56 protein-coding genes (2 of these 56 running past the window's edge) are annotated in these 54,495 nt (G+C 68.8%); 25 read left to right on the top strand and 31 right to left on the bottom strand.

All coding sequences use genetic code 11. The features are described from left to right. On the bottom strand, positions 1 to 554 hold the beginning of the coding sequence (locus FL344_RS00485) for an MFS transporter (protein WP_228564643.1). Its footprint begins 835 nt before the window's first position; the window shows 554 of its 1,389 coding nt (coding positions 1–554); the start codon lies at positions 552 to 554; its stop codon lies off the left edge, out of view. Further along, positions 551 to 1,513, bottom strand: a complete 963-nt coding sequence (locus tag FL344_RS00490; RefSeq protein WP_141617078.1) for an ornithine cyclodeaminase family protein — start codon at positions 1,511 to 1,513, stop codon at positions 551 to 553. Before FL344_RS00490 ends, FL344_RS00485 begins: the two co-directional genes overlap by 4 nt. A 232-nt stretch (positions 1,514 to 1,745) precedes the next feature. Here FL344_RS00490 and FL344_RS00495 point away from each other — a divergent pair, with 232 nt between their 5' ends. After that, entirely contained in the window at positions 1,746 to 3,791 is a 2,046-nt protein-coding gene (locus tag FL344_RS00495; RefSeq protein WP_228557694.1) for an ATP-binding protein, read from the top strand. 95 nt (positions 3,792 to 3,886) lie between these two features. Continuing rightward, entirely contained in the window at positions 3,887 to 4,543 is a 657-nt protein-coding gene (msrA, locus tag FL344_RS00500; RefSeq protein WP_141588934.1) for a peptide-methionine (S)-S-oxide reductase MsrA, read from the top strand. A gap of 135 nt (positions 4,544 to 4,678) precedes the next feature. Here msrA and FL344_RS00505 read toward each other — a convergent pair whose 3' ends face one another. The 3 genes from FL344_RS00505 to FL344_RS00515 all read right to left on the bottom strand — a co-directional run bounded on the left by FL344_RS00505 (position 4,679) and on the right by FL344_RS00515 (position 6,901). Next, positions 4,679 to 5,401 carry a YebC/PmpR family DNA-binding transcriptional regulator gene (locus tag FL344_RS00505; RefSeq protein WP_090495668.1) on the bottom strand — a complete coding sequence of 241 codons (723 nt, stop codon included), beginning with the start codon at positions 5,399 to 5,401 and terminating at the stop codon, positions 4,679 to 4,681. 121 nt (positions 5,402 to 5,522) lie between these two features. Beyond that, a complete protein-coding gene (locus FL344_RS00510; RefSeq protein ID WP_141617079.1) occupies positions 5,523 to 6,407 on the bottom strand; it encodes a methyltransferase domain-containing protein in 885 nt (294 codons plus the stop codon). Positions 6,408 to 6,517: 110 nt separating this feature from the next. Further along, a complete protein-coding gene (locus FL344_RS00515; RefSeq protein ID WP_141617080.1) occupies positions 6,518 to 6,901 on the bottom strand; it encodes a DUF962 domain-containing protein in 384 nt (127 codons plus the stop codon). Positions 6,902 to 7,101: 200 nt separating this feature from the next. Here FL344_RS00515 and FL344_RS00520 point away from each other — a divergent pair, with 200 nt between their 5' ends. Then, on the top strand, positions 7,102 to 8,229 hold the full coding sequence (locus tag FL344_RS00520; protein ID WP_194862938.1) for a hypothetical protein: 1,128 nt from the start codon (positions 7,102 to 7,104) through the stop codon (positions 8,227 to 8,229). Between the two features lie 3 nt (positions 8,230 to 8,232). Here the strand turns inward: FL344_RS00520 and FL344_RS00525 are convergent, their stop codons facing one another. Further along, entirely contained in the window at positions 8,233 to 8,586 is a 354-nt protein-coding gene (locus FL344_RS00525; protein WP_141588926.1) for a helix-turn-helix domain-containing protein, read from the bottom strand. Between the two features lie 171 nt (positions 8,587 to 8,757). Here FL344_RS00525 and FL344_RS00530 point away from each other — a divergent pair, with 171 nt between their 5' ends. Then, complete coding sequence (locus FL344_RS00530; protein WP_141617082.1) at positions 8,758 to 9,309, top strand: malonic semialdehyde reductase; 552 nt, start codon at positions 8,758 to 8,760, stop codon at positions 9,307 to 9,309. A gap of 21 nt (positions 9,310 to 9,330) precedes the next feature. Here the strand turns inward: FL344_RS00530 and FL344_RS00535 are convergent, their stop codons facing one another. Then, on the bottom strand, positions 9,331 to 10,137 hold the full coding sequence (locus tag FL344_RS00535; RefSeq protein ID WP_141617083.1) for a bifunctional 2-polyprenyl-6-hydroxyphenol methylase/3-demethylubiquinol 3-O-methyltransferase UbiG: 807 nt from the start codon (positions 10,135 to 10,137) through the stop codon (positions 9,331 to 9,333). Then, positions 10,134 to 10,598: a thioesterase family protein gene (locus tag FL344_RS00540; RefSeq protein ID WP_194862939.1), complete on the bottom strand. Its 465-nt coding sequence runs from the start codon at positions 10,596 to 10,598 to the stop codon at positions 10,134 to 10,136. The genes FL344_RS00535 and FL344_RS00540 overlap by 4 nt, the downstream gene beginning before the upstream one ends. A gap of 185 nt (positions 10,599 to 10,783) precedes the next feature. Between FL344_RS00540 and FL344_RS00545 the strand changes: the two genes are divergently transcribed. Continuing rightward, positions 10,784 to 12,619 (top strand): metallophosphoesterase, encoded by a 1,836-nt coding sequence (locus FL344_RS00545; RefSeq protein WP_141617085.1) that lies wholly within the window; start codon positions 10,784 to 10,786, stop codon positions 12,617 to 12,619. Positions 12,620 to 12,800: 181 nt separating this feature from the next. On the opposite strand, the gene FL344_RS38360 is transcribed toward FL344_RS00545, so the two are convergent. Then, a complete protein-coding gene (locus FL344_RS38360) occupies positions 12,801 to 13,748 on the bottom strand; it encodes a VCBS repeat-containing protein (protein ID WP_194862925.1) in 948 nt (315 codons plus the stop codon). A gap of 1,482 nt (positions 13,749 to 15,230) precedes the next feature. Between FL344_RS38360 and FL344_RS00555 the strand changes: the two genes are divergently transcribed. Beyond that, the gene (locus tag FL344_RS00555) at positions 15,231 to 15,947 is read left to right on the top strand and encodes a hypothetical protein (RefSeq protein WP_141617087.1); all 717 of its coding nucleotides are present in this window, start codon (positions 15,231 to 15,233) and stop codon (positions 15,945 to 15,947) included. Between the two features lie 8 nt (positions 15,948 to 15,955). Here the strand turns inward: FL344_RS00555 and FL344_RS00560 are convergent, their stop codons facing one another. After that, positions 15,956 to 17,392 (bottom strand): PLP-dependent aminotransferase family protein, encoded by a 1,437-nt coding sequence (locus FL344_RS00560; protein ID WP_228557693.1) that lies wholly within the window; start codon positions 17,390 to 17,392, stop codon positions 15,956 to 15,958. 196 nt (positions 17,393 to 17,588) lie between these two features. On the opposite strand from FL344_RS00560, the gene FL344_RS00565 reads away from it, so the two are divergent. Together FL344_RS00565 and FL344_RS00570 are read left to right on the top strand one after the other, a co-directional pair. Beyond that, on the top strand, positions 17,589 to 17,930 hold the full coding sequence (locus tag FL344_RS00565) for a DUF2917 domain-containing protein (protein ID WP_228564644.1): 342 nt from the start codon (positions 17,589 to 17,591) through the stop codon (positions 17,928 to 17,930). 35 nt (positions 17,931 to 17,965) lie between these two features. Continuing rightward, positions 17,966 to 18,742, top strand: a complete 777-nt coding sequence (locus FL344_RS00570) for a hypothetical protein (protein WP_228564645.1) — start codon at positions 17,966 to 17,968, stop codon at positions 18,740 to 18,742. 31 nt (positions 18,743 to 18,773) lie between these two features. On the opposite strand, the gene FL344_RS38870 is transcribed toward FL344_RS00570, so the two are convergent. Continuing rightward, positions 18,774 to 20,075 (bottom strand): hypothetical protein, encoded by a 1,302-nt coding sequence (locus FL344_RS38870; RefSeq protein ID WP_228564646.1) that lies wholly within the window; start codon positions 20,073 to 20,075, stop codon positions 18,774 to 18,776. A 125-nt stretch (positions 20,076 to 20,200) separates the two neighbouring features. After that, positions 20,201 to 21,190: a PD40 domain-containing protein gene (locus FL344_RS00585; RefSeq protein WP_141617090.1), complete on the bottom strand. Its 990-nt coding sequence runs from the start codon at positions 21,188 to 21,190 to the stop codon at positions 20,201 to 20,203. A 57-nt stretch (positions 21,191 to 21,247) separates the two neighbouring features. Here FL344_RS00585 and FL344_RS00590 point away from each other — a divergent pair, with 57 nt between their 5' ends. Further along, positions 21,248 to 22,123 (top strand): AraC family transcriptional regulator, encoded by an 876-nt coding sequence (locus tag FL344_RS00590; RefSeq protein ID WP_194862926.1) that lies wholly within the window; start codon positions 21,248 to 21,250, stop codon positions 22,121 to 22,123. Between the two features lie 45 nt (positions 22,124 to 22,168). Here FL344_RS00590 and FL344_RS00595 read toward each other — a convergent pair whose 3' ends face one another. Next, positions 22,169 to 22,612 carry a hypothetical protein gene (locus FL344_RS00595; protein WP_228564647.1) on the bottom strand — a complete coding sequence of 148 codons (444 nt, stop codon included), beginning with the start codon at positions 22,610 to 22,612 and terminating at the stop codon, positions 22,169 to 22,171. A gap of 238 nt (positions 22,613 to 22,850) precedes the next feature. Here FL344_RS00595 and FL344_RS00600 point away from each other — a divergent pair, with 238 nt between their 5' ends. Continuing rightward, positions 22,851 to 23,567, top strand: a complete 717-nt coding sequence (locus FL344_RS00600; RefSeq protein WP_186817762.1) for a class I SAM-dependent methyltransferase — start codon at positions 22,851 to 22,853, stop codon at positions 23,565 to 23,567. 60 nt (positions 23,568 to 23,627) lie between these two features. On the opposite strand, the gene map is transcribed toward FL344_RS00600, so the two are convergent. The 6 genes from map to FL344_RS00630 form a co-directional block, all read right to left on the bottom strand. After that, positions 23,628 to 24,623: a type I methionyl aminopeptidase gene (gene map / locus FL344_RS00605; RefSeq protein ID WP_141617092.1), complete on the bottom strand. Its 996-nt coding sequence runs from the start codon at positions 24,621 to 24,623 to the stop codon at positions 23,628 to 23,630. Then, positions 24,620 to 24,841, bottom strand: a complete 222-nt coding sequence (locus FL344_RS00610) for a hypothetical protein (protein ID WP_171410092.1) — start codon at positions 24,839 to 24,841, stop codon at positions 24,620 to 24,622. The genes map and FL344_RS00610 overlap by 4 nt, the downstream gene beginning before the upstream one ends. A 120-nt stretch (positions 24,842 to 24,961) precedes the next feature. Then, positions 24,962 to 25,225: a TraR/DksA C4-type zinc finger protein gene (locus tag FL344_RS00615; RefSeq protein WP_141617093.1), complete on the bottom strand. Its 264-nt coding sequence runs from the start codon at positions 25,223 to 25,225 to the stop codon at positions 24,962 to 24,964. Between the two features lie 164 nt (positions 25,226 to 25,389). Continuing rightward, positions 25,390 to 26,037, bottom strand: coding sequence for an START domain-containing protein (locus FL344_RS00620; RefSeq protein ID WP_228564648.1), 648 nt, complete (start codon positions 26,035 to 26,037; stop codon positions 25,390 to 25,392). 158 nt (positions 26,038 to 26,195) lie between these two features. Beyond that, on the bottom strand, positions 26,196 to 26,435 hold the full coding sequence (locus FL344_RS00625) for a hypothetical protein (RefSeq protein WP_011557007.1): 240 nt from the start codon (positions 26,433 to 26,435) through the stop codon (positions 26,196 to 26,198). Beyond that, positions 26,432 to 27,052, bottom strand: coding sequence for a hypothetical protein (locus FL344_RS00630; protein ID WP_090493640.1), 621 nt, complete (start codon positions 27,050 to 27,052; stop codon positions 26,432 to 26,434). Before FL344_RS00630 ends, FL344_RS00625 begins: the two co-directional genes overlap by 4 nt. A gap of 133 nt (positions 27,053 to 27,185) precedes the next feature. On the opposite strand from FL344_RS00630, the gene FL344_RS00635 reads away from it, so the two are divergent. The 3 genes from FL344_RS00635 to FL344_RS00645 all read left to right on the top strand — a co-directional run bounded on the left by FL344_RS00635 (position 27,186) and on the right by FL344_RS00645 (position 29,991). Beyond that, complete coding sequence (locus FL344_RS00635; RefSeq protein WP_141588901.1) at positions 27,186 to 27,737, top strand: glutathione peroxidase; 552 nt, start codon at positions 27,186 to 27,188, stop codon at positions 27,735 to 27,737. Between the two features lie 95 nt (positions 27,738 to 27,832). After that, a complete protein-coding gene (locus tag FL344_RS00640) occupies positions 27,833 to 29,341 on the top strand; it encodes an HAD-IG family 5'-nucleotidase (RefSeq protein WP_141588899.1) in 1,509 nt (502 codons plus the stop codon). Positions 29,342 to 29,493: 152 nt separating this feature from the next. Then, entirely contained in the window at positions 29,494 to 29,991 is a 498-nt protein-coding gene (locus tag FL344_RS00645) for a hypothetical protein (protein ID WP_141617095.1), read from the top strand. A 61-nt stretch (positions 29,992 to 30,052) separates the two neighbouring features. Here the strand turns inward: FL344_RS00645 and fghA are convergent, their stop codons facing one another. The 3 genes from fghA to frmR form a co-directional block, all read right to left on the bottom strand. After that, entirely contained in the window at positions 30,053 to 30,904 is an 852-nt protein-coding gene (gene fghA, locus FL344_RS00650; RefSeq protein WP_141617096.1) for an S-formylglutathione hydrolase, read from the bottom strand. A 95-nt stretch (positions 30,905 to 30,999) separates the two neighbouring features. Continuing rightward, entirely contained in the window at positions 31,000 to 32,109 is a 1,110-nt protein-coding gene (locus FL344_RS00655) for an S-(hydroxymethyl)glutathione dehydrogenase/class III alcohol dehydrogenase (protein WP_090493652.1), read from the bottom strand. A gap of 43 nt (positions 32,110 to 32,152) precedes the next feature. Next, positions 32,153 to 32,428, bottom strand: coding sequence for a formaldehyde-responsive transcriptional repressor FrmR (gene frmR, locus FL344_RS00660; RefSeq protein WP_011557014.1), 276 nt, complete (start codon positions 32,426 to 32,428; stop codon positions 32,153 to 32,155). Positions 32,429 to 32,634: 206 nt separating this feature from the next. Between frmR and FL344_RS00665 the strand changes: the two genes are divergently transcribed. Further along, complete coding sequence (locus FL344_RS00665) at positions 32,635 to 32,934, top strand: hypothetical protein (protein WP_225888327.1); 300 nt, start codon at positions 32,635 to 32,637, stop codon at positions 32,932 to 32,934. A gap of 60 nt (positions 32,935 to 32,994) precedes the next feature. On the opposite strand, the gene FL344_RS00670 is transcribed toward FL344_RS00665, so the two are convergent. Then, positions 32,995 to 33,654: a hypothetical protein gene (locus FL344_RS00670; protein WP_228564649.1), complete on the bottom strand. Its 660-nt coding sequence runs from the start codon at positions 33,652 to 33,654 to the stop codon at positions 32,995 to 32,997. A 163-nt stretch (positions 33,655 to 33,817) separates the two neighbouring features. On the opposite strand from FL344_RS00670, the gene FL344_RS00675 reads away from it, so the two are divergent. Next, the gene (locus tag FL344_RS00675; protein WP_090493661.1) at positions 33,818 to 34,219 is read left to right on the top strand and encodes a hypothetical protein; all 402 of its coding nucleotides are present in this window, start codon (positions 33,818 to 33,820) and stop codon (positions 34,217 to 34,219) included. A gap of 300 nt (positions 34,220 to 34,519) precedes the next feature. On the opposite strand, the gene FL344_RS00680 is transcribed toward FL344_RS00675, so the two are convergent. The 4 genes from FL344_RS00680 to FL344_RS00695 all read right to left on the bottom strand — a co-directional run bounded on the left by FL344_RS00680 (position 34,520) and on the right by FL344_RS00695 (position 37,322). After that, positions 34,520 to 35,080: a hypothetical protein gene (locus tag FL344_RS00680; RefSeq protein ID WP_141617098.1), complete on the bottom strand. Its 561-nt coding sequence runs from the start codon at positions 35,078 to 35,080 to the stop codon at positions 34,520 to 34,522. 22 nt (positions 35,081 to 35,102) lie between these two features. Then, positions 35,103 to 35,480 (bottom strand): hypothetical protein, encoded by a 378-nt coding sequence (locus FL344_RS00685; protein ID WP_141588891.1) that lies wholly within the window; start codon positions 35,478 to 35,480, stop codon positions 35,103 to 35,105. Between the two features lie 3 nt (positions 35,481 to 35,483). After that, positions 35,484 to 36,380: a hypothetical protein gene (locus FL344_RS00690; RefSeq protein WP_141588890.1), complete on the bottom strand. Its 897-nt coding sequence runs from the start codon at positions 36,378 to 36,380 to the stop codon at positions 35,484 to 35,486. 120 nt (positions 36,381 to 36,500) lie between these two features. Beyond that, the gene (locus tag FL344_RS00695) at positions 36,501 to 37,322 is read right to left on the bottom strand and encodes a protein-glutamate O-methyltransferase CheR (protein WP_194862927.1); all 822 of its coding nucleotides are present in this window, start codon (positions 37,320 to 37,322) and stop codon (positions 36,501 to 36,503) included. Positions 37,323 to 37,455: 133 nt separating this feature from the next. Here FL344_RS00695 and FL344_RS00700 point away from each other — a divergent pair, with 133 nt between their 5' ends. From FL344_RS00700 to FL344_RS00720, 5 genes are all read left to right on the top strand, one after another. After that, on the top strand, positions 37,456 to 39,510 hold the full coding sequence (locus FL344_RS00700; RefSeq protein WP_228564650.1) for a M3 family metallopeptidase: 2,055 nt from the start codon (positions 37,456 to 37,458) through the stop codon (positions 39,508 to 39,510). A 342-nt stretch (positions 39,511 to 39,852) separates the two neighbouring features. Further along, complete coding sequence (locus tag FL344_RS00705; RefSeq protein WP_228564651.1) at positions 39,853 to 41,457, top strand: DUF1592 domain-containing protein; 1,605 nt, start codon at positions 39,853 to 39,855, stop codon at positions 41,455 to 41,457. Further along, the gene (locus FL344_RS00710) at positions 41,454 to 42,794 is read left to right on the top strand and encodes a DUF1552 domain-containing protein (RefSeq protein ID WP_141617101.1); all 1,341 of its coding nucleotides are present in this window, start codon (positions 41,454 to 41,456) and stop codon (positions 42,792 to 42,794) included. Before FL344_RS00705 ends, FL344_RS00710 begins: the two co-directional genes overlap by 4 nt. 77 nt (positions 42,795 to 42,871) lie before the next feature. Continuing rightward, positions 42,872 to 43,549 carry a CAP domain-containing protein gene (locus FL344_RS00715; protein WP_141617102.1) on the top strand — a complete coding sequence of 226 codons (678 nt, stop codon included), beginning with the start codon at positions 42,872 to 42,874 and terminating at the stop codon, positions 43,547 to 43,549. 91 nt (positions 43,550 to 43,640) lie between these two features. Then, positions 43,641 to 44,216, top strand: a complete 576-nt coding sequence (locus tag FL344_RS00720) for a CAP domain-containing protein (RefSeq protein WP_141589633.1) — start codon at positions 43,641 to 43,643, stop codon at positions 44,214 to 44,216. On the opposite strand, the gene FL344_RS00725 is transcribed toward FL344_RS00720, so the two are convergent. From FL344_RS00725 to FL344_RS00735, 3 genes are all read right to left on the bottom strand, one after another. After that, positions 44,210 to 45,040 (bottom strand): dienelactone hydrolase family protein, encoded by an 831-nt coding sequence (locus tag FL344_RS00725; RefSeq protein ID WP_141589634.1) that lies wholly within the window; start codon positions 45,038 to 45,040, stop codon positions 44,210 to 44,212. The genes FL344_RS00720 and FL344_RS00725 overlap by 7 nt on opposite strands. A 169-nt stretch (positions 45,041 to 45,209) precedes the next feature. After that, positions 45,210 to 45,989 carry an FKBP-type peptidyl-prolyl cis-trans isomerase gene (locus FL344_RS00730; RefSeq protein ID WP_011557029.1) on the bottom strand — a complete coding sequence of 260 codons (780 nt, stop codon included), beginning with the start codon at positions 45,987 to 45,989 and terminating at the stop codon, positions 45,210 to 45,212. A gap of 197 nt (positions 45,990 to 46,186) precedes the next feature. Further along, the gene (locus FL344_RS00735; RefSeq protein WP_228564652.1) at positions 46,187 to 47,080 is read right to left on the bottom strand and encodes a DUF3445 domain-containing protein; all 894 of its coding nucleotides are present in this window, start codon (positions 47,078 to 47,080) and stop codon (positions 46,187 to 46,189) included. Positions 47,081 to 47,318: 238 nt separating this feature from the next. Between FL344_RS00735 and FL344_RS00740 the strand changes: the two genes are divergently transcribed. The 4 genes from FL344_RS00740 (at position 47,319) to FL344_RS00755 (ending at position 52,975) form a co-directional block, all read left to right on the top strand. Beyond that, entirely contained in the window at positions 47,319 to 48,863 is a 1,545-nt protein-coding gene (locus FL344_RS00740) for a parallel beta-helix domain-containing protein (RefSeq protein ID WP_194862928.1), read from the top strand. Positions 48,864 to 48,884: 21 nt separating this feature from the next. Further along, entirely contained in the window at positions 48,885 to 50,141 is a 1,257-nt protein-coding gene (locus FL344_RS00745; protein WP_228564653.1) for an SO2930 family diheme c-type cytochrome, read from the top strand. A gap of 117 nt (positions 50,142 to 50,258) precedes the next feature. Continuing rightward, entirely contained in the window at positions 50,259 to 51,305 is a 1,047-nt protein-coding gene (locus FL344_RS00750) for an ABC transporter substrate-binding protein (RefSeq protein WP_141617106.1), read from the top strand. After that, entirely contained in the window at positions 51,302 to 52,975 is a 1,674-nt protein-coding gene (locus FL344_RS00755) for an iron ABC transporter permease (RefSeq protein ID WP_141617107.1), read from the top strand. Before FL344_RS00750 ends, FL344_RS00755 begins: the two co-directional genes overlap by 4 nt. 69 nt (positions 52,976 to 53,044) lie before the next feature. On the opposite strand, the gene FL344_RS00760 is transcribed toward FL344_RS00755, so the two are convergent. Then, positions 53,045 to 53,248 (bottom strand): hypothetical protein, encoded by a 204-nt coding sequence (locus tag FL344_RS00760; protein ID WP_141589640.1) that lies wholly within the window; start codon positions 53,246 to 53,248, stop codon positions 53,045 to 53,047. A 210-nt stretch (positions 53,249 to 53,458) separates the two neighbouring features. Between FL344_RS00760 and FL344_RS00765 the strand changes: the two genes are divergently transcribed. Next, positions 53,459 to 54,495, top strand: the 5' portion of a protein-coding gene (locus tag FL344_RS00765) for a hypothetical protein (RefSeq protein WP_141617108.1). The gene runs 70 nt beyond the window's last position; 1,037 of the gene's 1,107 nt are visible here — the first part of the coding sequence; the start codon lies at positions 53,459 to 53,461; the stop codon falls past the right edge of the window.

The raw sequence follows: 54,495 nt of genomic DNA on the forward strand, positions 1-54,495 counted from the left end.
GCCAATCCGAACCACTGGGGCTTCATCAGCAGCACCAGTTGCGCGGCCAGCAGCAGGCCGCCGCCCAGGTAGCCCAGCGCGTAGCCCGCGGTGGACACACGGTCCAGTTCGTCATCCCGGGCGATGTGCCGCAAGAGCGCGTCCGCGAACACGATGCTGCCCGTCACGCCCACGTTGCCCAGACCGAAGAGCAGCAGGCCCCATTCCCAGTCACCCGGGCCCACCGTGGCCAGCGCCAGCGTGGACACGATGCCCAGACCCGCGAAGATGCCCAGCATGTGCTTGATGCGTCCGGCCCGGTCGCTCAGCGCGCCCAGGACCGGTGACAACACCGCCACCACGCTCAGCGCCACCGCGGTGGCGGTGGCGAAGCGGCTGGTGGCCACCTCGCGCGGAAGTCCCTCCGCCGCCACGGAGGCGTAGTAGAGCGGGAACACCACCGTGACGACGGTGGTGATGAAGGCCGAGTTCGCCCAGTCGTACATCGCCCAAGCGCGCAGCGCGGGCCGCGTCAGGCCGATGCGCGACAGGAGCCCCCGCACCCTGTGCCTCATGCGTCGAAGTCCACCCCGCTCACGGCGTCATCGCCCTGGGCCGACTGGTAGACGTGCCAGGCCGCCGCCAGGTCCTGGAAGGGCAGTCCCACCGCCGCGAAGACGGTGACGTCCTCCTCGGACGTGCGCCCGGACTTCAGTCCGGCCAGCACCTCGCCCAGCTCCGCGTGGATGGCGTCCTCACCCAGCCCCACCGCGCCCGCGGCGCCGGTGGACACCGACAGGCCCCGGTGGTCGACGACGAACCGGGACTGACGAAGCAGCTCCGCGGACAGCTCGGCCTTGCCCGGCTCGTCCGCGCCCAGCGCGATGATGTGCGTGCCCGGCCGCACCATGCCGGGGTGCAGGAAGGGGTGACGGCTCCACGTCGCCGTCACGATGATGTCCGCGTCGGAGACGGCCTCCTCCATGGACTCCGCCATCCGCACCGGCAGGTTCAACTCCTGGTACATGCGCGTGGCGAAGGCGAGCGAGCGCTCCGGCGCCGTGTCGAACACCCGTACGTGCGTCAGCGAGCGCACCAGCCGCAACGACTTGAGCTGCAGCACCGCCTGCCGGCCCGCGCCGATGAGCGCCACCCGGCCCGCGTCCGGCCGCGCCAGCACGTCCGCCGACAGCGCGCCCACCACGCCCGTGCGCACCGCCGTCAGGTGGCCGGCGTCCATCACCGCCATCATCTCGCCGGTAGCGACGTCGTGCAGATGCAGCACGCCTCGAATCGCCGGCGACTGGCCGGGGAACTTCGCGTGCACCTTCACGGAGTAGGCGGGGATGGAGGGCAGGCTGCCAGGGAACAGCACCAGGGCGGTGCCCTCGGCATGGAGAGGGGCCCGAGCGCGCTGCGGTGCCACGGTGCGTGCCAGGGCGTCGGTGCGGAAGGCGTCTCGCATGTCCTCCAGCAGGAGAGGAGCCTGCAGGTTGCGGGAGACGTCGGAGCGGGTCAGCAGGAGCGTGCGCATCTTGCAGACACCCTAACCGAGCCCGTGCGGGCCCACAGCTCCCCAGCACACGGACACGGTGGCAAGCGCCCGAAGTTGGACGTCCGAGCGGACAGTGCGCCGCCGTGCCGCCCGGGGTGGCGTCCACCGGGCCCGCCTCCAGCGACGGTGGGACGAGGCACGCAGGCGCCATCATCCCCAGAATGGAAGTGAACGGCGGGGTGGGCGGCCCCAGGGCCTCGGGAGGCCGGTGATGCTGGAGACAGAGTCACGCACAGCGGGTGACAAGGAGGCCTCCGGGGCTCGGACGCTCAAGACGGCGGAGTTCCTGCGCGCCCACCAGGAGGAGGTGCTGGAGGACTGGCAGCGGGCCATGCGAGCGTTTCACGTGGGACACGCGGCGCAGCCTTCGTGGCTGCTGGACCACATGCCCCAGTTGCTCAACATGGTCGCGGACCTCATCGACCACGGCCCGGACGAAATCCTCACCACGGTGCCGGACGAGCACGCGATGTCCCGGCTGGACGCCGGCTTCGACCTGGGCCAGGTGGCGTCCGAGTACGCGCTCCTGCGCAAGTGCATCCTCCACAGGATGGAAGCCGAAGCGGCCTACCCCGCGCCGGGCGAGCTGGAGCGGATGGAGGACGCGCTGGACCGGATTGTCACCCGGACGGTGACGTCCTTCTCCCAGGGGCGGCAGCGCATCCTCCAGGCCCTGGACCGGATGACGCAGGCCACGCTGGACAGCCCCTCCATGGCCAGCCTCCCCTCGCGGCTGCTCACCGTCCTGGTGGAGTCCGCGCTCTCGGTCGACTCGGCGGCGTTCGTGCTGGTGGAAGGCGACGCGCTGGTGGTGCGCGCCGCGGTGGGCCTGGGCGCGGACGAGGCGCTCGGCCTGTCGCTGGGGCGGGAGGAAGGATTCGTGGGCGAGGTGCTCCGCCAGCGTCAGCCCCTGACGCTGCGCTCAGCGTCCACGGACCCTCGCGTGGCGCTGCCCACGTTGAAGCAGGAAGGGCTGCGCGCCGTGTACGGCGTGCCCCTGCTGGATGGCGACCAGCTCCTGGGCATGGCGTACATGTGCTCGCGCACCGCCTTCGTCTTCTCCGAGCCAGACGCCCTCTTGTTCCGGACCATGGCGCAGCGAGCCACCGCGCACCTGGTGCAGGCCCGGCTCCGGGCGCGCGAGCGCCAGGCCCACGCGGACGCCCAGCGCTCGCTGGCGCAACTGGACGCGCTGCTGGCCTCCACACCTCTGGGCATCGCCCAGTTGGACCGGGAGTTGCGCTTCGTGCGCATCAACCAGGCCCTGGCGGACATCGATGGCCACTCGCCGGAAGCCCACCTGGGCCGCCGCTTCCGGGAGATGGCCCCCGTGACGGCCGTGGGCACGTTCGAGCCCATGTTCCGCCGCACGATTGAGACAGGTGAACCCGTGGACGCCGTCGAGTTCACCATCCCTGGAGATGCCCGGACCTTCCAGGCCAGCTTCCACCCAATTCGCACGCCCGACCAAGGGGTGCTGGGCTTGAGCTGCACGGTGGTGGATGTCTCCCACCACAAGCGGGCCGAGGCCGTGCTCCAGCGGGCGGTGGACTTCCGGGAACAACTCATGGCGGTGTTGGGACACGACCTGCGCAACCCGCTCAACGCCATCAACGCCTCGGCCTTCCAGTTGACGCGGTCCGAGGACCTGACTCCACCCGAGCGTCGCGCCGTGGACCGCATCCGCAAGGCCACCGCGCGCATGGGGCGCATGATTACGGACATCCTCGACTTCGCCCGCACCCGCCTGGGCGGGGGGCTTCCCGTGGCCCGCCAGCCCATGGACTTCGCGGAGGTATGCCAGGCGACGCTGGAGGAGCTCCGGGTCAGCGCCCCGGAGCGCTCGCTGGTGTTCGAGGCGAGCGGAGACACCCGAGGGAACTGGGACCCGGACCGCGTGTCACAAGTGCTGGGCAACCTGGTGGCCAACGCCATCCAGCATGGCCAGGAAGACAGACCGGTGTGTGTCACGGTGCGCGGAGAGGCGGATGAGGTGGTGCTGACGGTCCACAACACCGGCGAGCCGATTGCGGCCGAGCTGATGCCGCGCCTGTTCGACCCGTTCAAGAACATGCCCGCAACCGCGCCACCGCAGGACGTCGCGAGGAAGAAACGCAGCCTGGGCCTGGGCCTCTACATCGTCAGCCAGATTGTCGGCGCGCACGGGGGGCACGTGGAGGTCCGCTCCAACCGGGACCAGGGCACCACCTTCACCGTCCATTGGCCCCGCACCCTCACGACGCTCGGGGACGCGTGAAGCAGCGAGGCAGGCGGGACGGCCTGCCACCCGCTGCCCGCACGCCTGCCCCTTCTGGGGGTGAATCGCGCACGCCAGGCCGCTATGCATGGGGCATGTTCTTCAATCCGACCAAGAAGCTGAGGATTCCGACCCCGGAGGAAGCACTGCCGGGCCGCTCGGACGTGATGCCCGTCCCGGAGAAGCACGAGGTGCTGGGTACGCCCATCAAGGGCCCCGTGCCGGAAGGTCTGGAGGAGGTCTACTTTGGCCTGGGGTGTTTCTGGGGTGCGGAGCGGAAGTTCTACCAGACGCCTGGCGTGTACAGCACGGCGGTGGGGTACGCCGGAGGCCTGACGCCCAACCCCACCTACCGCGAGGTGTGCAGCGGTCTCACCGGACACAACGAGGTCGTCCGCGTCGTCTTCGACCCGAAGAAGGTGTCCTTCGAGCAGCTCCTGCGCATCTTCTGGGAGAGCCATGACCCGACGCAGGGCATGCGCCAAGGCAACGACGTGGGCACGCAGTACCGCTCCGGCATCTACTTCACCAACGAAGCCCAGCAGCGCGCCGCCGTGGCGAGCCGTGACGCGTACCAGAAGGCGCTGGCGGCCCGGGGCTTCGACGCCATCACCACCGAGCTGCTCCCCGCTCCGCCCTTCTATTTCGCCGAGGACTACCACCAGCAGTACCTGGAGAAGAACCCGGGCGGTTACTGCGGGCTGGGCGGCACCGGCGTGAGCTGCCCGGTGGGCGTGGGCGTCAACGCCTGAAGCCGGACGCCTGCGTTGGACGCAAACAAAGACAAACACACCAGCCTCGACTGGCTTCCGCGCCAGGCTCGGCTGACGCCCGCCTGAGAGCACGGCGGACCGGCCCTGATTCGAGGGCCGGCCCGGCCACCTGCCTCATGCCAGGTTGTGGAACACGCGCTGGACGTCGTCGTCCTGCTCCAGCGCGTCCACGAGCTCCAGCACCTCGGTGGCCTTGTCCTCGGGCAGCTCGATGGGATTCAGCGCCACGTATTCGGAGTCCGCCGAGACGGGCACCAGGCCCTTGGCCTCGATGGCGGCCTGGAGCTGGCCGAAGTCGGCGAAGGCGGAGCGGATGATGATCTGCTTCTCGCCCTTCTCTCCCACGCCCTCACCCATCTCCTGGAGGCCGTGGTCGATGAGCTCCAGCTCCAGCGAGTCCAGGTCCAACCCCTCCGGGTTCAACCGGAACACGCCCATGCGCTGGAACATGAAGGCCACGCTGCCCGTGGTGCCCAGGTTCCCGCTGTGCTTGTTGAAGTGCATGCGCACGTTGGCCACGGTGCGCACGACGTTGTCCGTCGCCGTCTCCACCAGCAGCGCGATGCCATGGGGCGCGTAGCCTTCGTAGAGAACGATTTCGTAGTCGGTCGCCGACTGGCCGCTCGCGCGCTTGATGGCCGCGTCGACCTTGTCCTTCGGCATGTTCGCGGCGCGGGCGTTCTGGAGCACCCGGCGCAGCGTGGAGTTCGAATCGGGATTGGGCCCACCCGCCTTCACCGCGATGGCGATGTCCTTGCTGATCCGCGTGAACACCTTCGCCATCTTGTTCCAGCGGGCCATCATCGTGGCCTTGCGTGTCTCGAAAATGCGTCCCATGGGAGGGATGTATAGGTCGGCCGCATTCCGCGTGGCTACTCCCTGTCGCCCCCCGGAGCGCGGATGTTGACCAGGACAGGCCGCACGGTCGCCGGCCTGTCCCCCCCCAATGCCCCGCGCGTCACACCTTCGCGGGCTTCTCCAGGACGAGCCCGAAGTGCGTGTAGCAGGTCGGGTGCAGGTCCATGATGTTCTCGAAGTGGAAGACGCGAGACTGAAGTCCCGCCGCATGCGCGGGCGCCAGGACGCGCTCCTTCAGGGTGACGGCGTCGTAGAAGCGGCCGTGCCGCTCTCCCCAGCGAGGGAAGAGGTGGATGATGGCCTCCGCGTCCCGGCGGATGTCGTAACCCCATGCGGGGTCACACATGGTGAAGGCGTACTCGCCCAGGTACAGCGGGACGATGCAGACCTTGCCGCCGGGCCGGAGCACGCGCCCCGCCTCCCGGATGAAGCCCGTGTCCGCGGTCCCCTCGAAGTGCTCGAAGGAGCAGTGCAGCGTCATCGCGTCCACGGAGCCGTCCTCGAGCGGAAGCTCCGCCGCGGAGCCGCCAATCTGGTGGCCGTGGATGCCCGGCGGGAAGACCAGGTCCTGCGCGTAGATGTTCCGCGTCCGCCCCAGCATCCGGACCACGTCCAGGTACGGGCTGCTCGGGGTGGAGGCGATGTCCACGTAGACGGCGTCCTCGCGCGCCACCAGCGGCTCAATCTGCTTCCAGGTGAAGTAGTACTGCGGCCGCTTCTCCCAATACGGTTGGAAGCCGCAGAAGTGCCGAATCACGGCGTTCTGCGCCTGGAGTCCGTCCCAGAAGCGCTCAAGCTCCGCCACATCGAAGCGGTAGGTCTCGACGGGGATGCCGGCCTGGCGCAGGGGCTCGGGCTGCTTGAGCTGAGGACCCGGGCCGTAACGTCCGAAGCCCGTCAGGCTGAGCAGCTTCGACAACGGCTCCGACGCCTTGTAGGCGGCGCGGTGCCGGACACTCTTCTTCACGCGGGTCAGCAGGTTCACGGAGATCCCCCGGGCGAACGCCCGAAACGAGTGGGGATTCTGGGAGAGGGCCCTGGATGCGTCAATGCGGCCCGAAGCCCGCCTTCCCTCCGTGCCAGCGAGCCTGCTCGCTAGCGGACCTGCTGCGTCGCGGGCACCGCGCGGGCCACTTCACCCGAGCCCACGCCGCTCGCCCGGGCACGCTCCAGGTGCGGGGCCAGCCGTCCAATGGCCATCAGCCCCGCCATGCGGAAGTCGGAGATGAACGACCAGAGCGGGTACTTGAACGATGCCGGCTTGTTCCGCTCGATGACGAAGTGGCTGAACCACGCGAAGCCGTAGGCGGCGACGAGCGCGGCCGGCACCAGCGCGGCGCGGCCCGTCGCGACGGCCGTCACGCCCAGCCCCAGCCCCAGAGAGGTGCCCGTGAAGTGAAGCCAGCGCGTAGACGGCAGCGCGTGCTCCCGCAGGTAGAACGGCCAGAACTCGGCATAGGTCTCGATGCGGTCGGACATGGTGGGAAGTTAGGGCCCCCCGGCGCCCTCCCGTCAACCCGGCTCGACGCAGAGCGTGTAGGCATGGACAGGCAAGGGTACTCCCCGCACGCCCACCAGCCGGGCAGGCCGTCCAGCATCGTTCATGTTTTCCAGTCCGGTGCCGCCCTCCCTGGCCCGGGCCTGCAGGACGCCTCCAGGTCATGAAAGACTCTGGAGCCATGACGGAGTGGATGCCCAAGCCGAACCCGGCGGTCGACCTGCGGACGCTGGCCCTCAGTCCAGAAGAGGGCTTCGTGCTCTCCCGCCTGGACGGCGCCACCCCGGCCCGGAACCTGCCCGCGCTGACGGGCCTGCCCCCCGAGCGGCTGCGGACCATCCTCTCCCGGCTCGTCACCCAGGGCGCGCTGCTGCCCACGCCCACCGCGAGCCCGGCGGCACCTGTCGCCACTCCACCTGTGGCCTTCGAGCCCCAGCGGCGGACGCCCCCCACGGACCCCGAGCCCGAAGCAGACCTCCCCGTGCTCGACCTGACGCCGCTGGACGCCGCGCCCGAAGCAGACCTCCCCGTGCTCGACCTGACACCGCTGGAGGCCGCGCCCGCGCCGGACGCCGAGCCGGCCTCCGAAGACGAGCCCGAAGCCGCCCTGGGCAACTACCGCCAGCTCTTCGAACTGCGGCTGCACCCGCTCCCCGAGGACCAGCGCATCGCCCATGCCCACGCGGCGGAGGACCCCATCCTCTCCGCGCTGTGCTTCGACCCGGTGCCCGCCGTCATCAAGGCCGTGCTGGAGAACGCGCGCACGGGCCTGCCCCATGCGCGGCTCGTGGCGCGCTACCACCGCAACCCCGTCGGCCTGGAGGCCCTGTGCGCCCGGGCGGCCTTCGCGGCGGACACCGGGGTGCGGCGCTGGCTCGTGCGCAACCCGCAGCTCCCCGCCAGCCTCTTCCGGCGGCTGTGGAGCGCACGCCGGCTCATGGAGCTGCACAAGGTGGGCAATGACCGCGACGTGCCGGAGTCCACGCGGCGCGCGGCGCGCGAGGTGCTCCGCCAGCGCTTCGCCAGCGGCCCCGCGGAGGAGAAGGTGGAGCTCATCCTCAACACGGAAGGCCGCGCCCTGGCGGCGCTCATCGGCCTGCCGGTGGATGGGAAGACAGCGTCGCTGCTGTGCGGACGCACCTACCGCTCGCCCATGCTCATCCAGAACATCGCCCGCTGGAGCGCGGCCCCGCCGGCCCTCATCGCGCACTTGCTGAAGCAGGAAGCGGTGCGGCGTCAGCCCCAGCTACGCATGCTGCTGGCCCGCCACCCCAACGCCCCAGCGGACGCGAAGCGCGGCGGCGCCTGAACCTCACGCGGACTTGCGCTTGCGAGCGGGCGAGGCGGGCTTCACGTCCACCCAGCGCTCCGCCCACCGCCCCAGCTCATCCACGACCTTCCACAGCGCCTGTCCCTTCTCCGTGAGCTGGTACGCCACGCGGATGGGAGGCCCCGCGTCCACGTGACGCGACACCACGCCCTCCGCCTCCAGTTCCTTGAGCCGCTCCGACAGGACGCGCTCGCTGATGCTGCCAATCTCGTCCGTCAGCTCGCCGAAGCGCCGGGGCCCCGCGAGCAGGATGCGCAGGATGAGGCCCGTCCAGCGCTTCCCCATCAGCTCGCTGGCCTTCTCGAACCGCGCACACCGTGTCAGCGGATGCTCCATTGGCGCCTCCTCCCCCGAATATAGCGAGCCGCCCCGCCACCGGCACGGAAGTCCCAAGCCACTTACTTTTTGGAAGTCACTTACAGATTAAAAGCGAACCCATTACCTGAAGAACCGTGGCGGCGGCCCATGAAGGTCACGCGCCGAATCACTCCAGGAAGGGACTCGCCCATGGCAACGCAGCAGGCTGGCCTCGACGCCAACGCCCTCAACCAGCTCTTTCTCGACGCCCGCACCCACAACGCGTGGCTCGACAAGCCGGTGGCGGACGACGTCCTCCAGCAGCTCTACGCGCTCACCCGGATGGCACCCACGGCGGCCAACTCACAGCCGGTGCGCATCGTCTTCGTGAAGAGCCGCGAGGCGAAGGAGCGGCTCAAGCCCACCCTGTCCCCGGGCAACGTGGACAAGACGATGAACGCGCCGGTGACGGCCATCATCGCGTACGACACCGCGTTCTACGAAAAGTTTCCCCAGCTCTTCCCCTCGCGCGACATGAAGGCGGGCTTCCTCGCCATGCCCGCGGAGGCCCGCGAGAAGACGGCCCACATGAACAGCTCGCTGCACATGGCGGGCTTCGACAACGCGAAGTTGGACGCGGCGTTCTTCCCGGAGGGGAAGTGGAAGTCCAACTTCCTCATCAACCTCGGCTACGGCGACGCGGAGAAGCTCTTCCCGCGCAACCCGCGCCTGGACTTCAGCGAGGCGTGCCGCATCGAGTAGCGGCCCACCCTCCCGCGAAACTCAGGCCCGCCGCGCCGTGAGGATGGGCTGATGGAAGCCCGTCTCCTCCGGCGTGTGCCAGCGCGTGTCCATCAGCCCCGCGCGCGTGAGCGCCCGCTCCAGGTCCACGCGCTGAAGCGCGCGGTACACGCCCGTGTGCTCGGTGGTGTGCCAGCCCTTGCCCTCGGGGCGGAGGATGAACTGGTGCACCGTGTACGTCCGTCCGTCCGCGGCCCAGTCCCAGACTTGGAAGAGGATGCGGCGGCCCTCGGGCGCTTCCAGCAGCCGCTCCGAGGTGAAGCGAGGCTGGCTCTGCACCAGCGCGTCGGCGTCGCGCACGCTCAGCACCACCAGCCCACCGGGAGCCAGCTTCGACGCCATGGCGCGCGCCGCCGCGTCCAGGTCCTCGTCCGTCAGCAGGTGCGTCACCGCATTGTCCAGCGCCAGCACCACCGGGAAGGTGCCCTCCACCTGCGCGTCCAGCGTGCGCATGTCCGCCACTCCCGTGGTGAGGTGCACGTTCATCGCGCGAGCCTCGCGCTCGGCACGCGCCACGGCGGCCGGGCTCAAGTCGGTGGCGTGGACGGTGTAGCCACGGCCCGCCAGTCCCAGCGCCTGGGTGCCGATGCCACACGCGCAGTCCAGCACCCGCCGGGGCGGCGGCGCCTCGCAGCGGCGCAGCAGCGCGTCCAGCATGGCGCCCTGCCGCTCCACCACCTGCGGCCAGTTGGCGAAGAGCAGGTGGTACTCCTCCGCCATGCCCTCGTAGAACCCCAGCGCCAGGTCGCTCGTGGACGGCGCGATGCCCAGAAACCGCCGTTCACTCACGAGCTGAAGGAGCGCCCCTCGAGCGCCTCAATCGCCGCGCGGAGCTCCGCCGGCACGGGGACCTTCTCGTGGGTGGCGTAGCGCAAGGTGACGATGACGCAGCTCCCCCGGGTGTAGAGGACGCCGTCGTCCTCTCCGGCCACCGCGTGCTCCAGGGTGATGGACGACGTGCCGATGCGGGTGGCGCGGCAACCGGCCACCAGGCGCGTGGGGAAGAGGATGGGACGCAGGTACTCCGCGTTGGTGGCCTTCAGGATGGGCCCCACGCCGTCGCGGTTCGTCCGCTCGTCCCCCGCGCCGGACGGCCCCGTCAGGCCGATGCGCGCGAAGTAGTGGATGCGGGCGGTCTCGAACCAGGTGAACGTGCGCGTGTTGTTGGCGTGGCCGAAGGCGTCCATCTCCCCCCAGTGAAGAGGGAAGGAGACGACCACCGGGAAATCCTTGAGCGGCGAATCCGGCATGTCCCCAGGGTGCCCCACCCGGCGGCCCCAGGGAACCGTGAACCGCGCCTGCCTGGCCTCCAGACGAGGGCCATGGCCGTGGTAATCCAGGACAGCCATGCGTTCACGATTCCACACGTCCTCGCCCGCGGCCCCCGGGCTCGGCTTCACCGTCCTTTCCGGCCTCTTCCTGGAGCAACCCGCTCATGGCCGCTGAGCGCGAGCCGCTGGAGCCGCTGAAGCCGCCACGAGAGGACATCCCCGCCGAGGACCTGCATCCCTACGCGTTGTCCCCGCGCGAGGGCCTGCCGGTGTCGGACCAGAGCATGGCGGCGCATCCCCGGAAGCGGGCGGACATGGTGCGCTGGCTTCATCCCGCGCAGTTGCTGCGCACGGGCCTGGACGCGGTGGTGGCGGCCGTCTTCGGCGCGCGCGCGGACCAACGGCTCATCGAAGCGGTGGTGCGGCCGCAGGTGCCCTACTTCGACTACTCGCAGGAGCCGATGCCGGAGGGCGGCTTCTGGCTGGACTATGTGTCGGACACCGGCGACGGCTGGAACTCCACCTACGCGGTGGCGCGGCTGCTGGCGCTGCCGGAGCTGACGCTGTCCGTGCAGGGCCAGCCCCATGCGGAGCCCCACGCCACACAGCGAGGACGGCTGCTCGTCCATGGCGGTGACGGCGTGTACCCCGGCGCCAGCCGCGAGGTGTACGACGAGCGGCTCGTCCAGCCCTATGAGGCGGCCATGCGGCGCTCGCATGCGCCCAGCCCGGACCTGTTCGTCATTCCGGGCAACCATGACTGGTACGACGGGCTCGGCGCCTTCCTGCGGCTGTTCTGCGCGAACCGGTGGATTGCTGGCCGGCGCACGCGGCAGAGCCGCAGCTACTTCGCGCTGAAGCTGCCCCAGCGCTGGTGGCTCATCGGCACGGACGTGCAGCTCAACAGCGACATCGACGTGCCGCAGGTGGAGTACTTCCGCGAAGTGGCCAGCCACATGGGCCCCGACGACCGCATCATCCTCTGCAACGCAGAGCCCGCGTGGATTCTGGCCGCCACCGAGCGGCGCAAGGGCAGCTACCTGGAGAACAACCTGGAGTACCTCCAGGAGAAGGTGTTCGGCCGGCGCATCAACGTCTTCCTCGCCGGGGACCTGCACCACTACCGGCGGCACGAGGACGCCGGCGGGCGGCAGAAAATCACCGCGGGCGGTGGCGGGGCCTTCCTCCACCCCACGCACGCGCCCTCCGCCCACGTCCTGCGGGACGGCTACACATTGCAGAAGAGCTTCCCGGACGAGCGGACGTCCCGGAAGCTGGCCCGGCAGAACCTGCTCCTCATCCGCCACAGTCCGCTGTTCGGGTTGATGACCGGCATGCTGTACCTGCTGCTGGCGCTGGCGGCCTACGCGGAGGTGGGCTCGTTCGGAATATCGCAGCTTTCAGACGTCATCCTGGCGGTGGCCAACAGCATGGTGGCCCGGCCGTGGACGCTGGTGCTGGGCATGGCCACCATCGGCGGGCTCATCGGGCTGGCCGACTCGGCCTTCGGCAAGTGGCGCACGCTGGCGGGCACGCTCCACGGGCTTGGACACATCGCCGCGGCCTTTTTCGTGGCCTGGGGCGCTACCTACTTCACGGTGAGCGGCCTGGGCGTGTGCCCCGAGCTCGCCGCGGACGGCATCCACTGCGATGCGGGCTGGTGGCACCTGGCGGGCAAGTTCCTGCTGTCCTCGGGCTTCACCTTCCTAGGCGGCTTCCTGGTGGGCCCCTTCGTCATGGGCCTGTACTTGTGGCTGAGCGTGAATCGCTTCGGTGCGCACTCCAACGAGGCCTTCATCTCGCTGGCGCTTCCGGACTGGAAGAACTTCCTCCGCATGCGCATCGGTGAAGACGGACGGCTCACCGTCTTCCCGGTGGGCATCGAGCGTGTGCCCCGCAAGTGGAAGGAGACCCACGCCGGTCCCTACGCGCCCGCGTTCGACCCGGATGACCCGAAGGCCACCGCGCCCGTACTCATCGAACCCCCCATCCGCGTGTGATAACCGTCCGACCAACGACGTGCCGTGAGGGATTGTCGGGGTGGCGGTCGTGGCGATGACGCCGGATTGAGGTGGGAGCGCCACGTCCGCCAAGCCAATCAACGACGCGGGCTGAAGCGGTGGTGCGCCGCTCCAGCCCGCGCTCCGTCATCCGCGCACGCGGAGGACGACTCGCCCAGAATCAGTGGCTGGGCACGTAGCCGCTGATGGTCTCCAAGCCGGGAATCCAGAGGTTCTGGGACGCCGCGCTGAAGACAAAGGGCGCCGTGCCTGGGCTGCCGTAGCGAATCTCAGTCTCACCGGTCGGGGTGTAGTAGCGGAAGAGGTCCGTGCGACCGTCGCCGTTGAAGTCACCAGGCGCGAACTTCAGATTCGCAACCCACGTCTCCAAGGTCGAAGCACTGAAATGCAGCGGCCCCATGCCGGCAACACCGAAGCGGGTCTCCACCTCGCCAGTGGACGTGTTGTACCGGAAGATGTCCGTGTACCCATCCCCGTTGAAGTCACCAGGCACCATGGTCAGATTGGCAATCCACGTGTTCTGCGACGACGCACTGAAGAGCAGAGCCCCTGAGCCAGTGGTGCCGTAGCGAATCTCCACCTCGCCCGTAGGCATGTAGTAGCGGAAGATGTCCGTATAGCCATCCCCGTTGAAGTCGCCGGCCACCAGATTCAGATTCGAAACCCAGGTCTCCTGCGAGGTGGCACTGAAGCTCAGTGCGCCCATTCCAGAGTTGCCGTAGCGAATCTCCACCTCGCCCGTAGGCATGTAGTAGCGGAAGATGTCCGTATAGCCATCCCCGTTGAAGTCGCCGGGAATCATCTTCAGGCTTCCAACCCACGTCTGCTGTGACGAAGGACTGAAGAGCAGCTCGGTCATGATGGCCGACCCGTAGCGGATCTCCACTTCGCCCGTGCTCGGGCGGTACCGGAAGATGTCCGTGAAGCCATCCCCGTTGAAGTCGCCAGGAATCAGTTCCAGTCCAGGAATCCACGTCACCTGGGATAGAGAACTGAAGAGGAACTCGTCCATTTCGGGCCGACCGTAGCGAATCTCCACCTCACCGGTGCTGGTGTTGTAGCGGAAGATGTCCGTGTTGCCATCTCCGTTGAAGTCGCCGGGGATCATCTTCAGATTTGCAATCCATGTCTTCTGGGACGGGGCACTGAAAAGGAGTTCCCCCGTACCAGCATTGCCGTACCGAGTTTCCACCTGACCGGTACCGGTATCGTATCGGAAGATATCTGCGTAGGCGTCACCATTGAAATCCGCACCAAGCACCTGGGAAGGTCCGTAAACACTGCGGGCGCCGATTCGGTCGAGCAATGAAAGGCGGGAGTAGGTCGACAAACCGCCACATTGCGGATAGTTCATCACCGACTCCGAATCATACGCAGTCAAACCCTCCCAGAGTTCACTCTCAGAACAATCCGGATCCGAAGAAGAAATGCGAAGATGCTCATGTGGAAAACCAAGAATATGCCCCACCTCGTGCGTAAGCACCTTGGCGACGAGAGCATAATCATAGATCACATAGCGCCTATTCAACTCGACGCGCCGATCAGACCGCTCAAAGTCCGGGTAAAATGCCATCGCCACAACCCTGGAGTAACCAGACGGAAGAGCAGGTCCGCCTGGCTCCACGGGAATCCAGCACGCGAACGGATGCTCCTCGCAAAAATCAATGGGCTCCTTATTCATGAACACATCAAAAACAACATTCTCCTGCGTCGGCCCACAATCGCCATCATACTGACTCAGGTGAATGAACTTCACATCAGCAGCAGCCTCCCACTTGCGCATCGCAAGCCCCAGGTCATGAACCACCTGAGCGTAGTGGACTCCCAACGACGCACTATCCACGCAGTAGGTCAAGTGGCGCTTCTGAGCTGCACTCCAAACACTTCGCTGCCCACCAGAGATACGAACAGCTAGCGGGCTGCGCGTGACTCCGTGAGCCGACGCTTCAACGTGAGCATCGTAATAGCTCCGGAGTTCCTCCTGGCTCCTGAAAACTTCATCGCCATTCGCGATGTAGACGCCACGTGAAGGAGCGAAATAAGAGGACGCAAGAAACTCCTCCCACGTCGGAACCCTCACGGCCTCGTCCGCTTCACTCGAGGCCAGTTCCTGTGCCCCCTCACCACAGCCCAAGGAACCCGTCGCCAGCGCCGCCAAACATGACCAAACACCTACGATTCGTCTCACAGACCACTCCATTCGCGCAGCAGCGAACCAGCCGTCCCAAAACATGAAATAGCAGAACAAGCCACCAACTCAAGACTCCTCACCGCCCCTCAAGCCGAGCAGTCGATGAGGATGACCGTGTCTAACAAAGGGGTCTGACATCACTCAACACCCAAATCCACAACCAGAAAATCTGGCTTTCCCACAACAAGCGCCGCCAAAGCCTCACTTGGAAGAGCAGAGTGCATTAGCACTATTCACTCGCAGATACTGGAACCCGTTCGCGGACGTCGCCCCAAACCCGGCACTGCACGCGAAGCGGCGGCTTCATCGCGAAGGCAAGACCAAAACGGACGCCCAGGAGAGTCAGCGACGCCCCACATCCGAAGCCCATTTCGCCTCGGTCCAGAGTAGACAGGGCGCATGAGCGCCCCTGTCTTCATCTACCTGACCCCGCCCGACGGACTCGTCCCCCTGCTGACGCCGGCGCGGCTCGCGGCCTTCCGCGACTGGCTCTGGCGGGAGAACACGGAGCACCTGAACGCGGAGGACCTGGCCGACATTGAGTCGGACGAGGAGCTGATGGCCATCCTCGGGCTCGTGGACCACCTGCTCCAGCAGGGCGCCGAGTCCCTGCGCAAGCCCCCCGCCCGCTACGCGGACGCCATGCTGGACCTGCTCGATGAGCTGTCCGACTACTTCACCTGCGAGGAACTGGGCATTCCAGAGGGCATGGAGCTGGCGACGGACCTCAAGCCCACCGACAAGCAGGTCCGCGCCTCGGACGTCGTCATCGGAGAGAACTGTCCCGAGCGGACATTCGAGCTGTGGCGCCACCTCGTCTGGGGCCGGGCGCCGGACCGGACCGTGGCGGAGGGCATTGGCCTGCGACGCAACTTCCCCTCCATGGGCTACTGGACGGCCGCGGAGGTCCGGCACGTGCGAGACGACCTGCGCCAGCACCTGAGCGGGGCCCCTGACTACATGCCACTGAGCAACTGGGCCCGCTTCATGACGTCGCTCCGCCTGAAGCTGACACGGACCGGCCGGGCAGCAGCCCCCGCGCCGGCGATTGAGGCCATCTCCCGCGCCGTGGACCGGGCAGCCCGAGAAGGCGCGGGGCTGCTATTCGCGCGCTGAGCCCGACGTCAGGTCAGGCTGCGCGCCAGCGCCCCCAGCGTGGAGATGGCCGCCTCGATGCGCGGCGTCCACGGGTGGCCACAGTTCAGCCGGAAGCAGTGGCGATAGGAATCCATCCGCGCGGAGAAGATGGGCCCCGGGGCGATGCTGATGCCCGCCTCCAGGGCCTTCGCGCTCAACGCCAGCGAGTCCACCTGCCGCGGCAGCTCCACCCAGAGCAGCGCGCCGCCCGAGGGCCGCGTCACGCGCGTGCCTTCGGGGAAGAACTCCGCCACGGCCTCGGCCATGCGCTCCACCTGCGCGGCGAGCCGGCGGCGCAAGGAGCGCAGGTGCCTGTCATAGCCTCCATTCTGAAGGAAGCGCGCAATCGCATACTGGGGCACCGTGGCGGTCGTCACGGAGGTGGAGAACTTGAGCAGCTCCACCCGCTCCCGGAAGCGGCCCGGCGCCACGTAGCCCACGCGGAAGCCCGGCGCGAGTGTCTTCGAGAACGAGCTGCACAGCAGCACGTTGCCGCGCGTGTCGAATGCCTTGCATGCGCGCGGACGCTCAGCGCCGAAGTGCAGGTCTCCGTAGATGTCGTCCTCGATGAGCGGCACATCGTGAGCATCCAGCAGGTTCACCAGCCGCTGGCGCCGCACGTCGGGCATGCAACTGCCCACCGGGTTGCTGAAGCTGGGCACCGCCAGCACCGCGGCGATGCGCCGCCGCGTCAGCGCCGCCTCCAGCGCCTCCATCTGCATGCCGTTGCGCGGGCAGCAGGGAATCTCCAGCGCGCGCAGGCCCAGCGCTTCGATGGACTGCAGCGTTCCGTAGTACGCGGGAGATTCGATGGCGATGGTGTCTCCCGGGCGGGCCACCGCGAGCAGGCACAGGTGGATGGCCTCGGACGCGCCGAAGGTGGTGATGAAGTCGTCCGCGGCCAGCGAGCAGCCCCAGTCCATGGAGCGGCGCGCGAGCTGCTGGCGCAGCTCCGGACACCCGGGCAGCGCGTCGTACTGAATGCTCCGGTCGCGCGATTCGCGGCTGAGCGCGTTCAACTCGCGGTACAGCCTGCGGACGGGTAGCAGCTCCGGCGCGGGCGAGGCGGCGCCCAGCTTGACCATGCGGGCATCCCCCATGGACCGGTAGACGCTCGCGACGAGCCCGCTGACGGTGACAGCGGTGGCGCTGGACGCGGGCCGGGACACCTGGGGCTCCGCCAGCCGGGGCCGCTCACGGCGGCGCACGTAGTGGCCGGACTGGGGGCGCGTCTCGATGAGCCCCAGGGACTCCAGGTGCAGGTAGGCCTGGAGGACCGTGGAGATGCTCACCCGCTCGCGCAGGCTGAGCTGCCGCACGGATGGCAGCCTGTCTCCAGGCTGCAAGGTGCCCGCGGAGATGGCATCCGCGAGCCGCTCGGCCACCTGCTCGTAGAGCTTTGCTTTGTGTGCCACCGCGCCCATGGCTCCTCCCAAGGTGAGCCGCATCCACCACGGCCGGTATCGGAGACGAGAACGGGCCCGTTGCCCAGATACAGCTCCCGTCGACGGCGACCGGCACAGTTCGCTGAAGCAGAACTGTACTGGTCACAATCTCATCTGACTGAATCTGTTCCGCAAGCGCCCGGGGGCGCATGTTGGCGCCCTGGAGGACGCAGTGATGTGGGACTGGATGAGGACGGTGGTGAGCGAGCTGCGGTTCGACGCAGCGCCAGCGCGGAACGTGGGCCCGGTTCACCTGGCCCAGGGCGCCTTGTGGAGCGAGCGCACCCGGAGCGGACATCCCCTGACGCTGACATGTCGTGAAGGCATGCTGTGGCTCACCTGCGAGGGCGATGCGAAAGACTACGTGCTGCACCCCGGCGACACGCTGCGCCTGGAGCGCTCCGGGCACGTGGTGGTGCAGGCGCTGAAGCCCTCGCGCTTCTGCCTGATGCAGCGCACGCCGGTCCATACGCCGTGCACGCCTCCAGCGAGGAAGCATGAGGCGCCTGTCCGATAGTCGGTGCCCTGCCCTGCCTTGCTATCGTCCGCGCCATGCTCAGCTTCCCTGACTGTCGCCGCCTCGCCTCGGTCCTCACGCTCGTGTCTTCGCTCCTCACCGCACAGGCCGCGGAGGTCTCCCCGGCGGAACGGGTGGAGACCTCGCCGGGCCTGACACCGGATGCCGTGCGACGTGCCTTCGACAGCCAACGCCAGACGCTCGCGTCCTGCATGCGTCTGGTCTCCATCCAGCGCGGGAAGGACAAGGCCCCGCATTCGATTGAGTTCGTTCCCTGGAAGGCCGGACCCGACACGGATGATCGCATCCGGGTGCGATTCACCTTGGCGCCAGACGGCAAGGTCCAGAAAGAAGAAAGGCAGACGGAGGCATGGGGCGTGCGGTCGCTGTTCCTCGACCCAGGCTGCGTGGAAGAGCGGGTGAAGACCTGGTCCTTCCCAACCTTTCCAGGGAACTATGACGAGCGGGTGCAGGTGGAACTGTGGGCGCGGTTCCGGACCACGGAGGCGGAACGGACGGCGGCAGCCACCCGGTTGCGTGAATTCTACGGCGACTTCTGCAAGGCCCTCTCCGCGTTGAAAGTCACCCAGCAGCCTCAGGCAGGCGTGGAGTGGCGCGCCACCATCAAACGCTTCCTCGCCGAGCACGGCGCGCGCGTCGACCCACGCATCGGCACGGCCATGCAGGCGGTCGGAGACATCGCGGGCCACGACGTGCCAGGCGCCATCTCGATTTATGAGCACAGCATGGAAGAGTCGCTCGCCACGACCATTCCATGCCCGAAGCTCCGCGCCTGGGTGAAGGAGGGGTGAGCCCCGGGCCGGCCCCTCCTCGCCGGCCCACTCAGAGCACTTCGCGCAGGTTGCCCTCCACGATGCGCGTCAACTGCGTCACGCGCTTGTGGAGCCAGAACCCGAAGGGCTGGATGCGCTCGGCCTTCGTCATCCTGGGCAGCTTCTGGATGCTTTCATCGAAGCCGACCACGGCGTGTTCGCGCGCCGGGGACTTCGTGCGCAGGTCAAAGGCGAAGGACCTGCCGGTGTGCCAGCCGCCGTGGAATACGGTGAGGCGCTCCAACTCCGTGTTTCCAGTCGCTGCGACGAGGCCGTCGAGGTCATAGACGTCGTCGGCGATCTCCAGGCAGCTCCAGCCTCCGCCCGAAACGTTTCCGCACGGGAACGTGGACAGGCCATTGTCGACCACGTTGTCCACAATCCAGGTGATGGAGCCGTACACGCGCAGGAAGTAATCCCAGCTCGACTCTGTCTTCCTGGGCTTGAGCGCCTTCACGCCATTCCAACGTCCGATGCGGTGCTTGTAGACACGCTTGAAGAAGGACAGATTCTGGTCGAGCGAGCCCATGCGCTTGGGCTCCTTCTTCACGTCGAGGTGCTCCGCGACGAAGTGCGCCTTGGGGTAGCGCGCGTGGAGGTCCTTGAGCATGGCGATGGCGGTGTCGACTGCCGCGAACGCGTCCTGCGGCTTGGAGAAGGTGGGCGCCTTGGGAGCGGCGGGCTTCTTCGGCGCACCCTTCGGAGCCGCGGGCTCGGGGTTGGAATGGACAGCGTCCCGGAGCTCCACGTTGCGCAGGACGAAGCCAGCCTTCTCCTGGGCGCGGATGCGCTGCTCCGCCCGCTGGATGGCGGCCTCGCGGCTGCCGGCGGCCGTCTCCTTGCGATAGTTCTCGACGGTCCGATTCCCATCGACCCAGATGACCCATTGGGTCGAGGCACCCTTGCGATACTCCCGCACCGTGATGCGCTTCCGGTTCGCGTTCCAGGGCGTGCCATCACGGAAGCCCAGCTTCCGGTAGCGCGCCACCAGGGCCTCGACGTCCGACGCGTCGCAGAGGGAGACGAGGTGGGCGCCGTTCAGGGTGCCTCGGCGGACCACGGCCTTCTCTCCGCGCACCTCCACGTCGACGAAGAGCTGGGACAGCAGCTTGAAGAGCGTGAAGCGCTCCGTCACGGGAGCGGACACCTTCAGTGCCTTGGGCTCCGGCTTGTAGAGGGTCCCCGCGCTCCAGACTCGCAGCTCGCCTCCCGCCGAATAGAGCCAGACCTCATCCTTCACATCGAGCTGAGGCTCCGAGTACCAGATGGCGTCGCCGCCGTTGAGTTTCTGTAGGCGCTTCCAGTCGGACATGCGCCACCCTCTCGCATGAGGCTGTCGAGGGGTCAACGGAAGCACCGGCTCAACGGCCCGAGCCGCGCGCGCAGCCAGCCAGGACGTGCTCCGGCTCGCGACGGAGACGTCCTCCGCTGCCGGATTCACAACCCCAGCGCGCTCATGGGGATGCGGTACATGTCCCCCGTGCCACGGCCAATGCCCTGAACGGCGCTGTCATCCCGTGGCGCATCGAAACGTGCCCCCACGTCGCCCGTGAAGGGGCGCGTGCTGCTGAAGTAGAGCCACTTTCCGTCGGGGGAGACGCTGTGGTTGTAGTCGCTCGCGGGCGTGTTGATGCCCTCGCAGAGCCGGCGTGCAGGTGTCCATGCGCCATCCACCTTTCGGCTGAGGAACAAGTCGTATCCGCCCAGGCCGTCTTCCCGCCGCAGTGCACTGAAGATGAGGTAGCTCTCATCAGGAGCAATCCACGGCTCGAGCTCATGGGCCGACGAGTTGATGCCGGGCCCCAGGTTCTCTGGCGGCTGGTAGGCGCCGTCGACCCAGCGGGAGACCCAGAGGTCGCTGCCACCCCGTGTGCCGTCTCGCTCACCCCCGAAGTAGAGATTGCCATTGGCGGCCACGGCCGGTGACCACTCGTCGCGGTGCTTGTCGTTGACGGGGGCCGGAAGGCGTCGCGCGTCCTCCCATGCTCCGTCGGCGTCCAGCGACGCGGCCCAGATGTCATACGAGCTTCGGGGGCCTTGCTCCCCAGGCTCGGGGCGGTTGGAGATGAAGTACACCGTGCGCCCATCGGGCGAGAAGTGTGGGTCCGCGTTGCTCCACTCGGTGGCGAAGCGCGGGAGCACCGGACGGGACCAGTGCCCTTCTTCGGTCAACTGCGTTTCGTAGAGCGTATATTGTTGGAAACGGTCATCTGCCCTTCCAAAGAGCACGCGTCGCTGGTCTGGAGAGAAGGCCATGAAGAAGTCCCAGGCCCCGGTGGTGAAGAGCCCCGCGCCGTAGAGCTCGGGCGTGCAGGTGCCCCGGTGATTCTCCAGTGCCTCCGCAGGCCGTCCACCGTGTGCGCCACACCCCAGCTCCCAGAGCGTCATCATCAAGAGCACGCCTCGCATCGACGACATCCCCGCCATGTACGGCTCCTCCTGGACATTGCTTCAGCACCACGGCGGTCGGGATAGCATCGGCCCATGAGGCGAAACTTTGGGAATGTTGCGGTGCTTCCCGAGCGGGCCCCCGGCTATCACGCGCTCAGCGCGGGCGAGGCCTTCGACATCAGTGACTGTGTCTGTCGAGCAGGCACCCGCAGCCCCATCTTCAGCGGCGAGCACGCTCGGGTCTGCATCAGTGTCGTGCTGTCCGGCGTGTTCCATGTCCGGAGCCCCGAAGGGGCGGCGGTGGTGGGGCCGGGCGCGCTGCTGCTCGGGAACCCGTCGGCGCCCTATGAGTTCCGGCACGTCGATGATGGAGGAGACCGATCGCTCGTCATCGAGTGCTCCGACACGCTGCTGGACGATGCCCTCCGCTCGCTGGGGCGTTCCAATCGGGGAACGCGCCCCTTCGCGCGCGTCTGCGCTCCGGCGTCGCTCACGTCGGTGAACGCCGTCCTCCTGGCACGACAAGCACTCGAGAGTGGCCAGGTGGAGGACCTGCGAGAGGCGGCACTGGCGGTGGTGGACGCAGGGGTGACGCTGGGAAGCGACCCGACGGGCACACGGGTGGAGGTCTCCGACCAGCAGGCGCGCAGAGTGGCCCGGGTCCTGCGGTATCTCGAATCAAAGTTCATGGAGGACTGCTCGCTGGACACGCTCGCGGACATCGCGGGGCTCACGAGCTTTCACTTCCTGCGCATGTTCCGAGCCGTGACGGGACAGACACCCCGCCAGTTCGTCATCGCCACGCGACTGGGCATGGCGGCCACGGCGCTGCGCGGCAGCCGTGCGCGCATCACCGATGTCGCCCTGGATGCCGGCTTCGGGGACCTGTCCCACTTCACGACGAGCTTCACGCGCGCGTTTGGTCTCTCACCTCGCGCTTACCGCGCTCGCGCGCACAAACACGCCTGACCGCGGTGGCAGGCGCGGCTCGCGTTCCGCTATCGAACACCTGAGTCACTGCCTCAGGGCATCGCCAAGGCGGGATACCGCACGGTGCGGGAACTCGAAGCGCCAGATGGTGGCGCCGTTCGCCGCGAACTCCCCTTCGAGCCGGCGGAGCGCGCGCCAGAATGAAAGAACGATGTCTCGCGCCGGAGCTTCCATCCTGAAGCGTTCCGCTTCGGTGTCCTTCATGCTCGTCCGGTCCGGCAAGCGCACGAGCCGCAGGGCCGCCTGAATGCCAGGACCAGGTTCCAGGCGCAGTTCGTCTACTTCCGGTTCCCCATTCAACTGCGTCGCGCTCGGGAGCCCGCTCTCATAGAAGCCGAGAAGCGATTCCGCCAGGTGCCGAAGCGAGTCGAACGGCACATCGGAGAAGGTCGAGGAGACGTGCCGTCCCTGCACCTCGAACGAGAGCTCCAGCCACCCCTGCCCCCTACATGAGAACGCGACTTTCAATCCTTGCCCCATCGGGGGTGAGCCTACCGAAGCTGAACAGCCGCTACGAATTGGCTCGGCTCGCGTTCACCATGGGGGAACCTCTTTCGAAGTGAAACGCGCCGCCGCCCGCACTTGCCTGGATGGCAGCCGTGGGACGGACCTGTGCTTCCGCCGATCCCACCTGAATCCCCGCCCTCCCATTCACCCGAGCCAGAACGCATTCTCGAAGCCGGCTACGACTTTCCGAGGACCTCTCATGGCTCACGACCACCACCACCCCGCCCACCACATCGTTCCAGGGTTTGGCGCGGACCGCGCCGCTCACTACGACGCCCAGGCGTCCGTCGCGCTCGCGGGCACCCAGGCCCTGTATGAACTCGGCGTCAGCACGCTGACGGCCCAGCTCGATGGCCAGGACGCGGCCTCGCTGCTCTTCGTGGGAGTGGGCACGGGTGCTGAGTTGATGCCCTACACCCGCTTCGACGTCCCCGGCTGGCGCTTCACGGGCGTGGACCCCTCCGACGCCATGCTCGACGTCGCGCAAAAGCGCCTGGAGGCGGAGGGCCTCCTCTCACGCACGCACCTGCACCACGGCGAGCTCCACACGCTCCCGTCCGGCCCCCTCTTCGATGGCGCGCAGATGATGGGCGTCCTCCACCACGTGGAGGGTGAAGCAGCCCGCCTCGATTTGCTCCGGGAAGTCGCCCGTCGGCTCAAGCCTGGAGCCCCTCTCGTCGTGGGCTGCCGCATCGGCATGGACCCCGAGCTGTTGAACGTGGAGCTCCGGCGGTGGCGGGCCTATGGCACCCCACGGGAGGAACTGGAGCGCCGGCGCGAGCGCTTCATGACGCTGCGGCCCATCGAATCCGATGCCGCCCTGTTCGCGATGCTCGCCCATGCAGGACTGGTCGCGCCGAAGCCGATCTTCGTGTCGCTTCAGTTCAAGGTGTTCCTGGCGCGATACGCGCCCTGAGAGCGACCTCCGAACCCGGAGCGCACGGCCGGAAGAGTCCGGCCGCGCGCGTCCACGGGCTCACGCCACGGTGAGGATTTCCGCGCCCTGCTCGGTGACGAGCAGGGTGTGCTCGAACTGGGCGCTGCGGCTGCCGTCGGCGGTGACGGCGGTCCACTCATCATCCCAGGTGCGGTGACCCCAGCCGCCCAGGTTGATCATCGGCTCGACGGTGAAAATCATGCCGGGCTGCATGATGGTGTCGGCCTCGGCCTCGTAGTAGTGCGGCACCTGGAGCGAGGTGTGGAACGTCTCGCCAATGCCGTGGCCACAGTAGGCGCGCACCACGCTCATGCCGTGCTGGGTGGCGTGCGTCTCGATGGCGCGGCCGATGTCACTGATGGGCCGGCCCGGCTTCACCGCGGCAATGCCATGCTCCAGGCACTCGCGCGTCACGCGCACCAGCCGCTGGCTCTCCTCGTCCACGTTGCCCACGAAGTACGTCGCCGAGCAGTCACCGTGCACACCATCCAGGAAGATGGTGACGTCCAGGTTGACGATGTCGCCGTCCTCCAGCGGCCGGCTGTCCGGGATGCCGTGGCAGATGACCTCGTTGACGGACGTGCAGAGCGACTTCGGGTAGCGGTGGTAGTTGAGCGTGCTGGGGTACCCGCCCCGCTTGATGTACGCCTCGTGGGTAATCGCATCCAGCTCGTCCGTGGTGATGCCCGGACGCACGTGCGAAGCCACCTCCTGCAGCACCTCGGCGGCGGCCTTGCACGCCTTGCGCATGCGGGCGATGACGTCCGGCGTCTTGATGTCGGAGCCCGCGTCCTTGCGCGACGGACGGCCCGTCAGCGCGTAGTCCGGACGGGGAATGTGGAGCGGCACCTCGCGGCGCGGGCTGATGACGCCCGGACGGATGCCCTTGCGAAGCACGTCCGGGCCCTTCTTGCGCGCCTCGGCGGCATCCGCGCCGCGGTGGCACTTCTTGTACTTGCTGCCACTGCCACACCAGCAGGTGTCGTTGGGGCCCGGAAGCACGGCGGGCGGGGAACGGGGAACAGCGGTAGTCATGACTCACCTCCAGCGCGGAGCTGCTCGGGCTTACGGGCGCGCATCCAGCGCACCACCTGGGGACGAAGCCAAAGCCGGGGCCGCCCCGTGCCCAGGTCCAGGACGGGCCGGGGCATGTCGGGATAGCGGCGCAGGTAGGTGCTGACGCTGTTGGCGTGGCGCAGGCGCAGCAACCCGGCCACCGCCTGAGCGTCAATCAGGTCTTCGGTCTTCACCATGGGACACATTTCGGGCGTGTCTATACCCCTAGACATGCACCCATGCACGGCTTCTTTCCCACACGGGACGGCGGCACTGCTCGCCAGGCGACGCCGCCCGCCTGGACAGGGAGCGGGCCTTCAGCGCGCCAGGGCGGCACACGTCAGGCAGTGCCGGGCCTCTGGAACAGCGCGCAGCCGGTGCCGGCCAATGGCCCCGCCGCAGCGCGCGCACCGGCCGAACTCACCATGAGCGATGCGCGTCAGCGCCTCCTCGATGTCCCGCAGCTCCTGCGCCTCCGCCTGGGTGAAGGACAGGCCCTCCACCCCCAACGAGGCCCGAGCGCGCAGCCGGTGGCTGCGTTGCCGCAATGCTTCCTGGGCCTCCCGAGCCAGCAGCTCCATGTTCGTCTCCCACTGCGGCCACCCCGGCCACTCCGGACCCTCGGCCCAGCAGGAGATTATGCTTTCAGGAAGCGTGCCTTGCGGTGCGCGGCGCTACAGCCCTGAAAACGCGCAAGGCTTGCGCACCCCGGTCAGGGCCCTGCATCCGTTGCGGCGCACCGGCGTCACTCCGCTCGTGCCCGGGATGCGGCGTGTACCCGGGCGCGCTTCTCCACCGCGCGGAACGTGTCCTCCACGGCGTCCTTCTGTCCCATGCGCGCCAGGAAGCCAGGAATGGAGCCGGCCGGGTCCACGGTGAAGCGGTACACGGCATGGGACTTCCCTTCGCCTCGAGGCTCCACGCGCCAGCTTCCCTCGTTGAGCCGAATGCGAACGGTGCCGCGCCGCTGGGGAATGGCGTCCGGCGTCGCCTGCCAGCGCTGCGCGAACACACCCGAGCCGTCCTCCGCCAGCCTGGACTCCAACACCACGTTGCAGATGTAGTCGCGCGAGGACACCACCGGCAGGTCTAGCTTCGTGTACGTGAGCTGCCCCTCGTCCGGCAGGTCCTTCAGGATGCGGGACTCCTTCACATACGGCATCCAGTGCCGGTAGGCGTCCACGTCCCGCAGCACCGCCTGGACGTCCGCGGCGCTCGCGGCCAGCTCGCCCTCCGCCCACACGTCCTTGGCCTCGGAGCCCGGGCGCGCGCGGACCTTCACCACGTAAGGCTTCTCCGCCACCGTCTTCCACGCCTCTTCCGCGCGGGCTGCTCCGGCGGCGAGCCCCAGCACACAGGCGGACAGGACCGCACCACTCCACGACATCTTCATGCAAGCATCCTTCGCGGCTCGGGCCGGGTGTGACGTCACGTCAGCCTCCGACACCCAGGCGCGGCGGCGCATTCACGAATGCGCAACGGGCCCACGCAAGCACCGTCCCCGAGCCACCTTCCGAAGGTGGCCCGGGGCGGCAGCCCCCATGCCGCGCCCTACGGCACGCGGACGGCCCGCCCTCCGAACGCCGGGCTGGCCATGACATCCATTGCCAGACGGTCCGCGTAGGGGCGGCCCAGCCGGCCGTAGGCCTCGGCTTCCTGCTCGGTGAGGACCACGCGCACCGTGAACTGGGCGATGCCCCCCACCACCACATCGAGGAAGAGCGCCCCCTCCGCCGAGCGCACCAGCCGGTACATGAGGGGGCTCTGGATGAGGACCTGCTCCTCGCTCACGGAATCTCCGTCACCACCGCCTGGGAGACGGGCGCGTCGATGACCATCAGTTCCGGCACGCCGCCAGAGGTGTAGCCGCCGAACTTGAAGCAGTCCGTGTCCTCCTCGCTGGTGCACTTCCAGACGCCCGGGTCGCTGTCCACGGGCAGGCGCACGCACACGCCGGTGGCCGCCAGGTCCAGCGTCATCATCCGCAGCGGGCCTTCGAAGTTCTTCGCCGGCAGGCCCAGCGCCTGGCCAATCACCGCCGGGTCATGCGCGCCGTTCACCATCGACTTCTCGACGGCGGCCTGGATGGTCTCCGAAGGCGCGGCGAACAGATAGCAACCGCTGTCATTGCAGCGGCCAAAGTTCTGCGCGTTCGGCTTCACCACGAAGTTCTGGTACGCGGCGTCCGTCATCAGCCACGACACCTTCTTGCCAGGGAAGTTCTTCGCCAGGTGCTGCTCCACGCTCCACGGGCTGGCGCGCTCATCGGCCTCGCGGGAGATTTGCGCCTGCTGCGCATCACAAGCCTGCGGCTGCGTCGGGGTGGGGGTAACGCTGCCGCCACCCGTGTGCTTGCAGCCGGACAGCAGGAAGACACCAAGGAGCAGGCTCCGAATCGTCCACGTCATGGGCAGATCTCCAGATAGGGAAGGAGTGAAAGAGGTGGCGGAACCTACCTCCTGTCGGCCCATGGATAGTTGTCATTTCTGGATTTTATAATCTCCCCGGCCTGTCCCCCTCCGAGCGGTTATAGGGTGAGGCATGAGCCAGAACCTCTACGACATTCCCCTCAAGTCCATCGACGGTGCCCCGCAGTCTCTCGGCCAGTTCAAGGGCAAGGTCCTGCTGGTGGTCAACGTGGCCTCCAAGTGTGGCCTGACGCCGCAGTACGAAGGCCTGGAGAAGCTCTACGAGCGCAAGCGCGCCGAGGGCTTCGAGGTGCTGGGCTTCCCGGCCAACAACTTCCTGGGCCAGGAGCCGGGCAGCGAGGCGGAAATCAAGTCGTTCTGCACGCTGACCTACGACGTGAAGTTCCCGCTGTTCTCCAAGATTTCGGTGGTGGGCGCGGACAAGCACCCGCTCTACCACGCGCTGACGGGCGCCATCCCGGACGCCGTGGGCGAAGGCCCCATGCGCAGCCGGCTCCAGGGCTACGGCATCACCGCCAACCCCGTGCCGGAAGTGCAGTGGAACTTCGAGAAGTTCCTCGTCGGGCGTGACGGCCGCGTCGCCGCGCGTTTCGCGCCGGACGTCGCCGCGGACGATGCGCGTCTGCTGTCCGCCATCGACGCGGAGCTCGCGAAGCAGGCCTGACCCGGCCGGGGTGCCGCTGGACTTCTGCCGTCCAGCGGACGGGCCCTGACGAAAGCAGTGACTTTTCGCGCGCTCCGGGGCAAGCCAGGGGTGCCATGAGCACGTTCATTCCTGGTCCCCCGCCCGAGCGCGGACTGTTCTGCAACCGCACCCTCAACCTGCGCGCCATCAAGGCGGTGGGTTACGACATGGATTACACGCTCATCCACTACCATGTGGAGGCGTGGGAGCGCCGCGCCTACGAGCACATCCGCGACCGGCTCGTGGAGCAGGGCTGGCCGGTGGCGGACTTGTCGTTCGACCCCGAGCTGTCGATGCGCGGCCTCATCATCGACACGGAGAAGGGCAACCTCCTCAAGGCCAACCGCTTCGGCTTCGTGAAGAAGGCGCTGCACGGCACGCAGGCCATGAGCTTCGAGGCCCAGCGCGACGAATACGCGCGCACCATCATCGACCTGCATGAGCAGCGCTGGGTGTTCCTCAACACGCTCTTCTCGCTGTCGGAGGCGTGCATCTACGCGCAGCTCGTGGACCGGCTGGACGCCGGCCAGCTCCCGGGCCCCATGGGCTATTCGGACCTCTACGAGCACGTTCGGAAGAACCTGGACGCCACGCACATGCAGGGGCGGCTGAAGGCGGAAATCATCGCCGACCCGGAGCGCTACGTCATCGACGACCCGGAGACGCCGCTGGCGCTGCTGGACCAGCGCAACGCCGGCAAGAAGCTGCTGCTCATCACCAACAGCGAGTGGGCCTACACCGAGCCCATGATGCACTTCGCCTTCGACCGGCACCTGCCGGAAGGCATGACGTGGCGGCAGCTCTTCGACGTGGTGATTGTCTCCGCGCGCAAGCCGGAGTTCTTCACCACGCGCTCGTCGCTCTTCGAGGTGGTGGAGTCCAGCGGCGAGGCGCTGCTGCGTCCGCACACGGGCCCCTTCAAGCCGGGCACGCCGTACTTCGGCGGCAGCGCGGTGGAGCTGGAGCGCCACCTGGGCATGAGCGGTGACCAGATTCTCTACGTGGGCGACCACATGTTCGGCGACGTGCACGTGACGAAGAATGTGCTGCGCTGGCGCACGGCGCTCATCCTGCGCGAGCTGGAGGACGAGGTGCGCTCCATCGCCTCGTTCCGCGCCACGGAGACCCGGCTGGCCGAGCGCATGGTGGTGAAGGAGCGGCTGGAGGCGGAGAGCTGCCAGATTCGCCTGGAGCTCCAGCGGCGGCGCTTCCAGTACGGCCCGCGCACGGACACGCCGTCGGAGACGGAGCTGGTGGCGCGGCTGGCCACGCTGCGCACGGAGCTGGAGGCGCTGGACGCGGAGCTGGGGCCCCTGGCACGCGCGGCCACCGAGCTGTCCAACCCCATCTGGGGCCTGCTGACGCGCGCGGGCAATGACAAGAGCCACCTGGCCCGGCAGGTGGAGCGGTACGCGGACATCTACACGTCGCGCGTGTCCAACTTCCTGTTCGCCACGCCCTTCGTCTACCTGCGCAGCCCGCGCGGCAGCCTCCCGCATGATCCCAGCCTGCCCGGTGGCACGCCCGTCTTCGGCGCCGGCGAGGCCGGCGGCGGCATGTCCGGCACGGACGGCGGGGAGTAACCGGCCCCACCCTTGGGACTCGGCGGCACGGGGCCTCCCGGTGCCGCCGGCGTCCTACCAATTGGGGAGGATGTGTAGATCCTCGGATTCATTGAACTTTCGTTCAGTACCCCTCCGAGGAGCGGGCAGGCAGGCATCCCCCTCCACAGGGCATGTCAGACCACCCCGGTATGAGTGCTCTTGTGAGCCACTCGACCACGAACAGCTCTTCGACGCGCGTCCTCGAGCAGCGCAACCTGCTTGGGGGCATGGACCTGCTACCGGTGCTGGGCGGCAAGGGCCGCAAGCGCGCCCGGCGCTTCCACGTCGCCTCGGAGCGGCGGGTGGGGTTCGCCGCGGCGCTGGCGCTGGTGGTGGAGCATGGCAAGCAGAAGGCGAAGGAGACGGGCGTCACGTCCCTGAGCCGCTGCCCGCGCTGCGGCCACATGGGCCCCACGGCGCAGGACTTCGGCTACCGCACCATGCGCGGTGAGCGCCGGCCCCAGTCCTGGTGCCGCGGCTGCCGTGGCCTGCACCTGGAGCCCACGGAGACGACGCGGACCAGCAACACCGCCCCGCGCGGCGCGGACGGCTGGCTGTTCCCGCCCGAGAGCACCACCAGCACCCGCCCGCCCCGGCGTGGCAAAGGGTCGTCGACTCAGTCCCGCTGAGACACGGCCAGCCCCGACATGTCACGTCGGGGCTGACCGGAACCCGGGCTGAGCGTCGCGACTACGAACGCGCGTTCCCGGAACCGACGAGGGCCTTCGCGTGGTGCGCGAAGTGGTCCGCGAGGAACGTGGCGATGAAGTAGTAGCTGTGGTCGTACCCCGCGTGCCGCCGCAGCGTGAGCGGGTGGCCCGTGGCCTCGCAGGCGGCGGCCAGCAACTCCGGGCGCAATTGGGTGGCGAGGAACTCGTCGGCCTCGCCCTGGTCCACCAGGAGCGTCAGGCGCTCCTTCGCCGTCTTCACCAACTCGACGGCGTCCCAGGCCGCCCACGCGTCACGGTTGTCGCCCAGGTAGGCGGTGAAGGCCTTCTGGCCCCACGGCACCTGTGAGGGTGCGACGATGGGGGAAAAGGCGGACACGCTGCGGTAGCGGCCCGGGTGGCGCAGGGCGGTGACGAGCGCGCCATGACCGCCCATCGAATGGCCGAAGATGCCTCGCGCGTCCGAGGCCGGGAAGTGCTGCTCCACCAGCGCGGGGAGCTCCCGGGCCACGTAGTCCTGCATGCGGAAGTGCGGCGCCCAGGGAGCCTGCGTGGCGTCGAGGTAGAAGCCCGCCCCCTGCCCCAAATCGTAGGCAGCGTCGTTGGCCACCGCGTCGCCACGAGGACTGGTGTCAGGCGCGACGACGATGAATCCGTGGCGCGCCGCGTGCTCCTGCGCGCCCGCCTTGGTGATGAAGTTCTGCTCGGTGCAGGTCAGGCCGGAGAGCCAGTACAGCACCGGGCAGCGCTCGCCGCGCAGCGCGGCCTCCGGCAGGTAGATGCCGAACCGCGTCTCGCCGCCCAGCGCGGAGGAGGTGTGCTTCCACACCTCCTGCCGGCCGCCAAAACTCGCGTGGTGTTCGATGCGTTCCATAATCTCAGTCCTCCCGGAAGGTGCCCTTCGCCTTGGCGCTGTGCGTGGCCGATACGCGCAGGTCCTGCGCCTCGGGGAAGGGGTTGGCGGTTGACTCAGTAGCGGACGACGGTGCGGATGGACTTGCCCTCGTGCATCAGGTCGAAGGCCTCGTTGATGTCCGTCAGCGAACGCGTGTGGGTCACGAACGGCGCGAGCTGAATCTTCCCGGCCATCGCGTCCTCCACCATGCCGGGGAGCTCCGAGCGGCCCTTCACGCCACCAAAGGCGGTGCCCTTCCAGGTCCGGCCCGTGACGAGCTGGAACGGACGGGTGGAGATCTCCTGTCCCGCGCCGGCCACGCCGATGATGATGGACTGGCCCCAGCCGCGGTGCGCGCACTCGAGCGCGGCGCGCATCACGCCCACGTTGCCGATGCACTCGAAAGAGTGGTCCACGCCCCAGCCCGTCATCTCCACGATGACCTGCTGGATGGGACGGTCATGGTCCTTGGGGTTGACGAAGTCGGTGGCGCCGAAGGCCTTCGCCAGCTCGAACTTCGCGGGGTTCGTGTCGATGGCGATGATGCGACCCGCCTTCGCCATCTGGGCGCCCTGGATGACCGCCAGGCCGATACCGCCCAGGCCGAACACCGCCACCGAATCCCCTTCCTGCACGCGGGCCGTGTTCTTCACCGCGCCCAGGCCCGTCGTCACGCCGCAGCCCAGCAGACAGACCTGCTCGGGGTTGGCGTTCGGGTTGATGCGGGCCAGCGACACCTCCGCCACCACCGTGTACTCGCTGAAGGTGGAGCACCCCATGTAGTGGTAGACGGGCTTGCCGTTGTACGAGAAGCGCGTGGTGCCGTCTGGCATCACACCCTTGCCCTGGGTGGCGCGCACCGCCACGCACAGGTTGGTCTTGCCGGACTTGCAGAACAGACACTGGCCACACTCCGCGGTGTAGAGCGGAATGACGTGGTCGCCGGGCTTCACGGACGTCACGCCCTCGCCCACCGCCTCCACCACGCCGGCCCCCTCGTGGCCGAGCACCACGGGGAAGAGACCTTCCGGATCATCCCCGGAGAGGGTGAACGCGTCGGTGTGACAGACGCCCGTGTGGGTGATGCGGACCAGGACCTCGCCCTTCTGCGGAGGCGCGACGTCGAGTTCGACGATGCTCAAGGGCTTTCCGGCTTCGAAGGCAACAGCGGCACGGGACTTCATGAGGATGCTCCTGGGGCTAGGGGATGAAGGCAGGGACTCCCGCTCACTTGAGATAGGTGCGGACCAGCGTCGTCATGTCCCGCACCCGCTGGGCGTGGCGCGGATCCTCGTCGGATGCCGGACCGAACTCCTCCCGAATATGTGACTCCAGCACCTCGGACATCAGTCCGTTGATGGCGCCCCGGATGGCAGCGAGTTGCTGGAGGACCGTGCCGCATTCGGCCCCGGACTCCAACGCACGCTCCAGGGCTTCGGTCTGACCGCGGATGCGGCGGACGCGGAGCAGCGCCTTCTTCTTCTCTTCCGGCGAGTGGGGCATGGCGGTGACGACATACTGGGTGGGAGTATCCTGCCGCGGCGGATATATACCCCCGGGGGGTATTCGACAAGGAAGGATTGAAGGCGTCCTGACAGCGCGCGGCATCTCTTCCTCCCGGCAGGCGGGGGAGCAATGACCTCCGCCGTCCCATGGAGGGGGATGGAAAAGCCGTGGCGCCGTCCTTACCTCACCCGCAGGGAGGCAACATGGCCGTTCGGACCACAGTGGCAGGCATCAAGAACAGGCGGCGGGTCGACGCGCACGGGGCCCAGCCGAGCGTACAGGCCAGCAAGGGGCGCAAGACGATGCCCCACGATGACGCGGCCGCGCTGCGGCGGCAGAAGACACTGGAGCGCGTGACGCTGGGACCCGCCGCCGAGGCACATGAGCCCAAGAGTCATCGGCGACGCGCAACCACCCTCAAGGGCCGCAAGAAGGCCCCCAGCGAGATGAACGTGAAGCACCTCGGCGGGCCGAAGAAGCGCCTGCCCCTTCACGGCGGCTAGCATGTACACGTCGTGACGCGGCCCGCGCCCCGCGACCTCCGGGCGGGGGCCGTGCCCATTTCAAGGGCCCGGTGGCCACAGCGCGCTGGCGCCAGGGTCCTCCGCCACGTAGACGGCCCACACGCGCTCTCCCGGGCGCCGCAGCAGGTCCGACGCGTGCGGTGAAGGCATGCTCCCTTCGACGCGCTGGCCATGCACCGTGAAGACGTAATCGAGCTGCACCAGACGTCCGGCATGCAGCGTGGGCGCCACCTGACGCTCCACCCGCGTGATTTCAGCCGCGGCCGGCAAGCCCCAGACCCAGGCCTTCAACTGGCGCTGCTGCTCGCGCCGCAGTGCCACCGGCCAGCTCGTGCGCCGGAACAACAGCCCCATCCCGATGAAGATGGCGGACTGCAGGAGCAGGGGCCACAGGAAGAACAGTCCCACCGGGAGCAGCATCACCCCCGCCCAGAGGGCCAGCGTTCCCAGGACGTAGTGCTTGTGCAGCTTGGGCCGCGAGACGGCCGCGCGCTGTGCCCGGGTCAACCGGCGCGGTGGCAACGAAGGCGGCGGACCTCGCGCGGCGTTCAAGGCCGCCTCCAGGCTCGCGCCGCACTTCATGCAGCGTGCCTCGGCGCCCACCGTGACGGCATGCCCGCAGCCAGGACAGACGATGCGGAACTCGACCGGCTCCGGCGAGAGGTACGGCGCGTCCAAGGAGATTCGAGCGCGGCGCATGGCCCCACCATCGGAGCACCTCCCCGCGCGCCGCCGCAACCCGTCCCGGAATGCCATGACGGGCGTTCCACGCCACCACCAGACCTGGGCACCGGGGCCCGGCTGCTCCATTGCTCCCTGGCATCCCCCACCCGGCGTTCCTACCTGTTTCGCTGGAGGTCGCATGCCAGAGAAGAGTCAGACGGAGCGCGTGAAGCGCGCGAAGCGGCAGGGAACGACGTTGGAGCTCAAGCCCACCGACGTGCAGCTCGCCAGCGCGGACAGCACGCACCATGCAAAGAAGAGCGGCCGGCGGGCCCTGGGGAAACGGACCTTCGCGGACCGCAGCGTCAGTCCCCGCCACGCGCCAGGAAGGGGCCTCACGGCGAAAAGCCGCAAGCTGCCCGAACCAGAGCCCGGCCAGAGCAGCACCTCGCGGCGCAAGACACTGCCGTCCGCGGCCGCCGTGGCCTACCGCAAGGAGGGCCGCCCCAAGAAGACGACAGGCCGCGGCGATACGACCCCGCTGAAGGCGGGCAAGGTCTACAAGCGCGCGGGTGCACGGAAGACGAGCATCCGCGCCTGAGGCCCTTCCAGCCTGGAGCCCTGCGCGATGAGTCATGACTCCAGGCCGTGGAAGGCCCCGTCAGGACCGGACACAGGCCACCTGCGACGCCATCCTCACGGCGACTGCTCGCGCGCTCGTCAAGGAAGGCGACGACGCGGCCAGCCCCCACCGCATCGCCCACGAGGCCCGCTCGCTCGCGAACTTCGAGGCGGGGCTCGTGCAGCTCGCCAGCGAGAAAAACCCGCCCGTTCATGAGTCCGCGGCCGGACCTCCGCGCGAGCGGTATGGCCCACCCGCGGCGTTCGTTCCCTCTCTCGCTCATTCCTCGGGGGCGACGCCGTTCACCTCCTCGGCCAGCCTGCGAACCTCGTCGTGCAGCTCGCGCAACTGTCCCAGGTTGCGCTGAAGGAGCACGTCAATCTGCTCCCCCCGCTGCACGTCGCCTTGCGCCACGGCGTCCTCACGCTCGCGCGCCAGCCGCACCACGTCTCGCTCCACCAGCGCCGCCAGCCGCGCCATCTTCTCCAGCTCCCACTGGACTGTTTGTGGCAGCTCGGGCTCGATGTCGTCGTTGTCCTGAGGCGGAGGAAAGGACACCTCTGGCTCGGGCACCACGGGCTCGGGCGCCATCCGGGCCACCGTGACCTGGGGCACCTCTTGCCGAGGCGCGGGAGCGGGCGGCGCCTTCGTATGGGCCGCCACCGGCACCACACGGGGGGCCGGCGCGGGTGGAGGCGAAGGCGGAGGAGGAGGCACGGCCATGGCGAGCAGCGCGGCGGGCAGCGGCTCCGGCTCGGGCTGGGGCCAGAACTCCACGGCGCCCAGCGCCACGGCGAGCACGCCCGCACCGGTCAGAATCAAACGGTAACGAATCCGCATGGCCCCCTCCCCGCCCCGGCGCTCAGAAGCGCACCCGCCAGTCGCCATCCTGGCGCTCCACCCGTAGCAACCACGGTGCCGGACGCTCGCGTCCACCGTGGGCCACCCGGGCCCGGACGAGGACGGCCTCGGCGTCACGCCCGTCCACCGTCGATTCGACAATCCCCACCAGCGTGAGGCCATGTCCCCGCAGCTCCCGCACCGTCTCCACGCACGGTCGCGCGCTTCCTCCCGTGACCAGCAGCGGTGCCAGGACCTCGCAGTCGCCCTCGGGCAGCGCCGAGAAGAAGTGGCGCACCACGGCCTCCGCGGCCCGCGTCTTCGACGCGTCGGAGGAACACCCGAGCGCGGCCAGCATCAGCCACCCCATCCACCTCACTGGCGCGGGCTGTCGTGACATGGCTCAGTAGCAGTTGGGGGCGAACAGCTCGTCATCCACGGCGGCGGTGAACTGGTCATTGCACCAGCCGCTCACCAGGATGTGGCCATTGCGCACGCAGCTGTCGTGGTTGGTGGCGTCCACCGTGTACTGGGTGTCCCCGCCGCACGTGCTGCCGCAGCGCCCGAAGCAGTTGCCCACCACCTTCGGCCGGTGCCAGTGGTTGGGCGAACCGCAGTGCCAGGTATCACCGGCCAGAAAGAACTCATCCCCGCTGCAGGAGTAGTGGTCACCGAGCTGGGCCAGTTGCTGGTTGCCGGGCCAGTCGAAGCCGCCCCGGTCACAGTCGTGCGTCGCGTGGGCGTACCAGTTGTAGCGCCCCTCGCAGCTGCCCGAGTTGCGCCCGTTGCACTGCGCATAGCTGCACAACATCGTGTAGCCACGCCCCTTCTCACCCATCACCGCGCGCCGCAGCCCCACGGTGTCCGGGTACTGGGACCACATGCTCACCGCGCGGCGCAGGTACATCGCCGCGGGGGCCGCAGCGTCTCCGGAGGGAAGCGCCGCATCGAGCTCGCGATAGAGGGCGGTGAGCAGCGCGCGGTCCGCGGCGCGCATCTGCGCGTCCATGGCATTCGCCTCCGCGAAACCATCCAGCGTGGAGACGCCGAGGGCCGGCTCCATCAACCCGGTGAGCGTCAACCCGCGCAGCCGGACCTCCAGCCGGTACACCCCGGGCTCCACCTCGCGGGAGGAGAACGTCACCGTCTCGTCCTCATGGACGAAGGTGCCCCGGGCGTCTCCTGGCGTGGCGGAGAGCGACAGTCCCACCTGCCGTGAGCGGAGCTCGTCGCCCGTCTTCGCGGCGCCGCCACACGCACACGCCGCCAGCACCACGCTCCACCACAGCTTCGTGCGCATCCTCGGATTCCTCCGGCCACGCGCAGGCCCGAGTCCTCTGTCCCGCTCACGTCAGGGGAGCACGGCCCAGCGACGGAGAATGCTCGCACCGGACGAATTCGTGAATAGAGCCCGGCGGTCTCAGACGTCTGTCCGCGCGAAGACAGGCAGCGGGCCGGCGGCGCGTGTCAGGCCGAAGTCTCCTTCGGGCAGGGACTCATGGCCGCCAATCACCAGCAGCCCGCCAGGGACCAGCCGCGCCACCAGCCGTGACAGGACCTCGCGTTGAAGCGGCGGCGCGAAGTAGGTGAAGGCGACGTTGCGGCAAAGCACCAGGTGGAAGGGCCCGTCGGGCATCTGGGAGCGCAAGTCCTGCTGGAGGAAGTCCACCGCCCGCCGGAACTCCGGCGCAAGACACGGTTCGTCGCCGGGCCCCGGAAAGGCACGCTCCGCCCAGGCACGCGGCAGCTCACGCAAGGCCCCGCGCGGATAGCAGCCCCGCGCCGCCCGCGCGAGCAGCCCCGCATCCGCATCGGAGGCCACCAACGCCAGGCGCGCTCCCGGGAATCGAGGCTCGAGCCCCAACTGGAAGAGCACCGACAGCGTGTAGGGCTCCTCGCCGGAAGCACAGCCCGCGCTCCACGCCCGCAACGTGGCCTCCCCCTGGGAGCGCAGGGACTCCAGCCGGGCGGGGAGCAGGTCATGGCGCAGCACCTCGAAGACGCGCGCGTCCCGGTAGAAGCGGGAGATGGTGACGCGGCACAGCGCGTCGAGCGCGTCCCACTCCGAGGGCACCGCCTCCAGCCGGGCGCGGTAGGCCCCCGCGTCTGGCAGGCCCAGCGCCTTCAGCCTGCGGCCGATGCGCTTGCATACCTGCCCCCGGACGCGCCGGAAGCCCTCCCAGCGAAGGCGCAGGCGGGGCGCGGCCCACTGCAACAGCTCCACGCAATCACGGTCCGTCATCGGGTCGGCCTCCTCCTGGATGTCGGCACGGCCGCCGCGTCCGGGCAAGGGAAGGCCGCTTGCACCGGGCGGAGGCAGGCGGGATGTGGCATGACGCTCCGGCATTGTCTTTGGACCCCGGAGGAACCCACCCTTGAAGAGACTGAGCGCCCTCACCCTCTCCGCGGCACTGGCGTCGGCCGGCTGCACGCACACCCCCGCCGCGGCCCCCGAGCCCACCGCGCAGCAGGCCCCCGCCGCCGCGCCCAAGCCCGTGCCGCCTCCCGAAGGCGCCAGCGTCCTCTCCGGCACCCTGGCCGACTTCACCGCCGCGTGTGACGCGGACCTCGAGCGCACCCGCGCGCAGGTGTCCGCCATCAAGGCGCTGGACGCGCGCAAGGACGGCCAGGCCGTGCTCGCCGCCTATGACGAGGCCCTGGGCTCGCTGCTCGCCGCGGCCAACCGCTCCAGCCTCGCGCGCGAGGTGCATCCGGAGGCGGCCTTCCGCGACGCCGCGCGCGAGTGCGAGCAGCGCGTGGACTCCGCCAACGTGGCGCTGTCCCAGGACCGAGGCGTCTATGACGTGCTGGCCGCGGTGGACCTGTCCAGCGCGGACGCGGCGACCCGGTACTGGATGGACCGCGCGCTGCTCGACTTCCGCCGCGCCGGCGTGGACCGCGACGACGCCACCCGCGCCAAGGTGAAGTCGCTCAACGAGGAGCTGCTCAAGCTGGGGCAGCAGTTCAGCAAGAACATCGCCGAGGACGTCCGCAAGGTAACCTTCAAGCCCGCCGAGCTGGACGGCCTGCCGGAGGACTACCGCAAGGCGCACCCGCCGGGCGCGGACGGGCTGGTGGTCATCACCACCAACTACCCGGACTACTTCCCCTTCATGACGTACGCGAAGAACGCGAAGGCGCGCGAGAAGCTGTGGCGCACCTACCGGCAGCGCGCGTACCCGGCCAACCAGGACGTGCTGGCACAGCTCATCGCCAAGCGCCACGAGCTGGCCACGCTGCTGGGCTACGCGAACTGGGCCGCGTACACCACCGAGACGAAGATGACGCGCACGCAGCAGGCGGCCGCGGACTTCATTGACCGGCTGGGCGTTGCCACCGAGGCCCGCGCGAAGCAGGAGTACGCGCAGCTCCTGGCGCGCAAGCAGAAGGACGTCAAGGGAGCCAAGGTGCTGGAGCCCTGGGACCAGGACTTCTACGAGGACCGGCTGCGCGCGGAGCGCTTCAGCTTCGACTCGCAGGCAGTCCGGCCCTACTTCGAGTACGGCCGGGTGAAGGCGGGGGTGATGGACATCACCTCGCGCATCTGGGGCATCACCTACAAGCCGGTGAAGGACGCCCGGGTGTGGCAGCAGGAGGTGGAGACCTACGACGTGTTCGACGGCGACGCGCTGCTGGGCCGCATCTACCTGGACATGCACCCGCGTGACGACAAGTACAAGCACGCGGCGCAGTTCGACCTCGTCGCGGGCCAGGCCGGCAAGCGCTACCCGGAGGCCTCGCTGGTGTGCAACTTCGCGCGCCCCGGCGAGCTGATGACGCACGACGAGGTGGAGACCTTCTTCCACGAGTTCGGCCACCTGCTGCACGCCATCTTCGGCGGGCACCTGAAGTGGGCGGGCATCGCGGGCACCCGCGTGGAGTGGGACTTCGTGGAGACGCCGTCCATGCTGCTCCAGCAGTGGGCGGGCAACCCGGAGGTGTTGAAGGAGTTCGCGAAGCACCACGAGACGAACCAGCCCATCCCCGCGGAGATGGTGGAGAAGCTCCGCGCGTCGAAGGAGTTCGGCCAGGGCCTGTGGGCGCGGCGGCAGTTGTTCCTGTCCGCTGTGAGCCTGGACTATTACTCCCGCGAGCCGGGCTTCGACACGACCGAGGCCCTGGCTGCCCTGCAGACCCGGCTCAGCCCCTTCAAGCACGAGCACCGTGACGGCACGCACTTCGAGGTGGCCTTCGGGCACCTGGATGGCTACTCGGCGGCCTACTACACGTACCTCTGGTCCTCCGTCATCGCGAAGGACCTGGAGACCGAGTTCCAGAAGAAGGGCTTCCTCGACCGGGAGACGGCGATGAAGTACCGCCGCACCGTGCTGGAGCCCGGCGGCTCCAAGCCCGCCGCCGAGCTGGTGAAGGACTTCCTCGGGCGCGAGTACGGCTTCGACGCGTACCGCGCGTATCTCGACGCGAAGTAAAGAGCCCGCGGCATCCACGCGAACGCAGCTTGCATGCCGCAGGCTGCGTTCGTCCGCGGTTCCTTCGCCGGGAACTTCGCTACCCATTCGCGCCAATCTCTTCCCAGCGCGCTTCCGGGTAGCCAACGCCATCCTGCCCCCTGAAACAACGGAGGGGTCCACCAGGCTACGCGCCTGGGTGGAGAGCGCATTGCTACGGCTTCAGCTGTCCCGGCTTCGGATGGGGCAGTGTGGAGGGGGGTAGCCGACGTGACACCCATGCATCGACGAAGAGGGGGCTGGCTCTTCCTTGCGGGCGCAAGTCTCGCCCTGCTGGTGACCAGCTGCACCGATGACGGCCCGATGGCTCGGGTCAAACCCGACGAGGAGGTGCCAGGAGAACCAGGTCCACCGGGGCAGCCCCCGGTGGCAGGCGAGTGCGAGAACGCGCCCCAGAATCCGGGACGCGTCACGCTTCACCGTCTCAACCGCGCGGAATACAACGCCACCGTGCGGGACCTGCTGGGAGACACCACCCAGCCGGCCCAGGACTTCCCTATCGACGACCACGGCTACGGCTTCGACAACATCGCCGACGTGCTCTCGCTGTCGCCGCTGTTGATGGAGAAGTACTCCGCCGCGGCGGAGCGGCTGGTGAATGACGCCTGGACGCGCGGCGTCTTCAACTCCTGCGCGCTGGACCCGCTCAACCCCGCGCCGTGCGCGCACGAAATCCTCTCCAACTTCGCCCGCCGCGCCTGGCGCCGGCCGGTGCAGCAGGAAGAGGTCGACAAGCTGATGACCTTCGTCAACCTGTCGAGCCATCACGCGGACCCGCCCGAGGTGGGCGTGAAGCTGGCCCTGCGCTCGGTGCTCGTCTCACCGCACTTCCTCTTCCGGGTGGAGAAGAACGCGCCGCCAGGAAGCACCGAACCGTACACGCTCGACAACTTCGAGCTGGCCAGCAGGCTCTCCTACTTCCTGTGGAGCAGCATGCCGGACGACGCGCTGTTCGCCGCCGCCGAAGCGGGCAAGCTGAGCGACCCCGCGGAGGTGGAGGCCCAGGTGCGGCGCATGCTCGCGGACCCGAAGGCACGCGCGCTGGTGGAGAACTTCGCCGGCCAGTGGCTCTTCACCCGCGCGCTGGGCACCGCCGTGCCGGACGGCACGCTCTATGGCGCGTTCAACGAGGAGCTGCGCGCCGCCATGCGCACGGAGACGGAGCTCTTCTTCGCGGAGTTCATCTCCAGCGACCTCAAGCTGAAGGACCTCATCGACGCGCCGTTCACCTACGTGAACGACCAGCTGGCCGCCCACTACGGCCTGCCATTACCCGGCAGCCCCACGCACAAGCGCGTGGACCTCACGGGCCACCCGGAGCGCAGCGGCATCTTCGGCAAGGGCTCGCTGCTCACCGTCACGTCCAACCCGGACCGCACCTCACCGGTGCAGCGCGGCGTCTGGGTGTTGGAGCAGCTGCTGTGCTCGGCGCCGCCGCCGCCGCCGCCGAACGTGGAGAACCTGCCGCCGCCCATCACGCCGGACATGACGATGAAGGAGCGCATGGCGCTCCACCGCAGCGCGCCGGCGTGCCAGGGCTGCCACCGGCTGATGGACCCGCTGGGGCTGGCGATGGAGAACTTCGACCCCATTGGCCGCTGGCGCCTCCAGGAGGTGAGCGGCGCGCCCGTGGACGCCACGGGTGACCTGCCCGACGGCGCCATCCTCAACGGGGTGCGCGACATGCAGACCTACCTGAAGGAGGACCCGAAGCTGACCAACTGCATCACCGAGCACATGCTCACCTATGCCACGGGCCGTGGCCTGGACGAGGCCGACCACTGCGCGGTGAAGGATGTCGCCGAAAAGGCCGAGGCCCGCGGTGGGCGGCTCGTCGACTACATCCTCAGCATCGTCTCGAGCAGCCACTTCACGCAGCGTGGCGCCGAGGAGGAGCAGACGCCATGAGCAAGAAATTCAGACTCTCGCGACGGACCGTCTTGCGGGGAACGGGGGCGCTGATGGCGCTGCCCCTGTTGGAGCAGATGCTTCCCCGCAACGCGCATGGCGCGCCGGGCACCGTGCCCCGCAGATTGGCCGTCTTCTACACGCCCAACGGCATCCACATGCAGAAGTGGACGCCCACGATAGAGGGCCCCGCGTGGGAGCTGACGCCCACGCTGGAGCCCCTGGCCGCGGTGAAGAACGACCTGCTGGTCCTCACCGGCCTGGCGAACAGGCCTGCCTTCCCGGATGGTGACGGGCACCATGCCGCCGCCACCGGCGCGTTCCTGTCCTGCGCCAAGGTGTACAAGACGGAGGGCACCAACATCCGCGTGGGCATCTCCATGGACCAGGTCATCGCCAACCACATGACGGCGACGCGGGCCACCCGCTATGGGTCCATGGAGCTGGGCATCGACGCGGGCCGCGGCATCGGAAACTGCGACTCCGGCTACGCGTGCCCGTATGCCAACAACATCGCGTGGGCGGGGCCTCGGACACCGGTGGCCAAGGAGACCAACGCGCAGGCCGCGTTCAACCGGCTCTTCGCGGGCGGCATCCCCGGAGAGACGCAGGCACAAATCGAGAAGCGGCGCGCTTACGGCAAGAGCATCATCGACGTCGTGCGCGATGACGCCACCGCGCTGAAGGGCCGGCTGGGCACCTCGGACCTGCAGAAGCTGGATGAGTACTTCACCAGCGTGCGGGAGTTGGAGAAGCGGGTGGAGGACGTGTCCGTCCCATCCATGACCTGCGCCACGGGAGCCGCTCCCATCGTGTCCGAGGACCCGACGGCGAAGACCAAGGCGATGATGGACCTCATCATCCTCGCCTTCCAGTGTGACCTCACCCGGGTGGCCACCTTCATGCTGGCCAACGCGCGCGCCAACAAGGTCTACCCCTTCCTGGGGCTCAGCGGCGCACACCACACGTACTCGCACCACCAGAAGTCGCAGTCCAACTACAACGCGCTCGCCACCATCGACAAATGGGAGGTGACGCTCCTCCAGTACCTGCTGGAGCGCATGAAGTCGGTCATCGAGGCCAACGGCCTGTCGATGCTCGACAACTCGATGGTCTACTTCTCCAGCGAAATCGGCGACGGGGACTCTCACAACCACGTCAACCTGCCCATCATCCTGGCGGGCAAGGGCGGCGGCGCGCTCACGCCGGGCCGGCACATCGTCTACCAGGAGGACCCGCTGGCCAACCTGTACATCTACCTGATGCAGGCCATGGGCGTGCCCAACATCACCACCTTCGGTGACGACGGGACGGGCCCCCTGCCGGGCCTTGTGTAGCGCCGGCGTTCCCGTGCGCGGCGGAGCATGCGAGCGGGCGGCCCACCGCACGCGATGCCCCGCCGCGCACGCTTCACATGCATGAGCGGGCGTCCTGGCGCATCATCCCCCTCATGCCTTCCTTCTCCCGCGCCTTCCGCTGGTCCGCCTTGCTCCTGCTGCCGCCGCTGCTCGGCTGCGGGAGCGGAGGCACCCAACAGGGGCGGCGACAGAACGCCACCTCCCGGCAGGCCGTGGCCACCCGGCAGCCCGTTGCGTCCGCGAAGCCGAAGGAGCCACGCGCGGCCCTTCCCGATGCGAAGGACTTCTCCCGGGACATGGTGGCCGCGCACAACCTGGCGCGCTCCCGGGCCCAGCCCGCACCCAAGCCCGCGCTGCCGCCGCTGGCCTGGTCCACCCAGGCCGAGCGCAAGGCCGCGTCCTGGGCGAAGGCCTGCAAGTTCGAGCACAACCCGGACCGGGGCGACTTCGGAGAGAACCTCGCCGCCGCCACGCCCGACGCGTGGACCACGTCCCAGGTGGTGAAGAGCTGGGCGGACGAAGCCGCGGACTACGACTACCGGCGCAACACCTGCCAGAAGGGCAAGGTGTGCGGGCACTACACGCAGGTGGTGTGGCGCAAGACGACGGCCGTGGGGTGCGCCACGGTGATGTGCAACAAGAACTCACCGTTCGGCGCGCAGTTCCCTACCTGGCAGCTCTGGGTGTGCAACTACGCACCGCCGGGCAACTGGGTGGGTCAGCGGCCCTACTGACCGCGCCCCACGGGGCCGGGGTGTCCCAGGTGCCGGACACTCACGCGGCGGGGGATGACGGCCCTCCGCCTGGCGGCGGATAATCCCCCCCATGCTCCGCCCCACGCCCCGCCATCTTCGACCGCTTGGCCTGCTCATCCCCCTGCTCCTCACCGGCTGTGGCTCCGACACACCCGGAGAGGAGGACGGCGACACCGAGCCGCTGGTCATGACGCAGTTCGACCGCGACATGCTGGCCGCGCACAACGCCGCGCGGAGGAACGTGTCGCCCGCGGCCTCCCCCGCGCTGGAGGACCTGACGTGGGACGAGCAGGCGACGCGCACGGCGAAGGCCTACGCCGCGAAGTGCCAGTTCTCGCACAACCCGAATCGCGGCAACCTGGGGGAGAACCTCACCGCGGCATCGTCCAGCGCCATGGGCGCCCAGGGCGTGGTGCAGGGCTGGGTGGACGAGGCCGCCCATTACGACCACGCCGCCAACACCTGCGCGAGCGGCAAGGTCTGCGGCCACTACACCCAGGTGGTGTGGCGCAACACGCGGGCCCTGGGCTGCGCCGTCCAGGAGTGCACGACGAACTCGCCCTTCGGTTCCCAGTTCCCCAATTGGACGTTCTGGGTGTGCAACTACGCGCCGCCGGGCAACTACGTGGGCCAGCGCCCCTACTGACGCAGGTGCTGGTCCAGGAAGGCCGCCACCTGCTGCCAGGCACCCGCGGCGGCCTGCGCGTCGTAGCGCTCACTCGACGGGTTGGCGAAGGCGTGCTCCGCTTCGAACTCCAGGATGTAGTGCCGCACGCCCGCATCATCCAAGGCCTGCCGGAAGGCCTGCACCGTCTCCAGGGGGATGGACGGGTCCTTCGTGCCGAAGATGCCCAGCACCGGCGCGCGGATGGCGGCGAGCTCCCGCGCCTCCGTCACCGGGTTGCCGTAGTAGAGGACCGCCGCGTCCAGCTCCGGCATGGCCATGGCCGCGCGCAGTGACCAGCCGCCCCCGAAGCACCAGCCGATGGTGCCCGTGCGCGGTGCCTGCACCCGCGCGTCCTGCTGCAGGAAGGTGTGCGCGGCCGTCAGCATCGCCTGTGCGCGCGCCGGGTCCACGGCCTTCAGCAGCGCCAGCGCCTCATCCCGCGTGGTGGCCACCTTGCCGCCATACAGGTCCACCGCCAGCGCGGCGTAGCCCTCCGCGGCCAGCCGGTCCGTCCAGTGGCGGATGTGGTCATTGAGCCCCCACCACTCATGGATGACGATGACGGCGGGCAGCGGCCCCTGCGCGCCCTGGGGCAGGCTCAGGTAGGCCTTCGTGCCGGCCACCTCCACCTCCTGGCCCTTGAGCACTGGCGGCGCGTCCTCGCGCAGCGTGTGCAGCGCCTTGAACTCCGACTCGGAGACAGCGCCCGTGGCGGACGGCTCGCGGAGCACTTCCCGGGCGCGGCCCTGGACACAGGCGCTCAGCAGCAGCGCTCCCATCATCAACAGCAGGCCCTGGCGCATGATGTGTCGACCTCCGTGGGTTGGCCCGTCCCCGAGGCGGAGACGCTGGCGGCTGTTGGACTACCCCGAGGCAGCGCCCCTCCGCCACTCCGGTGCCCGCGAACGCGAAGAGGGCTGGGAGGGAAGAATTCCCCGCCAGCCCCCTGGGCGTCCTGCGTGAAGACGGTGACTACTTCTTCTCGGCCGCGGAGGGCTTGCCCGCCGGCGGCGTGCCGCCCATGGCCGGCATCTCCGGCGGCTTGACGATCTCCAGCAGCTCCACCTCGAACACCAGGGCAGCGCCGCCCGGGATGTTCGGCGGCGCGCCGCGGTCACCGTAGGCGATGTCGGACGGGCACACGAGCTTGGCCTTGCCGCCCACTTTCATCTTCTGCACGCCCTCGGTCCAGCACTTGATGACGCCCTGGAGCGGGAACTGCGTGGGCTCGCCACGCTTGTGCGAGCTGTCGAACTCGGTGCCGTCCGGCAGCGTGCCGCGGTAGTGCACCTTCACGATGTCCGACGCCTGGGGCGACGCGCCCGTACCGGCGGTCAGCTCCTTGTAGATGAGGCCGGACTCCGTCTTCTGGGCGCCCTCTTCCTTCGAGGCCGTCTCCAGGAACGCCTTCGCCTTCTCCTTCTCAGCCTCCGCCTTGCGGGTGCTGCGCGCGCGCGCCAGCTCCTGCAGCTTCGGGCCGTACGTCTCCAGCTCCACCGCGGGCTTGTCGCCCTTCACCTGCGCGGTGATGCCCGCCTTGACGTACTCCAGCTCCTCGGGAGTCATGTCGAACACGCTCACGCTGCGGCCAATGGACAGGCCGAGCGCGTACAGCGTCTTCTGGTCCTCCGTCTGCGGATTCGCGCTCGCGCCGGGCGCCGTCGCCGTCGCCGCCGGCGTCGAATCCGTCTTGCCCTGCTGCTGGCAGCCCGCCAGCACCAGCATTCCCGCGACCAGCCACGTCTTCTGCATGTCGTTGCCCTTCCTTGCTTTTTAGAGCGGCAGTGAGACATCGCCGCAGTCAGTTCTGAGGGGCGACTTACTACAGAAATGGCCTGACTTCCGGTTCGACGGCGCCCCAGAAGCGTCCCCGTTCCTGAGCGACACCCCGCCCGCCCCCAGGGCGACCTCGTGTCCTTTCCAGAAGGTGGGGTTTTTCATTACCCCTTTCACCCGGCGTCAGCCTCGCCCGCCTCCAGATAGCCCAGCAGCGGCGCCAGCACGGGCGTGATGCGCTTGTAGGCCGCGGTGTCGGCGGGCACGGTGCGCAGCACGCGGGCCAGCCGCTGCCGCCGACCGGGCGCTTCCACTTCCGAGGCCACCGGGGCCACGTAGGTGTGGATGGTGAAGAGGATGGCGCGCGTGCGGGGCAGCCGGGTGAGCGTCTGACGCTCCAGGCGGAGGAAGCAGCGCTCGCCCGCATTGTCCGGGGTGATGCCGTCGAACAAGTGCCGCCACTCCGGCAGCGTGCGCGGCTCCAGGTCCAGCCGCTCCGTGACGCTGATGGCCCAGTTGCAGCGCGTGACGGGGCGCCCGGGCTTCAGGCCCTCCATCAACTTCAGCGTGGAGGGCCCCAGCTTCGCGTTGAACTGGGGCACCGGCTCGTGGACGGCCAGCAGCGACCGGCCCATTTTGTCCCCCAAGCACCACCCGGAAGGGAAACACAACTGGCCCGCCACCAGCGGGAAACCCTCATGCGTGCCGTCCAGCAGCAGCAGGTCCTCCTGAACCTGCCGGCCAAACCAGTCCAGCGGCGCCAGCGGCAGGCTCGCCGCATCCCCCGGCGTGAAGTGCGTCCGCGTGCCCAGCAGGCGGTTGTGCCAGCACCAGCGCGTGCCCTCCACCTCCAGCGAGAAGTGCTCCGGCGATTGACGCGCCATGGCAGGCAGCAGCACCGTCAACGTCTCCCACTGGAGTTCCTCTGTTCCGGGCCCTCCCTGGAAGCGCTCGGCGTGCCCCGCCGTCAGCAGCGCTGCCTTCAATGCCACTTCGTCCACATAGCGCGACGCGTCTACTTCAATGAGTGTCTCTTCGGGCCTCAGCGCACGCACGCCCAGCGACATTGAAAAGACATCCTGTTCGAAGGGGAAGTAAGGCAGCACCGCGTCGACCTCTCATGAAGGATTGGAGCAATTTATCAATCGCGTTGCAGAACGCATCGCGTCACGGAAGGGTGGCTGTTTTTTGATGTCTCACCCTTGAGGTTGTTCATCTTCACAGGGAGGATTCGCATTCCGGGCCGCGCCCTGGAGCCTCGTGCTCAGAAGCCAGAAGGCGCAGCACTTCCACAGGAGATACCTGATGCATCCTCTGCCGCCGTCGCGCGCGCCCCGTGCCGTGCTTCTTGCCCTCGTGGGCCTGATTGTCCTTCCCGCCTGTTCGGATGACGGCGATGACCGTCCGGACGCGGGCCAGCCGGACTCTGGCATACCCGCGGACGCAGGCAGCGACGCGGGCAGTGACGCAGGCAGTGACGCGGGCACCCCGGACGCCGGCGGCTCCATGGCCTGGCCGCAGGAATTCTCCTGCGAAGGCAAGGAGCAGACCGAGCTGACGTTCAACCCGGGCCAGGAGCAGGACCTCCAGGACGCGGTGAACGCGCTGGACGACTGCACCACCATCAACCTGGGCGCGGGCACCTTCCAGTTCGACAACGCCATCACCATCCGCGCCAACGGCATCACCGTCAAGGGCGCGGGCAAGGGCGCCCAGGGCGAGGCCACCGGCGGCGAGTCCAGCACCGTGCTGGACTTCACGCACGCGGCGGCGAACACCAACGGCTTCGACGTGGTGAGCAAGCTCTTCACGGTGAGCGACCTGACCGTCTGGAACGCGAAGAAGGATGGCCTGCGCATCGAGTCCTCCACCAACGTGAACATCCAGCGCCTCCGCACCGAGTGGGCCCAGGAGAACCAGCAGAGCAACGGCAAGTACGGCATCTACCCCGTGAAATCGACGTACGTCCTCGTCGAGGACTGTGAGGCGTACAACGCCGCCGACGCGGGTATCTACGTCGGTCAGACGCAGCACACCATCGTCCGGCGGAACGTGGCGAAGAAGAACGTGGCGGGCATCGAAATCGAGAACACGAAGTACGCCCACGTCACGAACAACGTCGCCGAGGACAACACCACGGGCCTGGTCGTGTTCGACCTGCCGGGCAACCCCATCCGGGGCACGGACATCTACGTCGCCCACAACACCATCACCGGGAACAACCGCCCCAACTTCGCCTCCGTGGAGGCCAGCAGCAGCACCGTGTCCCAGGTCCCGGCCGGCACCGGCACCTTCATCCTGGCCTCACGCCGGGTGGAGATGGAGCACAACACGTGGGGCAACAACAACACGGTGGACATCGCCATCCTCAGCGGTCTGGCCATCGAGCCCGACCCCGTCCAGTGGGCGGCCGGCTTCTTCAACTTCCCCAGCCAGGACATCTCCATCCACGACAACACCTTCACCGGTGGCAGCGGCCGAATGGTGGACAACGGCACGCCGGACCCGGAGCGCCGTCCGCTGGGCGCGTTGGTGGGCGCAGTCTACCAGTACGGCGCCGCGGCCCACGGCGTGACGGGCGTGGAGCACGTGCTGTGGGACGGCGTCGACCCGGCGCCTCGCGATGAGAGCCTGGCCAACCCCATCAACATCTGCTTCACCCGCAACACGCTGCCAGAGGGCACGCAGGCCTCGGTGGTGGACTTCGACCTGCAGGCCGTCGGTGGCCACCTCTCGGCGGGCCCCACTCCCGAAAACGCGGCCGCCGCCTGGGGAGAGACGCGCCGCTATGCCCAGGGCGCCGAGCCCTACAACTGTTCGGGCTTCACCCCGGCCCTGACCATCCGCTGAGACATCGTGAAGAACGGACGCATGTACAGGCCGTTCATCCCAGGACTGGGCCTCGCCGCGATGCTGGTGACCGCGGCGCTGGCCTCGTGCTCGGGTGACGAGGACGGCGTGACGCCGACCCCGGACGGCGGAGGCGGCTCCATCGTCGACTCCGGGCTTCCGCCCGAGGACAGCGGCACCCCGGACGCGGGCACGGGTGACGCGGGCGAGGACGCCGGCACCCCAGAGGACGCGGGGACGAACGAGGACGCGGGGACGCCAGACGCCGGGCCTGCGTTTCCGCCCAATACCCTGTCGGGCTTCGGCCTCTTCACCGGGACACCCGCGACAGGTGGGCTCCAGCCGGTGGAGGGGAACATCCCCTATGCGCTGACCACGCCGCTCTTCTCCGACTACTCGGTGAAGTCGCGCACGCTGTACATCCCGCCGGACGCGCAGGCCGGGTATTCGGCCACCGACGTGCTGGACCTGCCGGTGGGCACCATCATCACCAAGACGTTCTCCTTCCCCGCGGACCTCCGCGTCCCGGAAGAGAACGTGCGCGCCATCGAGACGCGCGTGCTGGTGCACAGGCCCGGAGGCTGGGAGGCCTTTCCCTACTTCTGGAACGAAGCCCAGACGGAGGCCACGCTGGCCAACGGCGGCCGCGTCGTCCGCGGCGTGAGCTTCATTGGCGAGGACGGCGTGGAGCGGACGCTGGACTACCTGGTGCCCAGCAAGAACCAGTGCCTGAAGTGCCACCATCTCCAGGACGCACAGGAGAACCAGGTGCTGCTGCCCATTGGCGTGAAGGCCCGCTACCTCAATCAGGACCATGACTATGGCGACGGGCCCATCAACCAGCTTCAGCACCTGGCCAACCTGGGCCGGCTGACGGGGCTGCCTCCGGTCGACCAGATTCCCCGCGCGCCGAACGCGTTCAACGAGGAGGACGGCACGCTGGAGCGGCGCGCACGCGCCTACCTGGACATCAACTGCGCGCATTGCCACAACCCCAAGGGGACGGCGGGCACCACCAGCCGGCTGTTCCTCAACGTGGACAACACGGAGGACTTCACGTTGGGCGTGTGCAAGCGGCCGGGCTCCGCGGGTGGTGGCGTGGGCGGTGAGTTCGACATCGTCCCCGGCGACCATTCGGTGTCCATCCTCTGGTACCGCCTGCACACCGAGGAGTCGGGGAAGATGATGCCGGAGCTGGGCCGCGTGCTTCGCCACGACCAGGGCTCACGACTCATCGCCGACTGGATTGACGCCATGCCGGCGCGGGCCTGCAAGTAGGTCCTTGGTCAGACGAGCGGCCCCTCCGTGCCCGGTGCGCGGAGGGGCTTCTCGTTTCCGATGCGTGACGTCCGCGCCGCGTGACAGGGCGCGCGCGTGCCGCATAATCGCAGGGACATGTCCCTGCCCATGCTGCTCCGGGCCGCGGGGGTCGCCGCCGCGCTCGCCCTGCTCGCCGCCTGCCGCATCGAGTCCGCCGCGCCCGCGGCCGGGCCCACGCTGGCGCGCGAGGGCACGCCCTCCGGAGACGTCTGGGTCTACACGTCCATGTACCGGCACGTCCTGGACGCGATGGAGCCGCTGCTGAAGGCGCGGCTCCCCGACGTCCGGGTGCATTGGTATCAGGCGGGAAGTGAGAAGGTGGCCAGCCGGTTGGAGGCGGAGCGCGCCGCCGGGGCCATCCGCGCGGACCTGCTGGCCACGTCGGACCCGTTCCTCTACGAGCGGCTGGCCCGTGAAGGCGCCCTGCTCCGCTACGCCTCGCCCAACGTGCTCCGGGTGCCCCGCGCCCTGGTGGACCTGGACGCGCGCTACGCGGCCCTGCGCCTGTCCACCATGGTCCTGGTGCACCGGAAGGACGGGCCACCGCCGCCCCCCTCCTTCGCGGCGCTCGCGGAAGGTCCGTGGACGGGACGCGTGGCGATTGGAGATCCGCTGACGTCGGGCACCGCCTTCACCTGGGCCGTGTTCTGCGACGCGAAGTACGGCGAGTCCTTCTTCCCCGGGCTGCGCCAGCGAGGCGCCATCGTCGCGGGAGGCAACGCGGCGGTGCTCCAGAAGGTGGAGAGCGGCGAGGCGGATGCGGGCGTGCTGCTCCTGGAGAACGCGCTCGCGGCCCAGGCCCGCGGCAGTCCCATCCAGGTGGTGTGGCCCACCGATGGCGCCGTCGTCATTCCCGGCCCCGCGGCCCTCTTCACGACGACGCCCAACCCCGTCGCGGCGAAGGCGGTGGTGGACGTGCTGCTGTCGCCCGAAGGCCAGCGCATCATCGTGGAGAAGGGAGACATGCACGCGGCGGACCCCAGGCTCGCGGGCCCTCGGGGAGAGGCCGGTGTCTCGGAGTTGCTGGAGCGCGCACGCCCATGGACGCCCGAGTTGCTCGAGCGCGGGCTCACACAGGGCGGCGCCGTGAAGGAGCGCTTCCGCCAGGCCTTCTCACAATGAGCGCGGCAGCGCCCAAATCCCAGTGGCTGGGGCTCGGCCTGTGGTTGGTGCCGGTGCTCTGCTTCTCCGTGTTTCCGGTGGCCGCACTGCTCTGGCGAGGCCTGGGGCCCGCCGGGACGGGCGGCCTGGACTGGCTGCTCGCCGAAGGTGGCACGCTGGGGAACACGCTGCTCATCGCCACGGGCGCGGCGGTGCTGGCCTTCGTCCTGGGAACGCCACTGGCGCTGGTGCTGCAACGCACCGACCTGCCCCTGCGCGGGGCCTTCACGGTGCTGTTCACCCTGCCCTCCGCCGTGCCCGCGTTCATCTGGGGCATGGGCTGGCTGTCGCTCGCGAGCCCTCGAGCGGGGTACCTCAACCGGCTGCTCGGCGATGACACCTTCGACATCTACGGCCCCGCGGGCATCGCCTTCGTGGAGGGCGTGTCGGGCCTCCCGCTGGTGCTGCTGGCGGGCGCGGCGGCCCTGCGGCGCGTGGACCCGGCGGTGGAGGAAGCCGCGCGCGTCTGCGGAGCTTCGACGTCCCGGGCGCTGCTGACGACGACGCTGCCGCTGGCGCTGCCCTCCCTGCTGTCGGGCGCGGTGATGGTGTTCCTCATGGCGGCCTCGTCCTTCGGCGTGCCGTACCTGCTGGGCGTGTCGGCCTCACCGCCCACGCGGGTGCTCACCACTCGCATCTATGAACTGGTGCTGATGGGCGGTGACGAGGGCCTGGCGCGCGCCGTGCAACTGGCGACGTCGCTGCTGCTGCTCGCCCCCATGGCGATGCTGGTGACCTGGGCGCTGGGCCGGGCCGGCCGGGTCCGCCTCAGCGCGGGCAAGGGCCTGTCCTCCCGTCCCTTCCCGCTGGGGCGCGCACGCGGGCTCGTCCTGGGCGCGGTGAGCATGACGGCCGCGGTGCTGGTGCTGCTCCCGCTGGGGGCCATCCTCCTCACGTCGCTCCAGCGCAGCTTCGGCGCGGCGCTGACCTGGGAGACGTTGACGCTGACGCACTGGGCGGGTGTGTTGCTGGAGCCGCGCACGCTGCACGCCACGGGGCGCAGCGTCCTGCTGGCGGCGGGCGCGGGTGTCCTGGTGTGTGGGCTGGGGCTCGCGGCGGCGGTGCTGCGACGCGGGCTGCGCCGCCTGGGCACGGGCGTGGAGGCGCTGGCGGTATGGCCCTACGCGGTGCCGGGGACGGTGCTGGCCCTGGCGCTGCTGCTCGCGTTCTCCCGAGACTTGCGCTTCATCCTGCTGGACCGCGTCGCCTTCGTGCTCGCGCTGGCACACACGCCGTGGCTGCTGCTCATCGCCTACGTGGCGAAGTACCTCGCGCTGGGCGCGCGCAACAGCGAGGAGGCGCTCGCGCAACTGGACGCCTCGCTCACCGAGGCCGCGCGCGTCAATGGTGCCGGCCCCTGGCGCGCGTTCGTGGATGCGCCCCTGCCCCTGCTGCGGCCGGCGCTCACCGCGGCCTTCGTCCTGGCGTTCCTCGCCTGCGCGACGGAAATCACGATGTCCGTCCTGCTCGTTCCCGCGGGAACCGAGGTGCTCGGGACGCTGCTGTTCGAGCTCCAGAGCTACGCGGACCCCGCCGCCGCCGCGGTGCTGGCATGTGCCTTCATCGCGCTGGTGGTGGTGGGGCAGGCGCTGCTCGCGCTGCTGACCCGGCGGCCCTTGGACACGCGGTGATGGCGGAGGTGCCCGACATCGCCAGGGAGCCGGCGGCTTCCTGGCGATGCCTTCAGGACCTGCTCGCCATTACATGCACGCGCAGTACGTGCCCCGGATGCAGTGCCCGAATCCCTCGCCACAGAAGTGGTCACAGTCCGAGTTGCGCTCACAGATGGACTGCGTGAACTCAGGAGCGTTGGCCTCGGCCGTGGACGGCATGAACGCCATTCCGAAACCCGCCGCCAGTCCCACACCCAGCGCCATCAGCATCGCAATTCCATTCTTCTTCATCGCGTGACTCCTTTCGGGGAGCCTCCAGCCTAACTCCAGACTCAGACACGAGGCAGCCAATCCACACGCCGCGTGCTTCCGCGACGCAACAGCAGACTTCCTGACACACAGCGACATGGTGTTTCGGACACGGCCTCGAAGCACCGTCGCGCCAAAACCGAGGGACTCACGGCAAACGGCGGCGGCCAGGGTAGACTCCGTCACCGCCGCATGAGCAACTTTCGACGCGCCACTCGTGACGACAACACCGCGCTGCTCGACCTGTTCGGCACGGTGCCCATGCAGGGAGACCTGGTCCTCTCCGCACAGCGAGCGCCCGACTACTTCGGCCTCTACACCATGCAGCGCGGAGAGACGGAGGTCTGGGTCCACGGCGAGCACGGCCGGCTGGACGGCATGGGCGCCGTGCACGTGCGCGATGGCTGGCTGGAGGGCCGTCCGTGCCGGGTAGGCTACCTGGGAGACCTGCGCACCCGCTTCTCCGCGCGCCGGAACCGCGGCCTCGCGCGCTTCTACGGGCCCATGATTGAGGAAAGCGCCCAGCGCCTGGGCGTGGACACCTTCCTCACGGCCGTCATGGCCTCCAATGCCCCCGCGCTCCATGCGCTCGTGCGGCGGCGGCCCGGGCGCGTGAGCCAGCCGCACTACGCCCTGCTCCGTCGCTTCTCCGCCGTGTCCATCCAGTTCCTGCTCCGCCGCCGTCCCCGGCCAAGCGCCGTTACCGTGCGGCGCGCCACGCCCGCGGACGTCCCCGCTGTCTCGGCGTTGCTGGATGCCGACCACCGCGCGCGTCCTTTCGGCTACCGCTTCGACACGGGCGAGTTGGAGCACCGCCTCGCCCACTGGCCTGGGCTGCGAATCGAAGACACCTATCTGGCCTTCGATGCGACCGGCGCGCTGGTGGGCTGCACCAGCGCCTGGAACCCGGAGGCCGTGAAGCGCTACCGCGTCCATGCCTACCGTGGAGGCATGCGCTGGGTGCGGTGGGGCTGGGACACGCTGGCCACCGCGCTCCGCGCGCCGCGCCTGCCCGCGCCGGGCAGCGACTTCCGCTACTTCTATCTCTGCAACACCAGCGTGCGCGGAGAAGACCCGGCCGTCTTCCGCGCGCTCGTGGAGCGGGTGTACGCGGACTTTCACGGCCAGGGCTTCCACTTCTTCACGCTGTACCAGGACGAACTGGACCCGCTGGCGCCCGCGCTGAAGGGCTTCCTCCAGCGGCGCCTCGACTTCCACCTCTACGCCGT

The organism is Myxococcus sp. AB036A (assembly GCF_006547355.1).
Classification (GTDB): Bacteria; Myxococcota; Myxococcia; order Myxococcales; family Myxococcaceae; genus Myxococcus; species Myxococcus virescens.

Bases quoted from the DNA above. Each gene is read 5' to 3' on its own strand.
- msrA (WP_141588934.1), top strand. From the start codon at position 3,887: ATGTTCTTCAATCCGACCAAGAAGCTGAGGATTCCGACCCCGGAGGAA.
- FL344_RS00720 (WP_141589633.1), top strand. From the start codon at position 43,641: ATGCTCCGCCCCACGCCCCGCCATCTTCGACCGCTTGGCCTGCTCATC.
- FL344_RS00585 (WP_141617090.1), bottom strand. From the start codon at position 21,190: ATGGCGGGGATGTCGTCGATGCGAGGCGTGCTCTTGATGATGACGCTC.
- FL344_RS00735 (WP_228564652.1), bottom strand. From the start codon at position 47,080: ATGTCGCTGGGCGTGCGTGCGCTGAGGCCCGAAGAGACACTCATTGAA.
- map (WP_141617092.1), bottom strand. From the start codon at position 24,623: ATGACTACCGCTGTTCCCCGTTCCCCGCCCGCCGTGCTTCCGGGCCCC.
- FL344_RS00570 (WP_228564645.1), top strand. From the start codon at position 17,966: ATGCTCAGCTTCCCTGACTGTCGCCGCCTCGCCTCGGTCCTCACGCTC.
- FL344_RS00640 (WP_141588899.1), top strand. From the start codon at position 27,833: ATGAGCACGTTCATTCCTGGTCCCCCGCCCGAGCGCGGACTGTTCTGC.
- FL344_RS00515 (WP_141617080.1), bottom strand. From the start codon at position 6,901: ATGTCCGACCGCATCGAGACCTATGCCGAGTTCTGGCCGTTCTACCTG.
- FL344_RS00730 (WP_011557029.1), bottom strand. From the start codon at position 45,989: ATGCAGAAGACGTGGCTGGTCGCGGGAATGCTGGTGCTGGCGGGCTGC.
- frmR (WP_011557014.1), bottom strand. From the start codon at position 32,428: ATGCCCCACTCGCCGGAAGAGAAGAAGAAGGCGCTGCTCCGCGTCCGC.
- FL344_RS00545 (WP_141617085.1), top strand. From the start codon at position 10,784: ATGGCCGCTGAGCGCGAGCCGCTGGAGCCGCTGAAGCCGCCACGAGAG.
- FL344_RS00600 (WP_186817762.1), top strand. From the start codon at position 22,851: ATGGCTCACGACCACCACCACCCCGCCCACCACATCGTTCCAGGGTTT.
- FL344_RS00715 (WP_141617102.1), top strand. From the start codon at position 42,872: ATGCATGAGCGGGCGTCCTGGCGCATCATCCCCCTCATGCCTTCCTTC.
- FL344_RS00525 (WP_141588926.1), bottom strand. From the start codon at position 8,586: ATGGAGCATCCGCTGACACGGTGTGCGCGGTTCGAGAAGGCCAGCGAG.
- FL344_RS00695 (WP_194862927.1), bottom strand. From the start codon at position 37,322: ATGACGGACCGTGATTGCGTGGAGCTGTTGCAGTGGGCCGCGCCCCGC.
- FL344_RS00740 (WP_194862928.1), top strand. From the start codon at position 47,319: ATGCATCCTCTGCCGCCGTCGCGCGCGCCCCGTGCCGTGCTTCTTGCC.
- FL344_RS00615 (WP_141617093.1), bottom strand. From the start codon at position 25,225: ATGGAGCTGCTGGCTCGGGAGGCCCAGGAAGCATTGCGGCAACGCAGC.
- FL344_RS00680 (WP_141617098.1), bottom strand. From the start codon at position 35,080: ATGCGGATTCGTTACCGTTTGATTCTGACCGGTGCGGGCGTGCTCGCC.
- FL344_RS00490 (WP_141617078.1), bottom strand. From the start codon at position 1,513: ATGCGCACGCTCCTGCTGACCCGCTCCGACGTCTCCCGCAACCTGCAG.
- FL344_RS00565 (WP_228564644.1), top strand. From the start codon at position 17,589: ATGTGGGACTGGATGAGGACGGTGGTGAGCGAGCTGCGGTTCGACGCA.
- FL344_RS00710 (WP_141617101.1), top strand. From the start codon at position 41,454: ATGAGCAAGAAATTCAGACTCTCGCGACGGACCGTCTTGCGGGGAACG.
- FL344_RS38360 (WP_194862925.1), bottom strand. From the start codon at position 13,748: ATGATCCCCGGCGACTTCAACGGAGATGGCAACACGGACATCTTCCGC.
- FL344_RS00655 (WP_090493652.1), bottom strand. From the start codon at position 32,109: ATGAAGTCCCGTGCCGCTGTTGCCTTCGAAGCCGGAAAGCCCTTGAGC.
- FL344_RS38870 (WP_228564646.1), bottom strand. From the start codon at position 20,075: ATGTCCGACTGGAAGCGCCTACAGAAACTCAACGGCGGCGACGCCATC.
- FL344_RS00745 (WP_228564653.1), top strand. From the start codon at position 48,885: ATGTACAGGCCGTTCATCCCAGGACTGGGCCTCGCCGCGATGCTGGTG.
- FL344_RS00590 (WP_194862926.1), top strand. From the start codon at position 21,248: ATGAGGCGAAACTTTGGGAATGTTGCGGTGCTTCCCGAGCGGGCCCCC.
- fghA (WP_141617096.1), bottom strand. From the start codon at position 30,904: ATGGAACGCATCGAACACCACGCGAGTTTTGGCGGCCGGCAGGAGGTG.
- FL344_RS00505 (WP_090495668.1), bottom strand. From the start codon at position 5,401: ATGGGACGCATTTTCGAGACACGCAAGGCCACGATGATGGCCCGCTGG.
- FL344_RS00705 (WP_228564651.1), top strand. From the start codon at position 39,853: ATGGCTCGGGTCAAACCCGACGAGGAGGTGCCAGGAGAACCAGGTCCA.
- FL344_RS00645 (WP_141617095.1), top strand. From the start codon at position 29,494: ATGTCAGACCACCCCGGTATGAGTGCTCTTGTGAGCCACTCGACCACG.
- FL344_RS00690 (WP_141588890.1), bottom strand. From the start codon at position 36,380: ATGCGCACGAAGCTGTGGTGGAGCGTGGTGCTGGCGGCGTGTGCGTGT.
- FL344_RS00560 (WP_228557693.1), bottom strand. From the start codon at position 17,392: ATGGGCGCGGTGGCACACAAAGCAAAGCTCTACGAGCAGGTGGCCGAG.
- FL344_RS00520 (WP_194862938.1), top strand. From the start codon at position 7,102: ATGACGGAGTGGATGCCCAAGCCGAACCCGGCGGTCGACCTGCGGACG.
- FL344_RS00725 (WP_141589634.1), bottom strand. From the start codon at position 45,040: ATGCGCCAGGGCCTGCTGTTGATGATGGGAGCGCTGCTGCTGAGCGCC.
- FL344_RS00670 (WP_228564649.1), bottom strand. From the start codon at position 33,654: ATGCGCCGCGCTCGAATCTCCTTGGACGCGCCGTACCTCTCGCCGGAG.
- FL344_RS00760 (WP_141589640.1), bottom strand. From the start codon at position 53,248: ATGAAGAAGAATGGAATTGCGATGCTGATGGCGCTGGGTGTGGGACTG.
- FL344_RS00495 (WP_228557694.1), top strand. From the start codon at position 1,746: ATGCTGGAGACAGAGTCACGCACAGCGGGTGACAAGGAGGCCTCCGGG.
- FL344_RS00750 (WP_141617106.1), top strand. From the start codon at position 50,259: ATGTCCCTGCCCATGCTGCTCCGGGCCGCGGGGGTCGCCGCCGCGCTC.
- FL344_RS00635 (WP_141588901.1), top strand. From the start codon at position 27,186: ATGAGCCAGAACCTCTACGACATTCCCCTCAAGTCCATCGACGGTGCC.
- FL344_RS00530 (WP_141617082.1), top strand. From the start codon at position 8,758: ATGGCAACGCAGCAGGCTGGCCTCGACGCCAACGCCCTCAACCAGCTC.
- FL344_RS00610 (WP_171410092.1), bottom strand. From the start codon at position 24,841: ATGGTGAAGACCGAAGACCTGATTGACGCTCAGGCGGTGGCCGGGTTG.
- FL344_RS00620 (WP_228564648.1), bottom strand. From the start codon at position 26,037: ATGAAGATGTCGTGGAGTGGTGCGGTCCTGTCCGCCTGTGTGCTGGGG.
- FL344_RS00540 (WP_194862939.1), bottom strand. From the start codon at position 10,598: ATGCCGGATTCGCCGCTCAAGGATTTCCCGGTGGTCGTCTCCTTCCCT.
- FL344_RS00675 (WP_090493661.1), top strand. From the start codon at position 33,818: ATGCCAGAGAAGAGTCAGACGGAGCGCGTGAAGCGCGCGAAGCGGCAG.
- FL344_RS00665 (WP_225888327.1), top strand. From the start codon at position 32,635: ATGGCCGTTCGGACCACAGTGGCAGGCATCAAGAACAGGCGGCGGGTC.
- FL344_RS00755 (WP_141617107.1), top strand. From the start codon at position 51,302: ATGAGCGCGGCAGCGCCCAAATCCCAGTGGCTGGGGCTCGGCCTGTGG.
- FL344_RS00555 (WP_141617087.1), top strand. From the start codon at position 15,231: ATGAGCGCCCCTGTCTTCATCTACCTGACCCCGCCCGACGGACTCGTC.
- FL344_RS00630 (WP_090493640.1), bottom strand. From the start codon at position 27,052: ATGACGTGGACGATTCGGAGCCTGCTCCTTGGTGTCTTCCTGCTGTCC.
- FL344_RS00685 (WP_141588891.1), bottom strand. From the start codon at position 35,480: ATGTCACGACAGCCCGCGCCAGTGAGGTGGATGGGGTGGCTGATGCTG.